Genomic DNA, 54,658 nt, shown 5'->3' on the forward strand with positions numbered 1-54,658 from the left:
GAAGTTTCGAGTCGGCGGTCACCCTTCGAAGGGGCGGAAAGGGGGGAGGTCCCCGGCTGGGGTTTCGCCCGTGCCCCTTCCCCGTCTGCTGCTGCTGCTGCGCTCAGTGGCCGGCGCTGCGCGACGGCGAGGCCGACGCGGAGCCCGAGGCGGCGCCCGACGGGGTGGCGCCGGCGGCCGGGGAGCCCGAGGCGGCGGGGGAGCCCGAGGCGGCCGGCGAGGCCGAGCCCGAGGGGGTGCCCGACGGGACGGGGCCGGGGGCGGCGGCCGGGGCCTCGGTCGGGCCGTAGCCCGCGTACATGCCGGTGGCCGGCACGACGAAGGCGTCCAGTTCCACGTCACCCGTGGTGCTCAGCTGGAAGACGACGTCCTGGACGTCGCCGTTCTTGACGGCCTCGCGGCCGCCCTCGATGACGGCGGAGGCGTTGCCCTTGCCGCCCAGCACCACGGAGCCGCCGGCCGGCACGGTGATCTTGCCGGAGCCCTCGGCGGCCTTCAGGACCACCTTGGACTTGCCACCCTTCAGGGTGATCCCGTCCAGGGTCTGGGCCTTGGTGCCGGAGTTGAAGACGGTCGCCGAGATGGCGGCCGGACCCTTCTTGTCCTTCTCGCCCTTGGTGATCACCAGGGCGTTCTGGATCTTGATGTCGCCCTTGGTGACAGCGGCGTTGTCCGGCTTGATCTCGAGAGTCTGCGCGTCGTTGCCCGCACCGCACGCTGCGAGCGAGGCAAGGGAGAACACGACGGCGGTAGCGGCGAGAGCGCCGCGTCGAAGGCTGCGGCTCACGGCGGCGGCAACTCCTTGGACGTACGGACGGGACGGGGTACAGGCTCGGAGCGGCCGAGGTAAAGCCGCCCTAAGGGTGTGTCAGCGCGCTTAGGTTACCGAGCCGCCGCCCCGCCCCCGCACCCGACCCTCCGCAGGGGGCGCACCGCGCTGCGCCGGTCCCGCGATCTTGCATTCCGCTATCCCGTCCCGAGCCGTCCCGTGATCAATTCCGGGATTCCCTCGAACGCGGCCGCTTGATCAATTCGAGATTGGGCCTGAACCCGGTGCGTACGGGGGGCCGCCAGTCGAACGGAGTACTTCAGTTTCATGTCCAGGAACCCGGCAAAACGGGATGTACGTCACACTCGTGGCCGCGTCCGCCAGGTGTACCGTGGTCGTTTCGCCCGGTCCGCACAGCGCCTCCGACCTGCGAATACCCCCCTCCGGAACCCTTTCGCAGCACGTTCGTGTCGCTGTTGTCAAGCCCCGAGATGTGCCCTGACCTGCGAAAACGCCATTCATAACAGTCAGTTCTCGTGTTACCCTGGATAGCCACGGAAGGGGTACCTGTCACATGACGTTCAAGGTTGGCGACACCGTGGTCTATCCCCATCACGGGGCCGCGCTGATCGAGGCCATCGAAACTCGCCAGATCAAAGGCGTGGACAAGACCTACTTGGTGCTCAAGGTCGCCCAGGGCGACCTGACGGTTCGTGTGCCTGCGGACAATGCAGAGTTCGTCGGCGTTCGCGACGTAGTCGGCCAGGACGGGCTGGACCGGGTCTTCGAGGTGCTCCGCGCACCGTATGCAGAAGAGCCCACGAACTGGTCCCGTCGCTACAAGGCGAATCTGGAGAAGCTCGCTTCTGGCGATGTCATCAAGGTCGCCGAAGTGGTGCGCGACCTGTGGCGTCGTGAGCGCGAGCGCGGTCTCTCCGCAGGAGAGAAGCGCATGCTCGCGAAGGCGCGCCAGATCCTGGTGAGCGAGCTCGCGCTCGCCGAGAACACCAACGAGGACAAGGCCGAGGCCCTCCTCGACGAGGTTCTTGCGTCCTGACGCACGAACCGGCCACAGTGTGCCGCGGTGCCCGATGACCCGCCCTCTCATTTCGAGAGGGCTGTTGCCGGGCGCTGCGGCATGTCTGCGTCCGGGCGCCCGTCACCGCACCCGCCCGGCTCCACCTCACCCGGTCCCGGCCCAGCCGGCCCCGGGTCACACGGCCGTACCCTGCCGGCCGTACCCTGCGCTCATCCCGCCGTACCCTGCGTGTGCACACCCGCACGGTTCCGTTCTGGCGTGCCGGGTCCGGGCAGCCGGCTCGACCGGTCGTCACGGAAGGGGCGAGGGCGTCGCACCCGGCACTCCCCCCCGGCCGGAGCCGGGGTACGCCCAAGGCCATACCCATGTCGGCCGAAGTCACAAACCTGGCTCGGAGCTACTGATGTCTGACGAATCCCGCCCCCACCGCACCGCCGCGGTGATCCCGGCCGCCGGCCGCGGGGTACGCCTCGGCCCCGGCGCCCCCAAGGCCCTGCGGGCCCTCGGCGGGACCCCGATGCTGATCCACGCCGTCCGCGCCATGGCCCGCTCCCGCGCGGTCGCCCTGGTCGTGGTCGTCGCCCCGCCCGACGGCGCGGCCGAGGTGCGCCACCTCCTGGACGAGCACGCCCTGCCCGACCGCACCGAGATCCTGGTCGTCCCCGGCGGCGACACCCGCCAGGAATCCGTGCGGGCCGGCCTGGCCGCCCTCCCCGCCGACATCACCTCCGTACTGATCCACGACGCGGCCCGCCCGCTGGTCCCCGTCGACACCGTGGACTCCGTCGTCGAGGCCGTCCGCGACGGATCCCCCGCCGTGGTCCCCGCACTGCCCCTGGCCGACACCGTCAAGGAGGTCGAGCCCGGCGCGCCCGGCGAGCCCGAGCCGGTCGTCGCCACGCCCGAGCGGGCCCGGCTGCGCGCCGTGCAGACCCCGCAGGGCTTCGACCTCGCCACCCTGCTGCGCGCCCACGAGGCCATCGCCGTCAGCGGCGAGGGCGCCACCGACGACGCCGGCATGGTGGAGCGCACCGGGGTCACCGTCGTGACCGTCCCCGGCCACGAGGAGGCCTTCAAGGTCACCCGCCCGCTCGACCTGGTCCTCGCCGAGGCCGTACTCGCCCGCAGGAGGGCCACCGATGTCTACTGACCTGCCCCTGATCCCGCTCGTCGGGATCGGCACCGACGTGCACGCCTTCGAGACCGGCCGCGAGCTGTGGTGCGCCGGCCTGCTGTGGGAGGGGGAGGACGGCCTCGCCGGCCACTCCGACGGTGACGTCGCCGCCCACGCCGCCTGTGACGCCCTCTTCTCCGCCGCCGGCGTCGGCGACCTCGGCGCGCACTTCGGCACCTCCCGCCCCGAGTGGTCCGGCGCCGCCGGGGTCACCCTCCTGGCGGAGGCCGCCCGGATCGTCCGCGCCGAGGGCTTCGAGATCGGCAACATCGCGATCCAGGTGATCGGCGTGCGCCCGAAGATCGGCAAGCGGCGCGAGGAAGCGCAGAAGGCGCTCGCGGCGGCGGCGGGCGCCCCCGTGTCGGTCTCCGGTACCACCACCGACGGACTCGGCCTCACCGGCCGCGCCGAAGGGCTCGCCGCCATCGCCACCGCCCTCGTCTACCGGACGGACCGGGCCTGAGTACGGCCCGGGGCCAAGGGCCGCCCGTTACGGATGTCACCTCTTCGGCAACAAACCGTGCGGGCGGCCTCAAACGGTCGCGGGGCACTGCCGCAGGCGCACTACCCTGGATGCCGTGACTATTCGCCTGTACGACACCAGCGCCCGGCAGATCCGCGACTTCGTCCCGCTCGAACAGGGCTGCGTCTCGATCTACCTCTGTGGCGCGACCGTGCAGGCCGCCCCGCACATCGGGCACATCCGCTCGGGCCTCAACTTCGACATGATGCGCCGCTGGTTCACCTACCGCGGCTACGACGTCACGTTCATCCGCAACGTCACGGACATCGACGACAAGATCATCGCGAAGTCCGCCGAGCAGCGCCGCCCCTGGTGGTCCATCGGCTACGAGAACGAGCGCGCCTTCAACGACGGCTACGGCGCCCTCGGCTGCCTGCCGCCCACCTACGAGCCCCGCGCGACCGGACACGTCACCGAGATGGTCGAGATGATGCGCGGGCTCATCGAGCGCGGCCACGCGTACGAGTCCGAGGGCAACGTCTACTTCGACGTGAAGTCCTTCCCGGGCTACCTCTCGCTCTCCCGCCAGGAGCTCGACAACATCCGCCAGCCGGAGTCCACCGGCGAGACCGGCAAGCGCGACCCCCGCGACTTCGCCATGTGGAAGTCCGTCAAGCCCGGCGAGCCCTCCTGGGAGACCCCCTGGGGCCGCGGCCGTCCCGGCTGGCACCTGGAGTGCTCCGCCATGGCGCACAAGTACCTCGGCGAGGCCTTCGACATCCACGGCGGCGGGCTCGACCTGATCTTCCCGCACCACGAGAACGAGATCGCCCAGGCCAAGGCCTTCGGCGACGGGTTCGCGAACTACTGGGTGCACAACGCCTGGGTCACCATGTCCGGCGAGAAGATGTCGAAGTCGCTGGGCAACTCGGTGCTCGTCTCCGAGATGGTCAAGCAGTGGCGCCCGATCGTCCTGCGCTACTACCTCGGCACCCCGCACTACCGGTCGATGATCGAGTACAGCGAGGAGGCGCTGCGCGAGGCGGAGTCCGCCTTCGCCCGCATCGAGGGCTTCTACCAGCGCGTCATCGAGAAGGCGGGCGGCCCCGTCGAGGCCGCCGCCGAGGTCCCGCCGGCCTTCGCCGAGGCGATGGACGACGACCTGGGCGTTCCGCAGGCGCTGGCGATCGTCCACACCACGGTCCGCCAGGGCAACAGCGCGCTCGCCGCCGACGACAAGGACGAGGCGATCGCCCGCCTGTCCGAGGTGCGCGCCATGCTCGGCGTCCTCGGCCTGGACCCGCTCGACCCGCACTGGGCCGGCGAGGCCGACCGCGGCGAGGACCTCCACGGGGCCGTCGACACCCTCGTACGCCTCGTCCTGGAGCAGCGCGAATCCGCCCGCGCCCGCAAGGACTGGGCGACCGCCGACGCCATCCGCGACCAGCTGAACCAGTCCGGCCTGGTCATCGAGGACAGCCCCAGCGGTCCGCGCTGGACCCTCGGCCCCCGCTGATCCGGACCCACCCGGACCAGCCGTGTTGTGCCGCCCGGCGCTCCGGGCGGCACACTCTTCATACGTACATATCGCAGCACCAACGAAAACAGGTAGAGGTCATGGCCGGGAACAGCCAGCGCAGGAACCGCCGCACGTCCAACAAGAAGGGCGCGACGATCGGCAGCGGTGGCCAGCGGCGCAAGGGCCTGGAGGGCAAGGGCCCCACGCCCAAGGCCGAAGACCGCAAGAAGCACAAGGCGAACCGCATCGCCAACGCCATGGCCCGCCAGGCCGCCAAGCGCCGCCCCGCCCCCCGCCGCGGCGGCCCCAAGGGCACCAGCGAGATGGTCGTCGGCCGCAACCCGGTCTTCGAGGCCCTGCGCGACGGCGTCCCCGCCACCACCCTCTACGTCCAGCAGTTCATCGACAACGACGAGCGCGTCCGCGAGGCCCTCAAGCTCGCCGGCGAGCGCGGCAACATCAACCTGATGGAAGCCCCGCGCCCCGAACTCGACCGGATGACCAACGGGCTCAACCACCAGGGCCTGGTCCTCCAGGTCCCGCCGTACGAGTACGCCCACCCCGAGGACCTCACCGACGCCGCCCACGACAACGGCGAGGACCCCCTCATCGTCGCCCTCGACGGCGTCACCGACCCCCGCAACCTCGGCGCGATCGTCCGCTCCGTCTCCGCCTTCGGCGGCCACGGCGTGGTCATCCCCGAGCGCCGCGCCGCCGGCATGACCGCCGGCGCGTGGAAGACCTCGGCCGGCACCGCCGCCCGCACCCCGGTCTCCCGCGTCACCAACCTCACCCGCGCCCTCCAGGACTACAAGAAGGCCGGCATCGCGGTCGTCGGCCTCGCCGCCGAGGGCACCCACGAGGTCCAGGACCTCGACGCCCTCTCCGGCCCGGTCGTCATCGTCGTCGGCTCCGAGGGCAAGGGCCTCGGCCGCCTCGTCGGCGAGAACTGCGACTACCTCGTCCGCATCCCGATGCCCGGCGGCGCCGAGTCCCTCAACGCCGGTGTCGCCGCCGGCGTCGTCCTCTACGAGGCCGCCCGCAAGCGCGCCCAGCGCGGCCGCATCTGACCCGGACGGCCGCAGGCGCTTGATCCACTTGGCCCACGGGGGATGACCCGTGAGCGTGTCGCCCCGCCCGTCACGGGCGGGGCGACTTGATCTTGACGGGTCTCGGACAGATCCCTCGTGTCAAGGCAGTGTCCTAAACACTCATCACTCGGTTAGATGAGTGTGGACACCAGAACGTCAGGGTTCGACGACCAGCCCGCGCTGAGCATGGTCAAGGTGCCGTGCGACCCCGCACAGGTCATCGTCAACCACGCCAGCTTCCGCGTGCGGCTCGCACCGAGCCCGAGCGCGCGTTCCAAGCCCGCGAAAGCCCCCGGCCGCGCGCCCCTCCTCGGCGCCGCCGCCGTCGCGACCGCCGGAGCCTCCCGCCGCCGCGCACCCGTCGTCTGGAGCGGCAAGTCCGCCCCCGGCGACGCCGCGGCCATGGGAGGACTCCTCCAGGCCGTACGCGAAGCAGGCCGCGGCCACGACGACTACGACGGCGGAGCCGCCACCCAGACCATCCCCCGGGTCGACCTGGCACACGACCTGGGCGAGGACACCCTCGCCACCCCCACCGTCATCGGCCAGCGCACCTACGGCGACCCCGACGAGACCCGCCCCCTCGCCGCCGTACGCGACCTCCCGCGCGAGCCCTACCAGCCCTACGACCGCTACGACGCGCACGACGGCGACCACCCGGGCCCCGACAGCCGGCGCCCCGCCCCCGACGCCCGCGGCCAGGCCTCCTACTACCCCGGCCGCCGCATGAACCTCGGCGTCGTACTGCTCCCCCTGCGCGTCTTCCTCGGCTTCATCTCCATCTACGCCGGCATGGGCAAACTCTGCGACCCCGTCTACTTCGACGGCGGCGAACGCGGCTCCATGGTCACCTGGCTCCAGACCCTGCACCCCTGGGCCCTGGCCGAACCCCTGCGCGACTTCGCGCTCGCCCACCCCGTCGGAGCCGGCCTCAGCGTCGCCTTCCTCCAGGTCATCGTCGGCGTCCTGACCGTCTTCGGCCTCTGGCAGCGCTTCGCCGCCTGCATCGGCGCCCTGCTCTCCGCCGCACTCCTCATGACGGTCAGCTGGAAGACCGTCCCCGCCTACGACGCCCCCGACATCATCTACCTCGCCGCCTGGAGCCCGCTGGTCATCGCCGGCGCGCCCGTCTACTCCCTCGACGCACGCCTGTCCGGCGAAGCCTGGCGCACCCTCGGCCCCCGCTCCGAGATCTGGCGGCTGCGCCGCCGCGTCCTGCGGCGCGGCGCCGTCATGGCCACCGTCGTCTGCGGACTCACCCTCCTCATCGGCTCCCTCCTCGGCGGAGCCGTCCGCTCCTCCACCGTCGTCACCGTCCCCGGCCCCGGCCAGGCCCCCAGCAACTACCTCCCCGGCAGCCCGCTCCCGCAGGCCCCCGCCAAGCAGCCCGCCCCCGGCAGGCAGCAGCAGCCCTCGAAGCAGGCCTCACCCTCCGCCGCGCCCTCCGAGCCCGCCGCCAAGTCCGGCCGCACCGGCAGCAGCGCCCCGACCCGCGACAGCTCCACGACCGGCTCCGGAGCGCCCAGCGCCACCAAGAGCTCCGGCAGCGGCAGCCAGGCCCCGCGCAGCAGCACCCCGAAGCAGTCCAGCCCGCAGCAGCCGCCGGCCACCTCCTCCGGGACCCGCAGCGGCTCCGGCGGCGACACCACGGCCAAGAAGCCCGGCCTCGTCGGCGGCCTCCTGGGCTGAGCGGCACCCACCGGCCGAAGGGCCCGGCGCGCGTACGGCGCACCGGGCCCTTCCGCACGCCGCCGGCCGCACGGGGCGACGTAGCAACACGGAAACCGCTCAGACGGCGCCCTGGGCCGCCAACTCCCGCGCGGCCTCGGTCAAGTCCTTCGCCGTGTCGATCGCCCGCCAGTACGCCCCCTGCGGCAGCGGAAAGCCCGCCAGCCGCCGCTCCCGCGCCAGCCGCGGGAACGTCGTCCGCTCGTGGTCCCCCGAGTCCGGCAGCAGCGAAGCGAATCCGGGAGCGAAGACGTACACGCCGGCGTTGATCGGATACGGCGACGGCGGAGCCTCGACGAAGTCCAGCACCTGCCCGAACCCGTTCATCTCCACCACCCCCCACGGCATCCGCGGCCGCGCCAGCGCCAGCGTCGCCACCGCCTCCCGCTCCACGTGGAACGCCGCCATCTCCCGCAGCGGAAACCGCGTCCACACGTCGCCGTTCGTCGCGTACCAGGCCCGGTCCGGACGCGGCAGCCGCCGCGCCGCGAACTTCAGCCCGCCCCCGCGCCCCAGCGGCTCCTCCTCCACCACCGTCGTCACCCGCAACGGCAGCACGGCCCCCGCCAGCCACTCCTGGAGCACCTCCGCCAGATGCCCGCAGGACACCACCGCGTCGGTCACCCCCTCGGCCGCCAGCCACGCCAACTGGTGCCCGATGATGGGCAGTCCGGTACCGGGGATCTCCACCATCGGCTTCGGCCGGTCGTCCGTATACGGCCGCAGCCGCGACCCCTGCCCGCCCGCCAGGACGACAGCCTGGGTGGGAGGGGCCGGGAACGCGGCCGCGTCATCGGTGGATTGGGGTGGTTCGGGGCCGATCTCGGTCATGGCCGCCAGCGTAGGGACGGCCCCCGCCCCGAACGGGGCAGGCGCGACGGGCCGTCAGCCCATCGAGGCGACGCCCGTCGCGTACGAGGTGTCGCACACGGGGCGCGCGTAGGACTGGGCCTTCGTCGGCCCGTACGCCTCCACGGCGGCCCGGCCCAGCGCCCGCGCGATGCTCACGCAGTGCTCCGCCAGCGACGGCCGCCCGTTCACCTCCTGCTGGAGGTGCGTGAGCACGGCACCCGGCTGCTCGCCCTGCTGGAGCTCACCGAGGAGCTTGTCGCGCAGCAGGTCCTGGGGCGCGGCCGGCTTCTTCGGGACGGAGACGTCCTCGGCGGAGGCGGTCAGGATCTGGGAGGAGTTGTCCGCCCAGGGGACCATGGTGACCGCGAGGGTCCCGGACAGGACCAGGACGACGGGCAGGACCAGGGCGAGGGAACGGCCGATTCGGCGGGCAGTGTGGGTCACGAGGGCGAGAGTAGCGCTCGGTGAGGATTTGGCGACATTCAGTCACCCGGTCGGGGGATGGTTCGACGTGGCTTTTCGATTTAAGGGTTGACGAGTGCGGCCGAATGGCCCGGTCTGGAGGGGTTCGCGGAGCCCCTCCCGGCAACTGCCGCGGCAGGGGCGCCCCTTGGCGGAACGCCCCTGCCCGTCACTCAGTTGGAGAGCCGTGCACCCGAAGACGTCGAGAAAACATGGATTTCGTCCGGACGCGGCACCACGTGCAGCGAGGAGCCCTTCTCGGGCACCTGGCGGCCGTTGACGCGCACCACGATGTCCTGGCCGTCGCGGCTGCCGTACACGTACCCGTCGGCGCCCAGCTCCTCGACCACGTTCACGGTGATGGTCAGGCCACCGGTGTCGCCGATGTCGAAGTGCTCGGGGCGCACGCCGACGGTGACGGTCTTGTCGCCCGAGTCGGCGGCGGCGGACAGCGCCTCGCGCGACACCGGGACCACGCTCTCGCCGAACTTCACGCCGCCGTCGGTGATCGGCACCTCGACGAGGTTCATGGCGGGCGAGCCGATGAACCCGGCGACGAAGAGGTTCGCCGGCCGGTCGTACATGTTGCGCGGGGTGTCGACCTGCTGGAGCAGCCCGTCCTTCAGTACGGCCACGCGGTCGCCCATCGTCATGGCCTCGACCTGGTCGTGGGTGACGTACACGGTGGTGATGCCGAGGTCGCGCTGGAGCGCGGCGATCTGCGTACGGGTGGACACGCGGAGCTTGGCGTCGAGGTTCGACAGCGGCTCGTCCATGAGGAACACCTGCGGCTTGCGCACGATGGCCCGGCCCATGGCGACGCGCTGGCGCTGACCGCCGGAGAGCGCCTTGGGCTTGCGGTCGAGGTACTGGGTCAGGTCCAGCATCTTGGCCGCCTCCTCCACCTTGCGGCGGATGGTGGCCTTGTCCTCACCGGCGATCTTGAGCGCGAAGCCCATGTTGTCGGCGACGGTCATGTGCGGGTACAGCGCGTAGTTCTGGAACACCATCGCGATGTCCCGGTCCTTGGGCGGCAGGTGCGTGACGTCGCGGTCACCGATGCGGATGGCGCCGCCGTTGACGTCCTCCAGGCCCGCGAGCATGCGCAGGGAGGTGGACTTGCCGCAGCCGGAGGGGCCGACGAGGACGAGGAACTCGCCGTCCTCGATCTCCAGCTCCAGCTGGTCGACGGCGGGCTTGTCGCCGCCCGGGTAGAGGCGGGTCGCCTTGTCGAAGGTGACAGAAGCCATGGTTGTGAATCCCTTCTACCGGCAGGAACGTGCCGGACGATCCGAGTGGAAGGTCTAGTCCAGTCGACTGGACTCCGCCCGACGCTACCTGGCGGAACCGCTTCTGTCAGCCCCCGCACTGCCCCGACCGCCGGTCCGGTTCGCTCATCCCTTTCCCCTCGGGGGCGTTAACGTGATGGCTCGGGGAAGAGCCCGCTGTGTAGAGTGATGGCGGCCCTGCCTCCTTAGCTCAGCTGGCCAGAGCACCGCTCTTGTAAAGCGGGGGTCGTCGGTTCGAACCCGACAGGGGGCTCTGCTGGTGAAGGCCCCGGACCGTATCGGTCCGGGGCCTTCCGCATGTCCGGGGACCGGTCAGTCGCGGCCCGAGACGCGGTTGGCCAGGCGGGCCAGGGGGGTCGTCGTGGGGCGGTGGGTGGTGGTTTCGCGGCGGTCCGCCTCGCGGTAGGCGGCGTAGAGGGCGTGGACGCCGAGCCAGCGGAAGGGTTCCGGCTCCCAGCGGCGGACGCGGTGGTGGACCCAGGGGAGGGTGGTCAGCTCCGTGCGGTCGCCGAGGACCAGGTCGCGCAGGGTGCGGGCGGCGAGGTTGGCGGTGGCCACGCCCGAGCCGACGTAGCCGCCGGCCCAGCCCAGGCCGGTGGTGGCGTCCAGGGTGACCGTGGCGCACCAGTCGCGGGGGACGCCGAGGACTCCCGACCAGGCGTGGGTGATCGGAGTGCCGGTGAGGAGGGGGAAGAAGGTGGTGAGGAGGGTCGTGAGGGCGGTGATGGTGGCCGGCTGGGTGCGGCCGTCGTTGTCGGTGCGGGAGCCGAAGCGGTACGGGACCCCGCGGCCGCCGATCGCGATGCGGTCGTCGGCGGTGCGCTGGGCGTACATGTAGGCGTGGGCCATGTCGCCGAGGAGCGGGGCGTCCTGCCAGTTGAGCTGGGACCAGACCGACGGCGGGAGGGGGGCGGTGACGATCATCGAGGAGTTCATGGGGAGCCAGGTGCGCTTCTGGCCCTTGAGGGCGGCGGTGAAGCCCTCGGTGCAGCGCAGGACGTACGGGGCGCGGACGGTGCCGTAGGGGGTGACGGCGCGGCGGGGGGCGATCTCGGTGACCGGGGTGGATTCGTGGATCACGACGCCGAGGCGGTCGCAGGCGGCGGCGAGGCCGCGGACGAGCTTGAGGGGGTGGATGCGGGCGCCGTGGGGTGTCCAGCTGGAGCCGACGGCGTCGGCGATGTCGATGCGGGCGCGGGTGGCGGGGGCGTCGTACAGCTCGCGCTCGGTTTCGCCGAAGGAGAGTTCGGCGGTGTGGAAGGCCTTGAGGCGGGTGAGCTGGGCGGGGGTGCGGGCGACTTCGAGGACTCCGCCGCGGTGGACGTCGGCGTCGATGTCTTCCTTGGCCGCCACGTCGATGACTTCGGTGACGGTGTCGTTCATGGCGTGCTGGAGGCGGCGGGCGGCTTCGTGGCCGTGCAGGGCGGCGTAGCGGTCGCGGCCGGCGATGCCGTTGTAGAGCCAGCCGCCGTTGCGGCCGGAGGCGCCGTAGCCGCAGAACTTCTGCTCCAGGACGGTGACGCGGAGGTCGGGGGCGGCGCGCTTGAGGTAGTAGGCGGTCCACAGGCCCGTGTAGCCGCCGCCGACGATGACGACGTCTGCCGTGGCGTCGGTGGTGAGGGGCGCGCGGGGTGGCTGGTGGGCCGTCGTGTCGGTCGCGTACCAGAAGGAGATACCGCCGTTGATCGTCATGGGGGAGTTGGTACACGGGGTCGCGCGGGGGTGTCCAGGGACCGGATGTCGTGGCCGGGGGCCGGTTGCGCGGCGGGATGTTCGATGTGCGGGCGGGGTCGTCCGCCGTAGGGTGGCTTGGGGTTCGTACCGGTTCGGGGAGGGGTGTCCGGGTGGTGGAGGCGTTCCTGGAGCGCTGGGGGCTGCGGGTGACCGGGCCGGGGATGCGCGGCATGACGGCGGTGGTGCTGCCGGTGGAGCGGGCGGACGGTACGGCGGCGGCGTTGAAGGTGCTGACCCCTGACGAGGAGACGGCGGGGGAGCCGCTCGCGCTGCGGGCGTGGGGCGGGCGGGGCAGCGTACGGCTGCTGGAGTACGACGCGCCGACGGGCACGCTGCTGCTGGAGCGGCTGGACGAGAAGCGGCCCCTGTCGGGGCTCGCGCGGCGGGACGCGCGGGCGGCGGTGGGGGTGATCGGGGAGCTGCTGGCGCGGCTGTGCGCGGTACCGGCGCCGGAGGGGCTGCGGGGGCTCGGGGGGATCGCGGCGGGGATGCTGGAGCGGGTGCCGGAGGCGGCGGCCGGGCTGGCTTCGGCGGCGGACCGGCGGGTGCTGCGGGCCTGTGCGGGGGCGCTGGCGGAGGTGGCGGGGGAGCCGGGTGACCGGCTGCTGCACTGGGACCTGCACTTCGGGAACGTGTTGGCGGGGGAGCGCGAGCCGTGGCTGGCGATCGACCCGAAGCCGCTGGCCGGGGATCCGGGTTTCGAGCTGCTGCCGTCGCTGGTGAACGAGTACCGGGAGCGGGACGTGCGGTGGCGGTTCGACCTGCTCACGGAGGCGGTGGGGACGGACCGGGCGCGGGCGCGTGCGTGGACGCTGGGCCGGGTGCTGCAGAACTGTCTGTGGGAGGTGGAGGAGGGCTGCCGGCGGCTGCCGCGGCGTGAGGTGGCGGTGGCGGGGCTGCTGCTGGGGCGGTGAGGGGCGGGCCTGCGGGACGGCCCTTAGGGTGGCGGGATGATCCGTGCTGCCGTTGTTGACGACGTTGCCGAAATCCACGCCATGATCCGCGAGTTGGCGGAGTACGAGAAGGTGCCGCACGAGGCGCGTGCGACGCCGGAGCAGTTGCGCGAGGCGCTGTTCGGTGAGCACCCGGCGGCGTTCGCGCACGTCGCGGAGACGGACGCCGGGGAGGTGGTGGGCTTCTCGGTGTGGTTCCTGAGCTTCTCGACGTGGCGCGGGGTGCACGGGATCTATCTGGAGGACCTGTACGTGCGGCCGGGCGGGCGCGGGGGCGGGTACGGGAAGGCGCTGCTGGCGGAGCTGGCGCGGACGTGTGTGGAGCGCGGGTACGAGCGGCTGGAGTGGTCGGTGCTGAAGTGGAACGCGCCGACGATCGCGTTCTACGAGGCGTTGGGTGCGCGGCCGCAGGAGGAGTGGTCGGTGTACCGGCTGACGGACGGGGCGCTGGCGCGGCTGGGCGGGGCGGGATAGCGGGGCCGTTGTCGGTGCCGTGGGCCACGATGGGCCCATGGCGCGGAACGGGCAGGCGAAGGTGAAGGTGGCGGAGGCGCGGCGGCCGGAGGTGCGGCTGCCGGAGCTGGTGGTGTGGGAGGGCGGTGGGCTGGAGCCGGACGGGGATTACGACGGGCTGGAGTTCGCGGACCTGGATCTGGCGGGGCAGGAGGGCGTCGGGGCGCGGTTCATGGACTGCGCGCTGCGGCGGTGCGGGCTGGACGGGGCGGGTCTGGCGAAGGCGCGGTTCCTGGATTCGGTGCTGGAGGGCGTCCGGGGCGTGGGGGCCGACCTGTCGGGGGCTTCGCTGCGGGATGTCGAGCTGGTGGAGGCGCGGCTCGGCGGGGTGCAGTTGCACGGGGCGGTGCTGGAGCGGGTCCTCGTACGCGGCGGCAAGATCGACTACCTGAACCTGCGGGCGGCGCGGCTGCGGGACGTGGTGTTCGAGGGGTGCGTGCTGGTGGAGCCGGACTTCGGGGGTGCGGTGCTGGAGCGGGTGGAGTTCCGGGACTGTGTCGTGCGGGGCGTGGACTTCACGGGGGCGCGGCTGGCGGAGGTGGATCTGCGGGGCGCCGCGGAGCTGGGGATCGCGCGGGGGGTGGAGGCGCTGGCGGGGGCGGTGATCAGTCCCGGGCAGCTGTTCGAGCTGGCGCCGTCGCTGGCGGCGCACCTGGGGCTGCGGGTGGTGGGGTAGCGGAGACACCACCCCCTGAACGGGTCCGGCCCGTACGGACGGGTGTCGTACGGGCCGGGCGCCGGGGCGGTGTCAGTGCTTCTTCGGGTCCTCGGCGTTGCGCCAGACCGTGAGGTCGACGGTGATGTAGTTGCTGGCGTCCTTGGTGTCGGACCTGCCGCGGTAGGTGACCACCGCGATGTGTCCCGCGTCGCTGAGCACGCAGATCTCGGTGCCGTCGCCGAGCTGGTCGAGCTTGATCTTCTCGGTGTAGCGGGTCTCCGTGCGGCAGGTTTCCAGGGAGCCCTTCTGGGCGTTGTTCAGCACGACGAGCTTGCCGTTGTCGGTGCCGAGTTCTTTGCCGATGATCACGTCGGAGGAGTAGAAGAGGTCTCCGTGGTTGTAGTGCACGCCGTTGCTGCCGCCTGAGGTGGGGCGGGGCGGGTTGTCCGCGAGCATGACCTGGTAGTCGGCCGTGATGTCGATGCCCTGGTACGAGGCGGGGGTGGGGTCGGGCCGCTTCTGGTTCTTGTTCTGGGCGGCAGAGCTCCCGGGGCTGGGGGCGGTGGCGGTGCCGCTGTTGCCGCCGTTGGAGCGGCTGCTGCCGGCGCTGGTCTTCCTGTCCTTGGCGGAGCCGTCGGGGAGCAGGGAGACGATGACGGCGATGCCGATGACCGCGCCGATGACGGCTCCGGCGATGATCCGCCCGTTGGGCTTGGAGTTCTGCGGGGCGGCGGACGGGTATCCGGGCGGCGGGGTCTGATAGCCGGGCGGGGGCGTCTGGTAGCCGGGCTGCGGGTTCTGGTACCCGGGCGGGGGCGTCTGGTAGCCGGGCGGTGGGGTGGGGTAGCCCGGGGCCATCGCCGGGGCGGCGGGGGCCGTCTGCGTCGGCGCGTACGCGGGGGCCGGGGGCTGGAGCGGGAACTCGGCCGGCTGGGCGGGCCGCGCCGGGGCGGTGGCCGGCTGCGGGGGCGCGGAGAGTTCGGTCGGGGTGGGCGCGGCGGCGGGCTGCGGCGGCGGGGTCCTGGCCGGTTCGGGCAGGCGCAGGCGTTCGGTGATGGAACCGGCGACGGCCTTGGGGAGCCAGTCCTCGCCCTGGCGCAGCGGCGCGGGGGAGAGGGCGTGGCACATTTCGATGATCTCGGTGAGGGTGGGCCGTCCGGCGGGGTCGCGGCTCAGGCAGCGGGTCACGAGGGGCTTCAGCTCGGCGGGCAGGGCGCTGAGGTCGGGGTCCTCGTGCACGATGCGGTAGAGGATCGCGTGCGAGTTCCCGTCGCCGTACGCGGGGGCGCCGATCGCCGCGAAGGCGATGATCTGGCCGAGGGCGAAGATGTCGGTGGCGGCGGTGACCGTGCCGGTGGAGGCCTGCTCCGGCGCCATGAAGGCGGGCGTGCCGACGCTGACGCCGCTGCTGGTGAGGGAGGTGGCGTCGGCGGCGCGGGCGATGCCGAAGTCGATGACGCGGGGGCCGTCGGAGGCGAGGAGCACGTTCGCCGGCTTCAGGTCGCGGTGGACGATGTCCGCGCCGTGGATGACGTGCAGGGCCTCGGCGACCCCGATGGTCAGCAGCAGGACGCTGCGCAGCGGCAGCCGGCCGTGGCCGGAGACGGCGTGCGCGAGGGAGGGGCCCGGGACGTAGGCGGTGGCCAGCCAGGGCTGTGCGCCGTCGGTGTCGAAGTCGATGACGGGGGCCGTGTACAGGCCCTGCACCCGCTGTGCGGCGCGTACTTCCTGCTGGAACCGCCGCCGGAACTCGGGGTCTTCGCTGAACTCGGGCCGGATCACCTTGAGGGCGACGGGCCGTCCGCCCAGCGTGTACGAGAGGTACACCTTGCCCATGCCGCCCGCGCCGAGCACGGCGCTGAGCCGGTAGCCGCCCACGGTGGCCGGGTCGTCCTGCCCGAGCGGTTGGAAGAGTTCGGCCGGATGTGTGCCGCTCATGAAAAAACCGTCCCCCATCAGGCAGTTCAAAGCCTGCCGACGCCTGAAGCCAACCGGGAGAGGGTATCCAACGCCGTGCCCGGTCGGCGGGCGGAGTTGGGGGCCGCTTCAGCGGGCCGAGGGGGGTGGTCCGGCTCCCCCGGGCGGGGGAGCGGACGGTTCGGGCGGGTACCGCTCAGGCGGGTACGCGGGGGAAGCGGGACTGGAGCGTCCAGATGACCGGGTTGTCGCCGAGGCCCTCGTGCATGTCGACGAGGTCGGCGATCAGGTCGTGGAGGAAGTCGCGGGCTTCGCGGCGCAGCAGGCGGTGGCTGAAGGTGAGGGGTTCTTCCTCGGGGGCCATCCAGTCGGCTTCGATGTCGACCCAGCCGAAGCGGCGTTCGAAGAGCATGCGGTCGGCGGACTCGGTGAAGTCGAGTTCGGCGTACTGGCGGTTGGCGGAGCGGCTGCCGCGGGGGTCGTCGTCGAGCTGCTCGACGATGTCGCACAGCGCCCAGGCGAAGTCGAGTACGGGTACCCATCCCCAGGCTGTGGACACTTCCGTGTCCTTCTCGGTGTCGGCGAGGTAGACGTCGCCGCAGAACAGGTCGTGTCGCAGGGTGTGGACGTCCGCGGAGCGGTAGTCGGTCTGCGGGGGGTCGGGGAAGCGCCGGGAGAGGGAGTAGCCGATGTCGAGCACGTTCCCGATGGTGTCACGGGTGTGCCTCTCCCGGCGCGGGGGGCGGTCCGGGGCCGGTCGGTGCGGGTGGGGTCAGCGGACGTTCACGGCGGTCCAGGCGGCGGCGACGCGGGCGGTCTCGGGGGCGGAGGGGCCGTAGAGGTCGGCCGCGGCGCGGAGGGTGGCGGTGCGGGCGCCGGCGTAGTTGGTGGTGGAGCGCATGTAGAGGGTGAGCGCCCGGTACCAGATGCGGGTGGCCTTGTCGCGGCCGATGCCGAGGAGCTTGGAGCCGTCGTGGGTGGGGGAGTCGTAGGCGACGCCGTCGATGACCTTGGGGCCGCTGCCCTCGGCGAGGAGGTAGTAGAAGTGGCGGGCGGGGCCGGAGCCGGCGTGCGGGTCGAGGCCGGCGATGTCGGGCGACCAGTAGTCGCGGGAGACGCCGTCGGCGCTGGGGCGGTCCATGCGGCGGGGCGGGCCGTCGAAGACGCGCTCGCCGAGGAGGTAGTCGCCGGGGTCGGCCTTGTTCTCCGCGAAGAACTCGCCGGCGGTGGCGAGGATGTCCGAGGTGCCCTCGTTGAGCGCGCCGGGCTCGCCGCCGTAGCCGAGGCGGGCGGTGGAGGCGGTCAGGCCGTGGGCCAGTTCGTGGCCGACGACGTCGAGGGAGGTCGGCGGGCGTCCGGGGGTGCTGCCGTCGCCGTACGTGACGCAGGCGCAGCTGTCGCTCCAGAAGGCGTTGCCGAAGCCGCTTCCGTAGTGGACGCGGGAGGTGGTGCCGATGCCGTCGCCGCGGACGCCGCTGCGGTTGAAGGCCGCCTTGTAGAAGTCCCAGGTCACGGCGGTGGCGTAGTGGACGTCGGCGGCCGCGGTCTGGCGGTGGGAGGGGGTGCCGTCGCCCCAGGTGTTGTCGGCGTCGTTGAAGGGGACCCCGGGGTTGTTGGTCTGGCCGAGGGCGTCGAGGGTGCGCTGGCCGCCGCGGGTGGGGTCCTGGAGCTGGTAGGCGGTGCCGGTGTACGTGGTGCCGAGGGGGACGGTGCCGGAGTACTGGGTGAGGCCCGTGCCGGTGGCTCCGCCGGTTGCCGCGGCGTTGGCTGCGGCTGCGGTGGCGGGGGTGGTGGCCGAGAGGGCGGTCGCGCCGAGCAGGGCGGCGGTGGCGGCGGTGAGGGCGAGGCGGCGGCGGGGGCGGTGGGGGTGTGACACGCGGGCTCCTTCGCGGTGGCCGGGGTGGCGGCGGGGCCGAGCGTGCCATTGGGGGCGGGGGTGGGGCAGGTGTGCGGCAGGGGGTTGTCCGAAGAGCGGGGCGGACTGTCCGGATCCGGGCCGTTGCCCTGGCCGGGCGGTGGGGGCTGCCGCTGCGCGGGGCCGGTCCCCTGCCCGCCCTTCCCCCGTTCCCCGGGGCTCCGCCCCCGGACCCCCTCGGGGGCTGGGGGCGGGGCTGGCCGGGTCAGCTGTCCAGGGCCTGGTACGTCGTCGTCCAGAAGTCGTGGATGACTCGGGCCGGGGCCGGGGTGGACAGGCCCACCTGCATCAGGAGGATGCCGGTGAGCTGGTTGTGCGGGTCGGCGTAGGCCGAGGTGCCGGTGCCGCCGTCCCAGCCGAACTGGCCGACGGGCGCGTAGTCGCCGCGGTAGGTGCGGACCGCCATGCCGAAGCCCCAGCCGCCCTGCTGGCCCTGGCCGAAGGACACGTGGACGGCGCCGCGGGCCAGGGCGGAGCGGGCGCTCTCCTGCTCTGCCGTGAGGCTGTTGGTGGTCATCAGCTCGACGGCGGGCCGGGACAGGATGCGCTCGGTCCCGTGCGTGCCCTGGTTCAGGAGCATCCGGAAGTACGCGTGGTAGTCGTCGACGGTGGAGACCAGGCCGCCGCCGCCGGACTGGAACCGCGGGGCCTGGCTGTAGCGGCCGCCCTCGGCCTCGTCCCACACCATGAACTCGCCGGTCATCGGGTTGGGGGCGTAGCAGGGGGGCAGTCGGTCGATCTTGTCGCCGGGGACGTGGAAGCCGGTGTCCTTCATGCCCAGCGGGTCGAGGACGCGTTCGCGCAGGACGGTCTCGAACGGCTTGCCCGTGACCCGGGAGACGAGCACGCCGAGGACGTCGTGGCTGATGTGGTAGCCCCACTGCTCGCCGGGCTGGTACATCAGCGGGAGCTCGCCGAGGCGGCGCATCCACTCGTCCTGCTCGGGTGCCGGGTCCACGCCCTGGCTGAAGACGGCCTTCTCCTGGAGGGCGACCTGGATCGGGGAGCCGAACGTCGACAGGTCGACGCCGAGCCCGAAGGTGGAGGTGACCAGGTCCCGTACGGTGATCGGCCGCTTCGCCGGCACGGTCTCGTCGAGCGGGGCGTCGGGCCGCGTCAGGACCTGGCGGTCGGCGAGCTCGGGCAGCCATTCCTGCACGAGGTCGTCCAGGCGCAGTCCGCACTCGTCGAGGAGGGCCATCACCGGGGCCATCGCGACCGGCTTGGACGTGGACGCCATCCGGAAGATCGTGTCGCGGCGCATCGGCGCGCCGCCGTCGTGGTGCGTCGTACCGATCGCCTCGACGTGCGTCTCGGCGCCGCGGCTGACGAGGGCGACGACTCCGGGGATCTTCCCCGAGTCGACGTGCCGGGTCAGGACGTCGCGCATCCTGCGCAGGCCCGCCTCGGAGAATCCGCTGCTCTGTCCCATGGTCGATCTCCCCGTGAATGTTTTGGAACTGCTGAACTCGCTCGAAGCTACATTGCGTTTATGGATCCGTCAACGAATGCCGTGGTCGACTTGACCTGATGGATTGGGGGTTGAGGGATTGACATTGCAATGATGGTGGAGGTGAACGCAATGGCGGCCGGAGGGGCGAATTGCAATGGGGTTGGTGCGGATGCATACTGCGCGTGTCGACGAGGGGAGGCGGGTGCCGATGCCCGGAGGACGGCTCACCGGCGAGGACCGCCGGAACATCGCCGCGTGGCTGGCCGAAGGCCTCGGATACACGGAGATCGGCCGCCGGCTGGGGCGGCCCGCCTCGACCGTCATGCGGGAGGTCATCCGCAACGGCGGGCCCGAGGAGTACGGGGCGGAGCGGGCGCAGGACGCCACCCGGGACCGTGCGCGCCGCCGCAAGCAGCCGGCGCGGCCGACGGTGCCGCAGACCGCGGACGGCGGCCACGGGCGGGACCCGCAGGCGGTGCGGGAGTTCACGGAGTCCTTCACCGGGCTGCTGGCCCAGCAGGGGCTGCCCCCGATGGTCTCCAGGGTGCTGGCCTGCCTCTACACCACCGACTCGGGCGCGCTCACCGCTGCCGAGCTGGTCGAGCGGCTCCACGTCAGCCCGGCGTCCGTCTCGCACGCCGTCACCTGGCTCGAACAGCAGGGGATGCTCAGGCGGGAACGGACCCCCGGCGCGCGCCGCGAGCGCTACGCCATCGACGACGAGCTGTGGCTGCGGTCGCTGCTGGCGGCCGCCCGGATGAACGACGTGCTGGTGGCGGAGTCGCAGCGAGGCGCCGAGATCTTCGGCGCCGCGACCCCGGCGGGCGCGCGCTTCGAGTCCTCCGTCGAGCTGCTCACGCTCGTGAACGAGTCCCTGCGGCGGTCGATGGAGGAGTGGCAGCGGCGGCTGGCCGAGCGTGCCGGCGGCGGCCGGCCGGACTAGGAGGGCAGCAGGCGCTGCTCCTTGGCCACCGCCACCGCGCCCGCGCGGGTGTCGACGCCGAGCTTGTCGTAGATGCGGCCCAGGTGGGTCTTGACCGTGGCCTCGCTGATGAACAGCGCGCGGGCGATGTCGCGGTTGCCCAGGCCCCGGGCCAGCTGGCCCAGGATGTCGAGTTCGCGGTCGGTGAGGGTGGGCCGCGTACCGCGCATGTGGGCCATGACCCGGCTCGCGACGGGCGCGGACAGCGTGGTGCGGCCGGCCGCCGCCGAGTGGATGGCGGCGAACAGCTCCTCGGGGCGTTCCGCCTTCAGCAGGTAGCCGGTCGCGCCCGCGCCGATCGCCCGGGTGATGTCCGCGTCCGTGTCGTACGTGGTGAGGACCAGGACGTGCGGCGGCTGGGGGAGGGCCGTGATGCGGCGGGTGGCTTCGACGCCGTCGATGCCCTCGCCGAGCTGGAGGTCCATCAGGACCACGTCCGGCCGGAGCTTGGCGGCCAGCGCGACCGCCTCCTCGCCGCTGCCGGCCTCGCCGAGCACCTCGATGTCCGGCTCGCTGCCGAGGAGCGCGAGGAGTCCGGCGCGGACCACCACGTGGTCGTCGCAGAGGAGGATCGTCGTCATCCTGTGGGCTCCAGGGGGATTGAGGCGGAGAGGACGGTGCCCTCGCCGGGGGTGGATTCGATCGTCAGGGTGCCGCCGAGCTGGCGCACGCGGGCGCGCATGGCCGGGAGGCCGTGGCCGCGGCCGGGGTCGCCGCCGGTGGCGTCGGTGAAGCCGGATCCGTCGTCCGCGATGTCCAGGACCACCTGGTCGCCGAGGAAGCTGAGGGTGAGGGCGGCGGTGTGCGCGTGCGCGTGCTCGCGGATGTTGGCCAGGGCGCCCTGGGCGATGCGCAGGAGCGCCGATTCGGTGCGGTCCGGGAGGGGGGTGGGTACGCCCTCCAGGTGGAAGCGGACCTCGACGCCGGGGCCGGCGTCCAGGGCGCGCAGGGCCTCGGCGAGGCCGGCGCCGTTGTCCAGCTCGGGCGGGGCCAGGTCGTGGACCAGGCGGCGGGCCTCGGCGAGGCCGCGGGCCGCGATGCCGTTTGCGGTGCGGACGTGCGCGCGGGCGGTGGCCGGGTCGCTGTCCCAGGTGCGGTCGGCGGCCTGGAGCAGCATCTGCTGGCTGGACAGGTGCTGGGCCAGGGTGTCGTGGATCTCCATGGACAGCCGCTGCCGTTCGGCGAGGGTGCCTTCGCGGCGTTCGGTGGCGGCGAGTTCCCGGCGGGTGCGGATCAGGTCGTCGATCAGCGCGCGCTGGGCACGGGCCTGGCGCTCCATGTGGACGAAGACGGCCGTGGCGAGGGCGGCGATGGCGGGCGGGGCCAGGAGGAGGTTGGGGTCGAAGGCGGTGGAGAGCTTCATCTGGGCCGCGACGACGAAGACGGTGAGTACGGCGACCAGGACGGCGGCGGCGCGCGGGGGAAGGGTGCGCAGGGCGGTGAAGAACAGCGGTACGGCGCACCAGGCGAAGCTCGGCGCGAGCACGACGAGGACCACCCAGGTGGCGACGACGAGGCCGAGCCAGAGGCGGCGGCGCAGGGTGGGGGCGGACGGCTGGTCGGTGGCCCGGGCGGCCGGGGTGACGCCGACGGCGGGGCCGAGGACGTACAGCAGGGCCAGGGCGATGCCGAGGGAGATCACCCAGGGGGTGCGGGGTTCGCCGGGGTGGCGGAGCAGGAAGCGGGCCACCGATGCGCCGAGCAGGAGGAAGAACGCCGTGTGCATGACGGCGGCGAGGGTGCGGGTGTCGGGTGCGGTCGCGGGGTGCCGGGTCACGGCGTGGCTCCTGGGGGTGGGTCGGTGGTGTCCATGCTGCCGCAGCCCTGGCCGGGCCTTTGCCCTGGCCGGGCGGTTGTCGGTGAGGGGCGTTGTCCTGCCGGGCGGGGTTGCGGGTGCGTGCTGCGGGGGCCGGGGTCGGTGCCGGGGTGGGGTGTCGTCCGGGACGGGCTTCGATGTTCGGCGCCCGATCCGGATCCGGTTTGTACGGGGTACCGCGCGCCGAATTCATCTCGTTTTGGTCCCGGACGACACCCCACCCCGTCCCCGCCCCCGGCCGGTACCTTCCGGCCCCGGTCGGCACCTTCCGGCCCCGGTCGGCACCTCCAGCCCCGCCGGCGTTTGAGGCGCGGGTCAGGGCGGAGCCCTGGGAACGGTGGAAGGGCGGGTAGGGGACCAGCCCCGCGCAGCGGCACCGCACCCCGCCCGGCCAGGGCAGCGGCCCCGCGCGGGGAGGGGGGTCACCCACCAGGGAAACGGGCGGCCGGCCCCACCGCATCGGCCGATCGGTTGACCCCCGGGTCAACCGGTGCGGTCGGTCGGGCGAGCCGGTACGGGGACGGGGCGGGGCGGGGGGCGGGGCGAGGCTTGGAGGGAGCCAAGCCGACGACCCAACAGGAGCTGAAATGAACACCCGCACCCGCGTTCTCACCGGTACCGCCCTCGCCGTCGTCCTCGGCGCCGGGACCTTCGGCGCCGTCAGCGCCAGCGCCACCCCCGCCGCGCCGGCCAAGAAGGACTCGGACAAGAACTTCACCACCTCCACGCACCTCACCATCGGTGCCGCCACCCGCGCCGCGCAGGCCGCGCTGGAGGCCGCCGAGAAGGAGAACCAGAAGGTCACCGTCGCCGTGGTCGACCGCAACGGCAACACCATCGTCACCCTCCGCGGCGACGGTGCGGGCCCGCAGTCCTACGAGTCGGCGCAGCGCAAGGCCTTCACCGCCGTCTCCTGGAACGCCCCGACCTCGGTCCTCGCCGGCCGCCTCGCGCAGGCCCCGAACCTGAAGGACATCCCCGGCACCCTCTTCCTCGGCGGCGGCGCCCCCGTGCAGGCGAGCGGCGCCCCGGTCGCCGGCATCGGCGTGGCCGGCGCCCCCAGCGGCGACCTGGACGAGAAGTTCGCCAAGGCCGGCGTGGAGTCCCTGCAGAAGTGAGTCCGGGCTCCGCTCCTTAGGATCGGTGCGTGGAACTCAAGCGCCTGGCCGTCCCCGCCGTCACCGCCCTGCTCGTCCTCGCGACGGGATGTACGGGCGCGACGGTGCAGGGGCGGCCCGGTGCGTCCGGGCTGCGCGATCCGTTCTTCCCCCGGGCGGGCAACGGCGGCTACCAGGTCGAGCACTACGCGCTGGACCTCGCCTACGACCCCGCCGACGGGCAGCTGCACGGCACGGCCGTCATCACCGCCCGCGCCGAGCAGGGGCTCAGTTCCTTCAACCTCGATCTGAGCGGGCTCAAGGTCGAGGGCGTGGACGTGCAGGGTGCGCGGGCGCGGTACAACCGGACCGGCAACGAGCTGACGGTGCGCCCGGCCAAGGACCTGAAGAAGGGCGAGGTCTTCCGTACGACGGTGGACTACGCCGGGCGGCCGAAGCCGGTCGTCGATCCGGACGGGGCGCACGAGGGCTGGATCACCGCCGAGGACGGTGCGGTCGCCGTCGGCGAGCCGGTGGGCTCGATGGGCTGGTTCCCCGGCAACCACCATCCGAGCGACAAGGCCGCGTACGACGTGACGGTCACCGTCCCGGACGGGTACGAGGCCGTGTCCAACGGGCAGCTGCGCTCCCGCCGGGCGGTGGGGGACGGGCGGACCGAGTTCGCGTGGCACAGCCCGGAGCCGATGGCGAGCTACCTGGCGACCGTGGCCATCGGGAAGTTCAAGGTGACGACCGGGCGGACGCCCTCGGGGGTCGAGGTGTACGACGCCGTCGCTCCCGGTGAGGCGGCGGGCAGTGAGGCGGCGCTGAAGCGGCTGCCGGAGATCGTGGAGTGGGGCAGCGCGAAGTTCGGCCCGTACCCCTTCGGCACCGCCGGTTCGATCGTGATGCCCGCGCGGACCCTGGAGTACGCGCTGGAGACGCAGACCAAGCCCGTCTACTCCGGCGCGCCCGACGAGGAGCTCGTGCTGCACGAGCTGGCCCACCAGTGGTTCGGGAATTCGGTCTCGCCGAAGTCCTGGCGGGACATGTGGCTCAACGAGGGCTTCGCCACGTACGCGGAGTGGCTGTGGTCGGAGGACCGGGGCGGGATCAGCGCGGAGCGCCGGTTCCGGGCGTTCCTGGCGGGTGACACCTCCGTCGACGACCAGGCCGGCGGGGACTGGGCCGCGTTCCCGCCCGCGGCCCCGCCCGGTGCCGACCACGTCTCCGACTCGCCCGTGTACTACCGGGGTGCGATGGTCCTGCACCGGATCCGGCAGGAGGTGGGGGACGAGAAGTTCTTCGACCTGCTGCGCGGCTGGGCCGCCGACCACCGGTACGGCAACGCGAGCACCGCGGACTTCACGGCGTACGCGCAGCGGCGCACGGGCCACGACCTGAAGAAGGTCTGGGACGTGTGGCTGTACGGGGAGGGACGCCCCAAGGCGTAGGCGCCGGTGGCTTGTATGCGACGCGGTTCACGTGGAGCTTGCACGGACCATGCCAAGATCCGTCCATGGCGGGGCTGGTGGTGCACACGGAGCACGGGCGGCTGGAGCTCGGGCCCGGGGAGGCGGTCCGGTTCGGCCGGGGTGCTCCCGGGGTTCCGGTGGGGCTGGTGCTCGACGATCCGGCGGTGCCGCGGCTGGCGGGCGAGATCCTCGCCACCGAGGACCACTGGCGCCTGAGCAACCTCGGGTACGGGCAGAGCCTGCTGGTGGAGAACCCGGAAGGGGCGGGCGAGTACTTCCGCGTCGCCCCGCGGCGGATCGGCGCCCCGGTGCCGTTCGAGTTCGCCCGGGTGGTCCTTCCGACCCGGTCGCCGGGCGGTCTCGCCATCCAGGTGTACGCGCCCGGGCACAGCTACGCCGAGACGGCCGGGGAGCTGGACGGGGAGGGCACGGTCGCGGCGTTCAGCCTCGACGAGACGGCCACGTACTTCGCGGTGCTGGTCGCCCTGTGCGAGCCGCGGCTGCGGGACCAGTCCGCCACCGTGATCCCGACGACCCGGCAGGTGGCCGAGCGGCTCGCGGGGCTGAGCGAGCAGGCGGTGGGCTTCCACATCGACTACCTCGCCCGCAGCAAGCTCCGTGTGAAGCCCGCCGGGGAGGCCGGGGGCCGGCTGGAGTGGAAGCGGGAGCTGGTGGTGAGCCTCGCCCTGCGCTTCGGGCTGGTGCGCGAGGAGCACCTGGCGCTGCTGCCGGCCAGGCTCCGGCGGTGAGGGGCACGGAGGAGGCCGGGGTGCCGGCCGGCTACCGGGTGGGCGGCTGGGAGGTCACCGGCCACATCGCCTCGGGGAGCTGGGGCAGCGTGTACGCGGCCCGGGGAGCCGGGGGCGACGAGGTCGCCCTGAAGTTCCTCGGTACGCAGGGCCTCGCGCCCCGGCAGGCCCGGGAGCTGGCCGCGACGGCCAGGCGGGAGGCGGAGTTCAGCCGCCAGGCGGTGCACCCGCACCTGATCCGGATCTTCGACACGCTGACCGTCGACGACCCGGGGCTGCCGGCCGCCGACGGCGCGGTCGTCCTGGTGATGGAACGGGCGGAACGCAGCCTCTGGGACGTCCTCGCCGCCGGGGGGCCGCTGCCGGACGCGGGAGCAGTGCTCACCGAGGTGATCACCGCGCTCGCGCACCTGCACGCCGAGGGCTGGGTGCACGGCGATCTGAAACCGGCCAACATCCTCCTGTCACGCGACGGCTCGGTACGGGTGGCCGACTTCGGCCTGATCGCCCGGCTGGAGGGGACGCACGGGTACGCGCCCCCGTGGGGCTCCCCCGACTACCTGCCGCCCGAGCGGCGCGGGGCCCTGCTCGACGAGCGGGGGGTCCGCACCCGGCCGGACGCCGACGTGTGGGCGTTCGGGGTGACCGCCCACCAGGTCCTCACCGGCGGGGCGCTGCCCTTCCCCGGGGCCACCCCGGCGGCCCGGGCGGCGGCCGTCGTGGAGTACGCGGCGGGACGCTCCCCCCTGCGGCTCGCAGCCGGTCTGCCCCCGGGGTGGGCCGCCCTGATCGCCGACTGCCTGAGCGCGGACCCCGCGGTCCGCGGCACGCACACCGCGCGCAGCCTGATCCCGCGGGTACGGGAGGCGGCGGGCGGGCCGCCGCGGGGTCGGCGGAGGGGCCGCGCGAGACGTCTGGTGACGGCGGCGGCCGCGTCCTTGGCCTCGCTGCTGGCGTGCCTGGGCACGGGGGAGCCGGCGCCGTCGGGTGAGGCCGGGGTGGAGGGGTACGGGAATCCGCCCCTCGCGGTCTACGTGGGCGTCCCCAACGGGTGCGCGCACTTCAGCCTGCGGACGCCGGAATGCCGCACCGACCTGGTCATCGACCCCCGTGCCGTTCGGGGCGGCGGCAACCGCCTGGCGCTCGCCGCCTGGCCGGGCGACGTGTTCACGGCGGAGTGCGAGGTCCGTGACGGGCGGTGGTACGCGGACCAGACGGGGCTGGAGGGCCACCGCTACTACCAGGTGCGGGTACAGGACGCGCCGAACGGGCACGCGTACATCCCGGCCATCGGCCACGTGTCGCAGCCCGAGCTCCCGGAGTGCCGCTGACCGCCACAGGGCCTTGCGCAGCACGGTGCAGCACCGCGCGGGGCCGGCCCGTCTCGGGGTCATCGGCGTGGCGAAGCCCCCTGCCCGGCAGCGGCCGGGAGGGGGCTTCGGCCCGGTGGGACGCGGGTCAGACGTTGACGCCGAAGTCCTGGGCGATGCCGACGAGGCCGGAGGCGTAGCCCTGGCCGACCGCACGGAACTTCCACTCGGCGCCGTTGCGGTAGAGCTCGCCGAAGACCATGGCGGTCTCGGTGGCCGCGTCCTCGGAGAGGTCGTAGCGGGCGATCTCGGCGCCGCCGGCCTGGTTCACGACGCGGATGTAGGCGTTGCGGACCTGGCCGAAGTTCTGGCTGCGGGTCTCGGCGTCGTAGATCGAGACCGGGAAGACGATCTTGTCCACGTCGGCGGGGAGGCCGGCGAGGTTGACGTTGATGGCCTCGTCGTCGCCCGAGCCCGCGCCGGTGCGGTTGTCACCGGTGTGGACGATGGTCTGGTCCGGGGTGGACTTGTTGTTGAAGAAGACGAAGTGGCCGTCGGAGACGACCTTGCCCGTGGCGTTGACCGCGATGGCGGAGGCGTCCAGGTCGAAGTCGACACCGGTCGTCGTACGCACGTCCCAGCCGAGGCCGACCGTGACGGCGCTGAGGCCCGGGGCCTCCTTCGAGAGCGAGACGTTGCCGCCCTTGGACAGGCTTACTGCCATTTTGACTGGTGTCCTTCCTCGACGCTTGACCGCTTTGTGGGGTCAAGTTACCGCTGCCCTTCATAACGCGGGGAGGGGGCGCGGAGGTTCCGGGACCCGGAAATGCGGGTGACGGCGGCGCGGTCGGGGGCCGATCATAGGGCCATGCCTGGTCCCTATGTCATCCGCGGTTCCGTCGTGCTCCCCGAGGCGGAGCTCGCCTGGCGGTTCTCGCGTTCCTCCGGGCCGGGCGGGCAGCACGTCAACACCTCCGACTCGCGCGTGGAGCTGCTGTTCGACCTGGCGGCGACCAAGGCGCTGCCGGACGTGTGGAGGGAGCGGGCGCTGGAACGGCTCGCGTCCCGGCTGGTGGACGGGGTGGTGACGGTACGGGCCTCCGAGCACCGCTCGCAGTTCCGCAACCGGGAGATGGCGCTGGTCCGGCTGGCCTCGCTGCTGGCGGAGGCCACGGCCCCGCCGCCGAAGCCGCGCCGGGCGACCAAGATCCCCCGGGGCATCAACGAGCGGCGCCTGCGGGAGAAGAAGGCCCGGGGCGAGACCAAGCGGAACCGCAGCTCGCGCGACTGGTAGCCGGGCCCCGGCGTTACGGGGCCAGATGGCGGTAGCGGCCGCGGAAGTACGCCAGCGGCGGCGCCTCCGGGACCGGCAGGGCGGCGCCGAGGACGCGGCCGACGACCAGGGTGTGGTCACCCGCCGTGACGCGGGACTCGGTGCGGCACTCCAGGGTGGCCAGCGCTCCCGACAGCAGCGGCGCGCCCGACAGGGCGCCGCGTACGTACGGCAGACCCTCGAACAGCAGCCGGTCGCTGATCCGGGCCTTCATCGAGAAGCGGCTCGCGACCTGGAGCTGGCTGTCCGCGAGGAGGGAGACCGCCCACAGCGGCTGCTCGGCGAGCAGGTCGTCCATCCGGGATCCCTCGCGCACGCTGACCAGGACCAGCGGCGGGTCCAGGGAGACCGACATGAAGGCGGTGGCCGTCATGCCGACGTCCTCGCCGCGCGGTCCGTCGGCGCTCAGGGGCGGCTCGTGCGCGGTGATCAGGCACACGCCCGCCGTCAGCCGGGACATGGCGGCCCGGAACTCGTCGTCGCTCACCCCCTCAGGATGGGGGGTGGTGAGCAGGGGGGCCGGGTCTACGGGGGTCGTCTTGGGCACGTACCGAACGCTAGTCCCGCGCCCGCGCGGCGCACATCGGACCCTGGTCCGAGCCGCGTCCCCGCCCCCAGGCCTAGGCCCCGGGCGTATCGTTTGCCCCCGGGAATGAGAGGGAGCGCTCCCACTCCGTACCCGTCTCTCAGAACGCCCTTGTTCATCTCATGTGACTTGAGTCACAGAGGGCAAGATTTGTTGACCCTGTGTACCTGCCGCACAGCTCACTGTGATTCAGTGGACGGGACACCGCAACGAAACGCCGATGACAAACCTGGAGTTGCTGTCGAGGTCTCGGGGAGAGCGAGCAATGGAGACCGAGTCGGAGCCGTACGTCCGTCTTGCGACCCTGCGGCAGCTGCACCAGGTGGTGGCCGAGCTCAACACGGCCCGGAGCCTGGCGGACACCCTGCAGACCGTCGTGGACGGCATCGTCAGGGGCCTCGGCTACGAACTCGCCTGTGTCAACCTCGTACGCCCTGACGGGGATCTCGTCGTGGCGGCCTTCGCGGGCGACCCCGCCGCCGAGGCCCTGATCACCGGCCGCGTCGGCTCCCGCGCCGCCTGGGAGCGCCGCCTGACCATGGGCGAGGACTGGGACGGCCTGCGCTTCATCCCGCACACCGAGGGCTGGGTCCTGATGGAGGACGACGTCCCCCAGTGGCACACCGACGGCCCCGATCCGCGCTTCCTGGACGAGTGGCACCCCGAGGACCGGCTCTACGCCCCCATGTACGCGACCGGCGGGGAACTTCTGGGTGTCATTTCGGTGGACAGGCCGCGCAACGGGCGCCGACCCGGCGCGTGGGGGCGCGAAGCGCTCCAGATGTACGCCTTCCAGGCCGCCATTGCGATCAGCAACGCGAGGCTGCGCGCGAACATGCAGCGGGCCCTCGTCCGGCTGGAGCGCGAGCAGCAGGCGCTGCGCGCGAGTGAAGAGTCGTTCCGGCAGGCCTTCGAGTACGCGCCCAGCGGCATGGCCATCGCCGAGATGGGCGGCGACCAGCACGGCCGGCTGCTGCGCACCAACGACGCCCTGTGCCGCCTGCTGGGCCGGCCCGCCTCCGTGCTGCGCCGCTACTCCTTCTCCGACCTCGTCCACCCCGAGGACATCGGCACCCTGCTGCGCACCTCCGCCGAAGGCGGCCGCGCCGAACTGCGCCTCGGGCGGCGCGACGGCACGTACGTATGGGTCTCGCTGCGCAACTCGGTGGTCGCCGACGCCGCCGACGGCCCCCGCTTCCTGCTCACGCACGTCGAGGACATCGAGGAGCGCAAGCGGCACGAGCTCCAGCTCGCGCACCGGGCCAGCCACGACTCCCTCACCGGCCTGCCCAACAGCGCCGAACTGCGCTCCCGGCTCGGCGCACGTCTGTGCAGGCGGCCCCAGTCCGTACGGGCCAGCGCGGTCGAGGCGCTGGACGCGGCGTACGAGGGCCGCCCCGAGGCGGGTGGTGCCGGCGAGCACGGCTTTCCACCCGACGGACAGCCCCACGGACAGCAGCACGGGTACGACGGCGGCTTCCAGGCCGCCCCGGCCGCCGGGCAGGCGGGCGACGGCTTCGACTTCCCCGGCGGTTTCCCGGGCGGCCCGGACGGTCCGTACGACCACCACGTGCACACGGTGGCGCCCGCCACGGACGTCGACGACGGCACGAAGGGGCTGGCGGTGCTCTTCTGCGACCTCGACGGCTTCAAGTCGATCAACGACCGGTTCGGCCACCACACCGGCGACGCCGTCCTCATCGAGGTGGCCCGGCGCCTGACGACGTGCGTCAGGGACGGTGACACCGTCGCCCGGCTGGGTGGTGACGAGTTCGTCGTCCTCGCCGACGGGCTGGGCGCCGCCGACGCCGCCGACCTCGCCGTGCGGCTGCGCAACGCGATCATCCCGCCGATCCGGGTGGACGGCCGCGCGGTGCGCGTGGGGGCGAGTTTCGGCATCGGCTGGGCCAGCTGCGGGATGTCCGCGGACGAGGTGCTGCGCTCGGCCGACCAGCGGATGTACATCGAGAAGCGGTCCCGCTCCAAGGCCCACCGCCGGGCCGGCTGATCTGATCGGCCACCCGTGTGCGCACGTGTTCGGGGTAGGCTCCCGTGGGTCGAAAGGAGTGACCTGCGATGACGACGCCCGCGAACAACGGCCCGCACGGTGGGGCGAACCAGCCCGGGGACGATGACCCGTTCGGCTACCTCTACGCGGACGGCCAGGCCGCCGGAGCCACCCCGCCCGGTCAGGGTGGCGGATACGGCTACCCCGGCCCGACGGCCGGCGGACCGCCCGGTGCGCAGCCCGGCGTCCCCCGGACCTCGTACAACCAGGTGCGCACGGTCGGCGAGCGGACGTACGGCGGCCAGCGCGGCGCCGTTCCGCAGCAGCAGCCCCCGCAGGCCTACCAGGCCCAGTACCAGGCGCCCGAAGCCCTCCAGGCGAACGGCTACGGCGTCCCGCAGCAGCCGTCCGCGCAGACGGCGCAAGTCCGTCCCGTGCCGCCCCGTGGCGGCGGCCGCGGCGGCGGCTCCAGCCGCCGGGGCCTGCTGATCGCGGCGGTCGCGGTGGTGGCGGCCGTCGGCATCGGCATCGGCGCGGCCGTGGTCTTCGGCAAGGACAAGGACAAGGACGCGAAGAACCAGGCGACCGGCCCGACCCAGTCGGCGGCGCCCTCGAAGAAGTCCGAGCCGGAGCCGAGCAGTTCGCCGGAGCCCTCCAAGGCCCCGCTGCCCAAGGGGGAGGCCGCCGGCGCCGGCATGGCCCTCACCGGCGGAGCGGCCCTGCAGAACAGCGTCCCCGGCTCCAAGAGCTCGGGCGGCCAGTACGTCGGCAACTTCAACCAGACGGGCGCCGCGCTGACCTGGACGGCCGAGCTGCCCGAAGCCGGCGACTACACGCTGAACGTCAACTACGCGGTGCCGGGCAAGGACGCGAAGGTCACGCTGACGATCAACGGGCAGACCCCCACGCAGTCCCTGAACCTGGCCAACTTCTCCAAGGCCGAGGCGGGCGCCTGGGAGAAGGGCTGGACCCGGACCTACGCCTTCGTCACCCTCAAGAAGGGCACGAACACGATGAAGATCTCGTGCGAGGCCGGCAACCAGTGCGATGCCATATTCGATCAGCTGCGCCTCACCTCCGGCTGGGCCAAGGGCTGACGGCCGGCCGGCGACGGACGCCACGAGGGGGAGACGCGCCGGCTGCGTCTCCCCCTCGGCCGTTCCCCCGCGCCTACGGGGCGGGGAGCGGCACGGCCCTGATCTGCGGGGCGATCTCCTCGTACGTGCGCGGGTCGAAGTCTCCCGCCGTCGGGGCGTGCACGGTGGCCGCGGAGAGGGCCACCGCACGGGTCAGCCGCTCGGGCCAGTCCAGGCCCCGGATCAGGGCCGAGAGCAGGCCCGCGACGGCGGAGTCGCCCGCGCCGGTGGGGTTCCCGCGCAGCGGGCGGGGCGGGGCCGCCTCCCAGGTGCCGTCGGGGGTGGCGGCGAGCAGGCCGGAGGGGCCGAGCGAGGTCACCACCGCCTGGGCGCCCCGGCGGCGGGCGTCGCGGGTGGCGGGGAGCGGGTCGCGGGCGCCGGTCAGCTCCGCCAGTTCGGCCGCGTTCGGCTTGATGATGTCCGGCCGGGCGGCGACCCCGCGGCGCAGGGCCTCGCCGCTGGTGTCGAGCAGTACGGGGAGGCCGGCCGCGCGGGCCGCCCGTACGAGGACCGCGTACGCGCCGACCGGCACGCCCGGCGGCAGGCTGCCGCACAGGGCCACCGCGCGGGCGCCGGTGAGGAGTTCGGCGTACCGCTCCAGGAAGGCGGCCCATTCGGCGGCGGAGATCTGCGGGCCGGGCTCGTTGAACTGGGTGGTGTCGCCGGTGCTCTCGTCGACGACGGCCAGGGTGCGCCGGGTGGTGCCCGCGCAGGGGACGAGGGCGTCGGCCACTCCGGGGGCGTCGGCGATGAGTTCGCGTACGGTCTGGCCGGCGGGGCCGCCCGCGAAGCCCGTGGCCGTGACCTCCTCGCCGAGCGCGCCGAGCACCCGGGCCACGTTCAGACCCTTGCCGCCGGCGCGTTCGGCGACAGCGGTGACCCGGTGGGAGGTGTGCGGCAGCATTCGCGGCACCCGGTGGGTGACGTCGAGCGCGGTGTTGAGCGTCACGGTGAGGATCATGGCCAGCCCCGGTCTTGGTGTGTGCCGGGATCATGCCAAATCGAGGGCGGCCAGCCCAGTCCCGCGGGCGGGCCGCCCCCTTTGCGCCGGTGGAAAGGCCGGTTCAGCCCAGCGGGCTGACGATCCATTCGCCGCGCCGCATGACGCCCTTGACGTCGAACGCGGCGTCGAGGACCACCAGGTCGGCGTACTTGCCGGGCTCCAGCGAGCCGACCTCGTCGTAGAGGCCGAGCAGCTTGGCCGGGTTGGCCGAGATCGCCTGGACCACGGACTCGACGGGCAGCCGGTCCACCGTCACCGACCGCTTGAACGCGGTGTCCAGGGTCAGCGTGGAGCCGGCGATGGAGCCGCCCTCCACGAGCCGGGCGACGCCGTCCTTGACCTCCACCTCCAGCGGGCCGAGGTGGTAGGTGCCGTCGCCGAAGCCGGCCGCGTCCATGGCGTCGGTGATCAGCGCGACGCGGTGCGCGCCCGCGTGGTGGAAGGCCAGTTCCAGCATCGCCGGGTGCAGGTGGGTGCCGTCGTTGATCAGCTCGACGGTGACCCGCTCGTCCTCCAGCAGCGCCGCGATCGGGCCCGGGGCGCGGTGCTCCAGGCCGGGCATGGCGTTGTAGAGGTGGGTGGCGACGGTCGCGCCGGCGTCGATGGCCTGGCGGGTCTGGTCGTACGTGGAGTCGGTGTGGCCGATCGCGGCGATGACCCCGTGCTCGGCCAGCAGCCGTACGGAGTCCAGCCCGCCGGGGAGTTCGGTGGCGAGGGTGACCATGCGGGTCGCGCCGTGCGCGGCGTCGACCAGCTTGCGGACCTCGGCCGGGTCGGGGTCGCGCAGCAGGTCGGCCTTGTGGGCGCCCTTGCGGCAGGGGTTGATGAAGGGGCCCTCGAAGTGGATGCCGGCGATCTCGCCCTGCTGGGTGAGCTCGGCGAGCAGCCCGGCGCGGCGGGCCAGTTCGTCCAGGTCGCCGGTGACGGTGGAGGCGACGAGGGTGGTGGTGCCGTGCTCGCGGTGGGTGCGTACGCCCTTGAGGACCTCCTCGGCGGTGCCGGAGGTGAAGGAGGCGCCGCCGCCGCCGTGGTTGTGCATGTCCACGAAGCCGGGGACGATCCAGTGCCCCGACAGGTCGGCGACCGTCGCGCCCTCGGGGGCGCTGCCCGCGACGCGGGCGCCCTCGACGATGACGCGGCCGCCCGCCACGATCCCGGTGGGCAGCACCACCCTCGCGCCGGAGAGAACGGTGCTGTGTGCGCTTCCGGACATCAGGCAGGTACCTCCGTGGCGAGTAGGTCCCAGGCGAGCAGCCCTGCGCCCAGGCATCCGGCGGTGTCCCCGAGGGCAGCCGGAACGATCTCGGGCAACCGCTGGAACGTCACGCGCTCCTCGACGGCCGTCCTCAGTGGTGTGAACAAGGTTTCCCCCGCCTCGGCGAGCCCGCCACCGATGATCAGCGTGCTCGGGTCCAGCAGGGTGATCGCGGTCACCAGGCCGTCGGCGAGGGCGCCGATGGCGGCCAGCCAGACCTCGCGGGCGGCCGCGTCGCCGGATTCGACGGCCTTGGCGCAGTCGGCGGCGTCGGCGTCGGGGTCGCCGGAGGCGGTGGCCCAGGCGCGGCTGACGGCGGAGGCGGAGGCGAGGGTCTCCAGGCAGCCGTGCTGGCCGCAGCCGCAGGCGGGGCCGCCGGGGCGGACCACGATGTGCCCGATCTCGCCCGCGTAGCCGTGGGCGCCGGCCTCGATGCGGCCGGCGATGCCGATGGCTCCGGCGATGCCGGTGCCGAGCGGGACGAAGAGGAAGCGCTGGGCGCCGAGGCCCGCGCCGATGCGGCCTTCGGCGAGTCCGCCCGTGCGGACGTCGTGGCCGAGGGCGACCGGGATCCCGCCGAGGCGGGCGGTGAGCAGGTCGCGCATCGGTACGTCCCGCCAGCCCAGGTTCGCCGCGTACACGGCGATGCCGCGCTCGGCGTCGACGATGCCGGGGACGGCGACGCCGGCGGCCGAGGCGGGCGTACCGAAGCGTGCGCGGCCCAGGTCGAGGAGCTCGGCGGCGAAGTCCAGGATCGTCTCGACGACGGCTTCGGGGCCCCGCTCGCGGCCGGTGGCGCGGCGTGCCTCGTGCAGCAGGGTGCCGTCCGCCCCGATCAGGGCGGCCTTGATCCCGGTGCCGCCCACATCGAGGGCGATGACGTGTTTCACGGGTTTCACAGCAGACAGTCTCGCGTGCTCGGCGGGGAAAGGTCTAGTCCATTGGAGGGGATTGTTGACTGGCCATACAAATTCGGACCCCCGGCCGGACACGGTCCGGACACAGTCCGCGGCAAGGCCCGTTCCGGATGTGGAGGAGCCGCCAAAGTGGTGTAGACCTTACGTCGGATCGTACGTACAACCTGGGGTGGATCAAGAACTGTGAAGGGCCGTTACCTGAGGCCGGCCGCGACCGGCGCCGCGCTGTGCCTGACCGTGGCGACGCTGGCGGGCTGTGGAACCGTGTCCGGCCTCACCGGGGACAACGAGGTGACCCTGCGGGTCGTGGCGGCCGACTACGGGGACAATCCGCAGAACTCCTCCGCCGGCTACTGGAAGAACCTCGCCACCGCCTTCGAGAAGGACAACCCCGGCGTCCACGTCGAGGTCAGCGTCTACTCCTGGTCCGAGGTCGACGCCAAGGTCGCCGCGATGGTCAAGGCCGGCAAGGCCCCCGACATCGCCCAGATCGGCGCCTACGCCGACTACGCCGAGGCCGGCAAGCTCTACACCGCCGACGAGCTGCTCTCCGTCACCACCGAAGCCGACTTCCTCGCCCCGCTCGCCGACGCGGGCAAGGTCAAGCGGGTCCAGTACGGGATGCCGTTCGTGGCCAGCACCCGGCTGCTCTTCTACAACACCAAGCTGCTCGGCGACGCCGGGATCATCCCCAAGGACGGCAACACCCCCTGGCAGCCCAAGAGCTGGGCGGACATCGAGGCCGCCGCCAAGAAGCTCAAGGCCGCCAACGTCCCGACCCCCTTCGCGCTGCCGCTCGGCCGCGAGGAGGCCCAGGCCGAGACGATGATGTGGATGCTCGCGGGCGGCGGCGGCTACACCGACAACGAGGAGGCGTACTCGATCGACTCCCCGGAGAACATCAAGTCGCTGGAGTTCCTCCGCGACAAGATGGTCGGCCAGCAGCTCACCGGCCCCGTCGAACCGGGCAAGCTCGACCGCCAGACCGCCTTCGACGCCTTCACGCGCGGCGAGGTGGGCATGCTCAACGGCCACCCGACCCTGCTGAAGCAGGCCGCCGGCAAGGGCGTGAAGTTCGGCATGGTCACCATGCCGACCGCCGACGGCACCGACCACTCCACCATGGGCGTCGCCGACTGGGTCATGGCCTTCAAGAACGGCCACAAGAACGAGTCCGGGAAGTTCCTGGACCACCTCTTCTCCGCGAAGAACGTGACCACCTTCACCAACCAGTACGACCTCCTGCCCGTCACCACCAGCGGCTACCGGGCCATGGCCGCCAGCACCGGCGGCTCGGCCGCGCAGCTGCGGACCTTCCTGACCGCCCTGCCGAACGCCCGGCTCTACCCGGTCGGCAAGAAGTCCTGGGCCGGGGTCAGCGAGGACGTCAAGCAGAACATCGGCAAGGCCGTACAGCCGGGCGGACAGCCCGCGAAGGTCCTGGAGGAGATAGCGACGTCGGCGCGCAAGGCGGACGGCGAGCGCTGAGCCCCTGCGGGGTGCGGGCCGGGGCGGTGTCGGTGGGCGGCGTTAATCTGGCCGTATGACGGACGGCGGGCAGGCGGGTGACACGGGCGGCGCGGCGGCGGAGACGGCGGAAGGCCGGCTGACCGCCGCCGAGGCCGCCGTGCTCGCGTACGAGGGCCGCAGCTGGCCCGGGCCCGGCGCCAAGGAGCGGGCGATACGCGAGGGCCTCGGGCTCACCCCGGTCCGCTACTACCAGCTGCTCAACGCCCTCATGGACGACCCCCGCGCCCTCGAACACGCCCCCGGCACCGTCAACCGCCTCCGCCGCATCCGCGAGGCCCAGCGGGCCCGCCGCTAGGGGCGGCCTCCCGGACGGGCCCAGCGGCCGTCGGCCGCCTGCCGCGCGGGTGCGCCGATTGCGTCCGCCGCCCCGTGGGCCCGACCGAGCCCGCCTGGAGCGGCCTCCGCGAAGGCTGGGCGGGCTCCGCGCCACGCCGGTAGGGTCGTCCGTATGGGGAGCCAGCCGCACGACCTGCCGCCGATGCCCGTGCCCGCCACCGCAGCCGGACGCGAGGGACTCGAAGCCCTCCTCCGCGCACCCCGCAGAGCCGTCATCGCCCTCGACTTCGACGGCACCCTCGCCGAGATCGTCCCCGACCCCGACCAGGCCCGCGCCCACCCGGACGCCGTCCCCGCGCTCGCCGCGCTCGCGCCCGAGGTCGAGGCCGTCGCCGTCGTCACCGGCCGGCCCGCCGGGGTCGCCGTCCGCTACGGCGGCTTCGCCGGGGTCCCCGGGCTGGAGCACCTCGTCGTCCTCGGCCACTACGGCGCCGAGCGCTGGGACGCCGTCAGCGGCGTCGTGCACGCCCCCGCCGCGCACCCCGGGGTCGCGGCCGTACGGGCCGAGCTGCCCGGGTTCCTCGACGCCATCGGCGCGTGGCGCGGGACCTGGATCGAGGAGAAGGGCCAGGCGCTCGCCGTCCACACCCGCCGCGCCGAAGACCCCGCGGCGGCCTTCGAAGCCCTGCGCGAACCCCTGGCGGAGCTCGCCGCCCGCCACGGGCTGATGGTCGAGCCCGGCCGCGCCGTCCTGGAGCTGCGCCCGCCGGGCATGGACAAGGGCGTCGCCCTGACGGAGTTCCTCGCGGAACGCGACGCCGGGGCCGTGCTGTACGCGGGGGACGACCTGGGCGACCTCGCGGCGTACTCGGCGGTCGAGAAGCGCCGCGCCGACGGCCTCCCGGGCCTCCTGGTGTGCAGCGGCTCGGCGGAAGTCCCCGAACTGGCGGCCCGAGCCGACCTGGTCCTCCCCGGCCCGGCCGCGGTGACGGCATTCCTCGCACAGCTGGCGGCGGCGCTGCGGGGCTGAGGGCTCCCGGTGCGGGCCCGCCATCTCCCCCTCGACCCCGTGGGGCGGGGCGGTGGTTGCCCACCCACCGTCCCGCAGACAAGGGGCGGGTGGGTAGCCGCCGCCCCGCCGCAGGGGGGGAGAGAGAGGGCCCGCGCCGCGAGTCGGCCTACCCGCGCAGTGCCGCCAGCTGCGCTTCGAACCATGCCGCCGGGGGGAGGGCCGTGGCGGATGCGGCCAGGCGCTTCGTGCGTTCGGCGCGTTCCGCGTCCGGCATCGTCAGGGCCTCGTGGAGGGCTTCGGCCGTCGCGGTGACGTCGTACGGGTTGACCGTCAGGGCGTCCGCGCGGAGTTCCGCGTACGCTCCCGCCCCGGTGGACAGGACCAGCGCGCAGCCCGCCTCCGAGACGACCGGGATCTCCTTCGCGACCAGGTTCATCCCGTCCCGCACCGGGTTGATCAGTGCCACGTCCGCCAGCCGGTACGCCGCCAGGGAGCGGGCGAAGTCGTCCTGGACGGACACGAGGACCGGCTGCCAGTCCTCCGTGCCGAACTCCGCGTTGATCTCCTCGGCCAGTTCGCGCACGGACTCCGTGTAGTCCCGGTACACCTTCAGGTCCTGCCGGGACGGGTAGGCGGACGCCAGGTGGACCACCCGCCCCCGCCACTCGGGGTGGACGGTCAGCAGTTCCCGGTAGGCGAGCAGCCCGCGCAGGATGTTCTTCGACAGCTCGGTGCGGTCGACGCGGACGATGGTCTTGCGGTCGCCGACCTCCGCCCGCAGCGCCGCGAGTTTGTCCTCGACCTCCGGCCGGTGCGCCAGTGCCCGCAGGTCGTCCGCGTCCACGCCCAGCGCGAAGACCGCGACGTCGGTCCGCTTGTGGCGCACGGGGCTCATGGGGCTCTTCTGCACGTAGCGGGCCTTCGACGGCTCCACCCCGGCCGGGAACACGGGCTCGGCGGTGCCCCGCTCGTCGTCCAGGCGCGCGCCGGCCATGAAGGAGTGCGCCCAGGCCCAGGTGTGGAAGCCGACCAGGTCCGCCCCCAGCATCCCCCACATCAGCCGGCTCCTGATGTCGTCCGGGAGCATCTCCAGGAACTCCGGCGACGCCCACGGCGTGTGCGTGAAGTGCGCGATCCGCAGGTCGGGGCGCAGTTCGCGGAGGGCTCCCGGGACCAGGGCGAGGTGGTAGTCCTGGACCAGGACCGACGCGCCCTCGGCGGCCTCCTCGGCCAGGGCTTCGGCGAAGGCCTGGTTGTACGCCGCGTACGAGTCCCAGCGCCGCCGGAACTCCGCGTCGAAGACCGGCTCGCGCGGGACGTCGTACAGGTGGTGGTGGGTGAACCAGAGCACGGAGTTCGCGATGCCGTTGTACGCGTCGTCGTACACCGCGGGGTCGATGTCCAGCATCCGGACTCCCGGCTCGGACACGCCCCGGCGGACCGCCTCCCGGTCGGCATCGGAGAGGGCGGCGCAGATCCACAGGGCCTCCGGCTGTGCCGCGAGCGCCGAGGAGAGGCCGGAGACGAGGCCGCCGCCGCCGCGCCGGGCGCTGAGGGTGCCGTCGGCGTCGAGGGCGTACGAGAGCGGGCCGCGGTTGGCGGCGACGAGTACCTGGGGAGCCACGGGGGAAGGGGAAGCCATGCCGCGAACCTAGCCCGGGGCCCGCTCGCTCAAACGTCCGGGAAATGTCCGGTTCGTCACGTACTGGTCAGGCTCCCGCGCCGCCGCCTCACGCCACGCGCCGCCCCGCGTACTCCTTGATCTCCGCCATCGGCGGCCGCTCCTCCGTGTCCACGGCGAACGTGCGCGGGACGAAGCCGTCCGGGCCGCGCTCGAACTGCGTCAGCTCCGGCCGTACGAGGTGCCCGCGCGAGAGCCGCAGCTGCGCGGTGCGGTAGATCGCGGCGGCCATCCGGCCCAGCGCCTGCCCGTCCTGGTGCCGGTGCAGCCGGACCCCCACGTCCACCTGGGCCAGCGCGTCCAGTCCGACCGTGTGCAGCGCGTCCACCAGCAGGCCCAGCTCCACCCCGTACCCGACCGGGAAGGGCAGGCGTTCCAGCAGGGAGCGGCGTACGGCGTACTCGCCGCCCAGCGGCTGGACGAAGCCGGCCAGCTGGGGCCAGTGGAGGTTGAGGAGCGGCCGGGCCACCAGCTCCGTGACGCGCCCGCCCTGGCCCGGGGCGTCGCCGAGGGGGCGGTCGTACATCGCCTTGACGAACTGGACCTGCGGGTCGGTGAGCAGCGGCCCGACGATCCCGGAGACGAAGGAGGAGTCGAAGTCCCGCAGGTCGGCGTCCACGAAGCAGACGACGTCCCCGGTGGTGGCCAGCAGGGAGCGCCACAGCACCTCGCCCTTGCCGGGCAGGGCCGGGATCCGGGGCAGGATCGAGTCCCGGTGCACCACCCGGGCGCCGGCCTTCGCCGCGACCTCGGCCGTGCGGTCGGTGGAGCCGGAGTCGACGACCACCAGCTCGTCCACCAGGGGGACCGGGAGGCCCTCGATCAGGTCGCGCCGGATGATCTCGACGATCTCCCCGACGGTGGCCTCCTCGTCGAGCGCGGGCAGCACCACGCTCACCGTCGTCCCGGCCGCCCGTTTCCGGTCGAGCAGCTGGTCGAGCGGTCGGTCGGCGGCGGACCAGGAGCGGTCTGCCAGCCAGCGCTCCACCTCATCCAGCACTCTCAGCACTCCCTGCGCTTCTCTGCGGCATACCCCGACACTTCGCACTCGGCGGATTTAGGCCGAATTGTGATCCATCTCGCGGTTCGGACGGCTGTCTCAACCACCCGTCCCTTCGGTTACAGTCTTGAACAACGCGAGAGACCACCGCATGCCGGGGGTCCCGCGCACAAACGCACCGGCGCGCCACAGAGCGCGTGTGTCCGGTGCCATACCGCTCATCCAGAGGGGCAGAGGGACACGGCCCGTTGAAGCCCCGGCAACCCTCCAGTCGGTTCTCGCCAGCGCGAGGCCCCGGCTAGGGAAGGTGCCAATTCCGTCTCATGGCGAAGTGCGCCATGGGGAAGATGAGGAGAAAGGGCCTCGCCATCATGGCTGCACAGACCGTCGCCACCTCTGTCGACCTCGGACCCGCCACCGGACTTTCCTGTCGCGAGTGCGGTACCCGCTTCGAGCTCGGCCCCGTCTTCGCCTGCGTCGAGTGCTTCGGCCCCCTGGAAGTCGCCTACGAGCTCCCGCTCGGCGACCCCGAGGCCCTGCGCACCGCGATCGAGGCCGGCCCGAACAACATCTGGCGCTACGCGCCGCTGCTGCCCGTCCCGGCGGACGTGGCCGCCAAGCCGAACCTGAACCCCGGCTTCACCAAGCTCGTGGACGCCGAGAACCTGGCCAAGGAGCTGGGCGTCACCGGCAAGCTCTACGTCAAGGACGACTCCGGCAACCCGACGCACTCCTTCAAGGACCGCGTCGTGGCCATCGCCGTCGAGGCCGCCCGCGCCTTCGGCTTCACCACCCTGTCCTGCTCCTCCACCGGCAACCTGGCCGGCGCCGTCGGCGCCGCGGCCGCCCGGGCTGGCTTCCGCTCCTGCGTGTTCATCCCGCACGACCTGGAGCAGGGCAAGGTCGTCATGGCCGGCGTCTACGGCGGCGACCTCGTCGGCATCGAGGGCAACTACGACGACGTCAACCGCTTCTGCTCCGAGCTCATCGGCGACCCGCTGGGCGAGGGCTGGGGCTTCGTCAACGTCAACCTGCGCCCCTACTACGGCGAGGGCTCCAAGACCCTGGCGTACGAGATCTGCGAGCAGCTCGGCTGGCAGCTGCCCGACCAGATCGTCATCCCGATCGCGTCCGGCTCCCAGCTGACGAAGATCGACAAGGGTCTGCAGGAGCTGATCAAGCTCGGCCTCGTCGAGGACAAGCCGTACAAGATCTTCGGCGCCCAGGCCGAGGGCTGTTCCCCGGTGTCCACCGCCTTCAAGGCCGGCCACGACGTGGTCCGCCCGCAGAAGCCGAACACCATCGCCAAGTCCCTGGCCATCGGCAACCCGGCGGACGGCCCGTACGTCCTGGACATCGCGCGGCGCACCGGCGGCTACGTCGAGGACGTCAACGACGAGCAGGTCGTCGAGGCCATCAAGATCCTGGCGCGCACCGAGGGCATCTTCGCCGAGACCGCGGGCGGCGTGACCGTCGGCGTGACGAAGAAGCTCATCGAGAACGGGCAGCTCGACCCGGCGCTGACCACCGTGGTCCTGAACACCGGTGACGGCCTCAAGACCCTGGAGGCGGTGGCCGCGGACAGCGGCCAGACCGCCACCATCCGCCCGAGCCTGGACGCGTTCCGCGCCGCCGGCCTGGCCTGATCCTTCCCCCTGACACATCCGGAAAGGCGGTAGCGCCATGAGCGTCAACGTCCGCATCCCCACCATCCTGCGCACCTACACCGGCGGTGCCGCCGAGGTCCCGGCCGAGGGCACGACCCTCGCCGAGGTCATCGAGTCCCTGGAGAAGAACCACCCGGGCATCGCCGCGCGCGTCCTGGACGACCAGGGCAAGCTGCGCCGCTTCGTGAACGTCTACGTCAACGACGACGACGTGCGCTTCGAGGGCGGCCTGCAGGCGGCGACGCCGGACGGCGCCGGCGTCTCGATCATCCCCGCCGTGGCAGGCGGGTGCTGACGCGTTCAAATCAGAATTGCCCCCTCCGCTAAAAGCGGAGGGGGCAATTCTGCTTGATTGGGCGCGGTAGAGTTGGGGCAGTCCCCTCCGCTGTTCATGCCCGCCGCATATGAGCGGGCCGACGGATGGTTGACATTGAGTCAACATGCGCGCGCCTTTTGGGCCTTTGGTGCTGCTTGTCTGGCCCGAGTTGCCCTGGAATATGCCAAGTTTTCACCCTATTTCAAGGTTTCCGCGTGTCCAGATTTCTCGTCGGATTGACCTGTTGCTGACAGCACCGGTGCGGATACATTCAGCCGCGGTCGAGGCGTTCCGGCGCAAGTTCTGACCCGGGACCGCGAAGTGCGGTCCTGCGCAAGGGCCAGTAATAGGGGAGTTAGGCATGGCTCAGGGCACCGTCAAGTGGTTCAACGCGGAGAAGGGCTACGGCTTCATCGCGGTCGACGGTGGTGCGGATGTGTTCGTCCACTACAGCGCCATCCAGATGGACGGATACCGCACCCTTGAAGAGGGTCAGCGGGTCGAGTTCGAGATCTCGCAGGGCCAGAAGGGTCCGCAGGCGGACATGGTCAAGCTCGCGGCCGGCTGAGTCGGAGCGAACGCGATCGGCCACCGACGCACGCACAGACGCATGAGGGGCCCACATCCTGGACAGGGATGTGGGCCCCTCCTGCGTGTCGCCCCGCGTCGGCGCCGCGCCGCCCGCGTGTTGCCTGAAGCCGCTTGCACTCGTGGGGGTCGAGTGCTAATCATTGGCGTTAGCACTCTCCCGGTGAGAGTGCTACTAAGACGAGGACCGGGTCGGTGAGGCCCGCAGGGTCCGGCGGGACGGAACCGCTGGATCCGCAGGCCGTCCGTCGCGGGCGCGGGCGCGGTCCGGAGCAATCCACCCCTGTCCGGGAGGACCACTTCACATGGCCAAGATCATCGCGTTCAACGAGGAGGCCCGGCGCGGTCTCGAGCGTGGCATGAACCAGCTCGCCGACGCCGTCAAGGTCACCCTTGGCCCCAAGGGTCGCAACGTCGTCCTTGAGAAGAAGTGGGGCGCCCCCACGATCACCAACGACGGCGTCTCCATCGCCAAGGAGATCGAGCTCGAGGACCCGTACGAGAAGATCGGCGCCGAGCTGGTCAAGGAAGTCGCCAAGAAGACGGACGACGTCGCCGGTGACGGTACGACCACCGCGACCGTCCTCGCCCAGGCGCTCGTCCGCGAGGGCCTGCGCAACGTGGCCGCCGGCGCCAACCCGATGGCCCTCAAGCGCGGTATCGAGAAGGCCGTCGAGGCCGTCTCCGCCGCCCTGCTGGCCCAGGCCAAGGATGTCGAGACCAAGGAGCAGATCGCTTCCACGGCCTCCATCTCCGCCGCCGACACCCAGATCGGCGAGCTCATCGCCGAGGCCATGGACAAGGTCGGCAAGGAAGGCGTCATCACCGTCGAGGAGTCCCAGACCTTCGGTCTGGAGCTGGAGCTCACCGAGGGCATGCGCTTCGACAAGGGCTACATCTCGGCGTACTTCGCCACCGACATGGAGCGTATGGAGGCGTCCCTCGACGACCCGTACATCCTGATCGTCAACTCCAAGATCGGCTCGGTCAAGGACCTGCTGCCGCTCCTGGAGAAGGTCATGCAGTCCGGCAAGCCGCTGCTGATCATCGCCGAGGACGTCGAGGGCGAGGCCCTGTCGACCCTGGTCGTCAACAAGATCCGCGGCACCTTCAAGTCCGTCGCCGTCAAGGCCCCGGGCTTCGGCGACCGCCGCAAGGCCATGCTCGGTGACATCGCCATCCTCACGGGCGGCACCGTCATCTCCGAGGAGGTCGGCCTCAAGCTGGAGAACGCCGGTCTCGACCTGCTCGGCCGCGCCCGCAAGGTCGTCATCACCAAGGACGAGACCACCATCGTCGACGGTGCCGGTGACAGCGACCAGGTCCAGGGCCGCGTCAACCAGATCCGCGCCGAGATCGAGAACTCCGACTCGGACTACGACCGCGAGAAGCTCCAGGAGCGCCTCGCGAAGCTGGCCGGCGGCGTGGCCGTCATCAAGGCCGGTGCCGCGACCGAGGTCGAGCTCAAGGAGCGCAAGCACCGCATCGAGGACGCCGTTCGCAACGCGAAGGCGGCCGTCGAGGAGGGCATCGTCGCCGGCGGTGGCGTGGCCCTGCTTCAGGCCTCCTCGGTCTTCGAGAAGCTGGAGCTCACCGGTGACGAGGCGACCGGCGCCAACGCCGTGAAGCTCGCGCTGGAGGCCCCGCTGAAGCAGATCGCCGTCAACGGTGGTCTCGAGGGCGGCGTCGTCGTCGAGAAGGTGCGCAACCTGGCCGTCGGCCACGGTCTGAACGCCGCGACCGGCGAGTACGTCGACATGATCGCCGAGGGCATCATCGACCCGGCGAAGGTCACCCGCTCCGCCCTGCAGAACGCCGCGTCCATCGCCGCGCTCTTCCTGACCACCGAGGCCGTCATCGCCGACAAGCCGGAGAAGGCCGCCGCCGCTCCGGGCGGCATGCCGGGCGGTGACATGGACTTCTGATCGGCCCCCGGCTGATCGGCTGTTCTCGAACGAGGGCGGCACCCCTTCCCGACGGAGGGGGTGCCGCCCTCGGGCGTTTCCCGGGGGCGGGGGCTCAGTGGGCGTAGTCCTTGAGTGCCTCGGTGGCGAGGGAGAACCCGACCGGCTCGGGGAGGGCGCGGGTTCCGCCGCAGGAGCAGGACTCCCGCAGGCGGTAGCGTCCGTTTTCCGGCTCGCTGTAGACCGTGATGGTGTCGCTGTCGCGGTCGATCAGCAGGAACACGGGGATGCCCGCCTGCGCGTAACCGTCACGCTTCTCCTGCCTGTCGCGGGCCTCGGTCTCGTGGTCGTGTGACGTGACCTCGACGGTCATCAGCACCCCTGCGGGATCGGACCACTCGCCGTGCCCGGCGAAGCGCCGCTGCGGTTCGGCGCCGGGGGCGCGGCATTCGGTGCACTCGGCGCGGACCGGGGGTGCCGGCGGGGTCCCTTCCGGGGCCGCGGCCGCCCGGGGAATGGGACGTATCGCCGCAGCGGAGCCGGGTCTGTTTGACTCGGGGCATGAGCGAAAGCAGCGAGCGCAGGGGACTCTTCGTCAAGATCTGCGGACTGAAGACCCCGCACGACGTCGACGTGGCGGTGGAGGCCGGAGCCGACGCCGTCGGGTTCGTACTCGCCCCCGGAAGCCCCCGGACCGTCGGCGCCGCCCAGGCGCGGGAGCTGGCCGCGCGGGTGCCGGACCGGGTGCTGACCGTCGGGGTGTTCCGCGGACAGTCCCTGGAGGAGGTGCGCCGGCTCACCGGGGAGAGCGGCGTGCGCGGCGTACAGCTGCACGGCGACGAGCCCGCCGAGTACTACGCGCGCCTGCGCACCCCCGGCCGCACCCTGCTGCGCGCCACCGCCGAGCACGTGGCGCGCTGCGGCGAGTACGGGGAGGACCTGCTCCTCATCGACGCCCCCGACCCCGGTTCCGGCAAGCCCTGGAACTGGGGATCCGCGCAGTTCACGGCGCCCGAAGGGCAGTGGCTGCTGGCCGGCGGGCTCAGCCCGGCCAACGTCCGCGAGGCCGCCGCCGCCACCGGCGCCTGGGGCGTGGACGTCTCCAGCGGGGTCGAGCGGGAACGCGGGGTGAAGGACCCCGCCCTGATCCGCACCTTCATCGACGCCGCGCGTTCGTATGATTACTCTGAGTGAGAACGGGGTGTCGGGGGCCGGCCCGGCGGGCACAACCGCCGCATGGACCCGGAAACGTACGGCTGGCTGCGGCGCCTGACCCGCCGCCTCGCCCCCGCGGGCGGCGGCGGGGGGCTGCTGCCCGTGTTCACCCCGCGCCGCACCCCCGTCTTCACCGCCGACTTCACCTCCGCCACCCAATGGGTGGCCGGCCGCTCCTGGGCCTATCCCGACGGCGGCCCCGTCAACCCCGGCGACAACAAGCTCGACCACCTCACCGCCGACCCCGCCTACAGCCGCTCCGGCACCTTCCGAGCGACCCTGCGCCCCGACGGGAACTGGGACGCCGGGCTGCTCACCACCGAAGGCAGCGACGAGGGCTTCGAGGTCCGCACCGGCGACGTGCTGGAGGCCCGCGTCCGGCTGCCGGAGGAGACCGGCGCCTGGCCCGCCATCTGGACCTGGCGGGACGGCGGCCAGGAGATCGACGTCTTCGAGTACCACCCCGACAACCCCGACCTCCTGGAACTGTCCAACCACGTCCGCGAGGCCCACCGCTACCTCCGCGACCCGACCGTCCACCCGGGCGCGTGGCTCGACCTGAAGGTGGAGTTCGGCCGCAGGTCCGTCGTCTGGTGGGTGAACGGCCTGCGTGTCTACTCCGACGGCAGGGGCGTCGGCCGCGGCTGGCACGCGTACCTCATCGTCAACCTGTCCGTCTCCGCCGGCCGGTACCACCCCGCCCCCGGCCCGGGGGTCACCGAGATGTCGTACGAGGTGTCGCAACTGCGCGTCCACCGGGCGTAGTGCCGCCCGGGCCCCGGTCGTTAGGCTGCGGCCGGGGGGATCATGGACAAGGGAACACCACTGCCGGCGCGGCTCCGGGGCCTGCTCCTGACCTGCGCCGCCGCGGCGTGCGGCGCGGTGACGCTGATGTACTTCGTGCTGTTCTGGAAGCTGTCGTTCGTCGACATGCCCGGCAGCGAGTGCGACTCCGACACCTGCCCGCGCGGCATGGGCTGGCTGATGCTCTTCACGCCGGCCCTCGCGATCGCCACGTCGCTGCTGTGGAAGGGCGTCCCGGAGGGGGTGCGGCGCCGCTCCTGCCTGGTCGCCCTGGTCGCCGGCGTCGTGGCGACGGCCGCGCTGTGGCCCGGCTGGCGGGCCTACGAGTGGATGCGCGGCCCGCAGATGTACGTGTCCGGCTGGCAGATCGCCGACGGCTCCGGAAAGGCCGAGCCGGTGGGCGTCTGGGCGCAGCCGGGGTCGTCGGCGATGCTCGTGCGGGCCCGGGTGGACGGGCTCGTCGCCTTCGACGGGGAGGGCCGCAGGGGCTGGCGGCTCCCGGCCCCGGAACGTACGGCCGTCTGCGGGCTCAGCCGGAGCACCTCCTCCGGCGTCGGGCTCCTGGCCTACGACAGCGGCACGGGGGGCTGCGGCTCGCGGATCGCGGCCGTGGACCTGGAGCGGGGCCGCAGCCTCTGGACGGGGGAGGCGGCGGGGGTGCCGGTGGCCGCCGTCGGTGGCACGGCCGTCGTGGTGCGGCGGGACTCCGTGACCGGGCTCGACCTGCGCGAGGGCGGGGAGCGCTGGCGGGTGCCCGTCGCCGCCGAATGCCGGGTCGGGGCCGTGGACGGGGCCGGGGAGCGTGCCGTGTACGTCGAGGAGTGCGCGGGCCGTGCGGCCGCGCGGCTCGTCGCCGTCGACGCCCGTACGGGGGCCCGCGTGTGGGAGACCGCCCTGCCGACGGCGAGTGCGCTGAGCCAGGTGCGGGTGCTGTCGGCCGAGCCGCTCGCCGTCCACGTCAAGGAGAGCGCCCCGCGGGGCACGGACGCCGTCCTGCTCTTCGACGCCGCGGGCCGCGCGCGGGGCGCGGTGGCGGCCGCCGACCTGCAAGGGGAGCCGCTGGTGACCGACGGCCTGCTGGTCAGCGCGGTGCAGGCCGGGAAGAAGTCGGGGGTGTCGGCGTACGCCCTCACCGACGGCCACCGTGCCTGGCACACCGGCTTCGGGGAGGAGCGGATCCTGGGCCTGGCGCAGGCGGCCCGGCCGGGTGAGATCGCCGTGGTCACCTCCGACTACTGGTGGACGTACCTCTCCCGCCTCGGCCGGGGCGACGGCGGGCGCCGGGAGGAGGCCACGATCCTGCGCGAGGTGCGGCTCGGAACCCGCTTCGCCTTCCGTGCGGGTCCGCCCGGCTCCTACGTCTTCGTCAACCTGGACGCGGACGACGAGCTGTTCCCGACCTTCGAGGTCATGCCCGTGTGGGGCTGGTGACCCGGGCCGTCCGACGGCCGGGGCGGGCCGGGGGCCGGTTGAAGGCCGGGCTCATGATCGCCACTCTGTGTGCCGGACCCCAACACCCGCAGGAGAGAGGCGACACGTCATGATGCTCACCCCGCAGGAGCGGATGCGGGCGGCCGAGGAGGCCGTACGGCAGTTGAAGGACGCCCTCCACGGGGTGGGGGTGGTCTTCCCGTCCCTGGACGTCGAGCGGGTCTCGGCCGCCGGCTCGTACGGGCTCCCGCTGGTCGACCTCGGGCGCTGCAACATCGACACCGCGCTGCGGCTGGCCGCCGTACTCCACCAGCGCCGGGGCGGCTGATCAGGCCGGTACCGGCTCCTTCGCCGAGGCGGGGCCGGGCGGTGCGGCGGCTCCCGCGTCGGTGTCCAGGTCGGCCAGCATCCGCTTCGTGAAGCCGAAGAAGTACGTCGCGGCGAAGCCGACCAGGTACCCCACCGCGAGGCCGCCCGCGTAGACGGCGATGGTCACGCCCATGCCCGACGTACCGTCCAGCAGCGGGAACAGCGCCCAGCCCGACGGGCCGATGGCCGTCGAGCCGAACGCCACGCCCAGCTGGTTGCACAGCCCGACGAAGGCCCCGCCCGCCGCGCCGCCGACGCAGGCGGTGACGAACGGGCGGCCCAGCGGCAGCGAGACCCCGTAGATCAGCGGCTCGCCCACCCCCAGGAAGCCGGCCGGGAGCGCGGACTTGATGGTGGTGCGGACCGAGCCGTTGCGCGGGAGGCGGCAGTAGACGGCGAGGGCCGCACCGACCTGGCCGGCGCCCGCCATGGCGAGGATCGGCAGCAGGACGGTGTAGCCGGACTGCTCGATGAGGGTGGTGTGGATGGGGATCAGCGCCTGGTGCAGCCCCAGCATCACCAGCGGCAGGAAGAGACCGCCGAGGACCAGCCCGGCGACGGCCCCGCCGGCCGCCAGCAGCCAGTTCGCGAAGGCGCCGATCGCGGCGGCGGCCTCACCGGCGAGGAACATCAGCCCGAAGAGGGTGACCAGCCCCGTGACGAGGACCGTGAGGGTCGGCGTGACCAGTACGTCCAGCGTCCCGGGCACCCAGCGCCGGCACCACCGCTCCACGCGCACGGCGAGCAGGGCCGCCGCCAGCGCACCGAGGACCCCGCCCTGGCCGGGGGAGAGGTGCTGGCCGAAGGCGTCGATCCTGGCCACCCCCGGGAAGACGATCACCGCGGCGACGGCCCCGCCGAGGACGGGGGTGCCGCCGAACTCCTTGGCGGTGTTGAAGCCGACGAAGACCGCGATCAGGGACATGAACCCGGACGCGATCGCGGCGAGGGCGGGCACCACGGCCGGGGCCCAGCCGAGGTTGGCGAGCAGGCCGTTCAGGCCCGCGATGACCCCGCAGCCGATCAGGGCGGGGATCAGCGGGACGAAGACGTTCGCGATGCGGCGCAGGAAGAGCTTGAGGGGGGTGGCGTTCCGCGCCTTCCGCGCCTCCTTCAGCGCGGCGCCCCGCTCGGCGAGTTCCCCGGCGGTGACGGCCTGGGGGGTGGCCGAGCGGCCCTCCTCCACCAGCGCCTCGAACGCGGGCGTGACCCGGGCGACGGCGCCCGGCCCCAGCACGATCTGATAGGTGTCGTCCTCGACCACGCCCAGCACCCCGGGCACGGCCCGCAGGGCCGCGTCGTCGACGAGGGAACGGTCGCGCAGGCCGATCCGCAGCCGGGTCATGCAGTGCGCGACGGAGCCGATGTTGTCCGGGCCGCCGACCAGGGGGAGGATCGCGGCGGCGGTGGCGCGGTTCTTGTCAGTGGACATGTACTCGCCTTGCGTGGGAGGGCGTCTACCGGACTTGCGCTTGGGTCTGGGCGAGGGCGTCGCGCAGGTGTCCGCCCGCCCCGGCGAGCAGGCGGGCGGCCTCCGCGCCGTCGACCCCGCCGAGGACCACGAGGACGGCGTCCTTCACCTCGCCGCCCGTCGCCGCGAGCGCCGCCTCGATCTCCGCGTCGGGCGCGCCCGTGGCCAGCGCGACGATGCGCCGGGCGCGGGCGCGCAGCTTCTCGTTCGTGGCGCGCACGTCGACCATGAGGTTCCCGTACGTCTTGCCGAGGCGGATCATCGTGACCGTCGAGATCAGGTTCAGTACGAGCTTCTGTGCCGTGCCGGCCTTCAGCCGGGTGGAGCCGGTGAGCAGCTCGGGCCCGACGACCACCTCGATGCCGTGCTCGGCGGCCGCGGCGAGGGCCGATCCGGCGTTGCAGGACAGGCCGACGGTGAGCGCGCCGCGCGTACGGGCGAACTCGACGGCGCCGACCGCGTACGGGGTGCGGCCGGAGGCGGAGACGCCGACCACGGTGTCGTCGCCGGTCAGGCCGAGGGCGGCCAGGTCGCCGGCGGCCAGCTCCCGCGAGTCCTCGGCGCCCTCGACGGCCCGCACCATGGCCCCGGGGCCGCCCGCGATCAGGCCGACGACCTGCGCCGGGTCGGTGTTGAAGGTGGGCGGGCACTCGCTGGCGTCCAGCACCCCGAGCCGCCCGGCGGTACCCGCTCCCGCGTAGACCAGCCGGCCGCCGCGGGCCATCCGCTCGGCGATCGCGTCGACGGCGGCGGCGATCGGCTCCAGCTGTGCGGCGACGGCGGCGGGGACGGTGGCGTCCTCGGCGTTCATGACGCGGACGATCTCCAGCGTGGGGAGCCGGTCGATCTCCGCCAGCTCGGGCCGGAAGGCCTCGGTGGTCAGCGTTTCGAGCTGCGCGCGGAGGGCGGCGTACGCGGTGGTGCGGTTCTCGCTCACGGCTGGAACCTATTTTCCGGCGGGGCCGGGGGCAAGAAGGCACGCCCCCGCCGGTGCGGCGCGGACGCGTGGATTCCGGGCGGGTGGAGGCCGGGGAAAGCTCCGGGAAGGAGGGCCTTCGCCTGGGGCCCGGTCCGGGTTCACAATGTCCCCATGGACCACGCGACCCCCCTGGAGCAGGCGCTGCATGTCGCCCGTGCGCTCGTTCTCGCCGATCTCGCCGCCGGTGAGGTCGCCGATGCCGATGTCGTATCCCTCGTCGAGGACTCGGTCACGCACCGCCGGTGGTGGGTGGAGCAGTGGCCGGAGGGAGTCGACTACCTCGCCGGACTCGTCGCGCAGGACGTGAAGGACGCCCTGCTGGAGAAGTACGGGCGCTGGCCGTTGTGCCCCGTGTGCGCGCACGGGGATCCGCACGCGCTGGACGTGGAACCGGAGCTGGGGCCCGACCCGCACTGGGTGTGCTCGGAGGCCGGGGTGAAGGTGGCGGCCGTCGGCGGTCTCGGCCCCGTCTTCCACCCGGGCCGGTGAGCCGCCGGTGACGGTGTACATCGACCCGCCGGTCTGGCCGGGCCACGGCCGCCTGTGGTCGCACCTGGTCAGCGACGTCTCGTACGAGGAGCTGCACGCCTTCGCGGCGGGCATCGGCTGCCCGCCGCGGGCCTTCGAGCGGGACCACTACGACGTGCCCTCGTACCGCTACGCGGACGCGGTCGCGGCGGGCGCGGTGGAGATCGGCAGCAAGGACCTGGTCCGCCGCCTCACCGCGGCCGGCCTGCGACGGCCGAAACATCGCCCGCCTGTGGCCTGAATGCCCGTCATCTCTCCTGTTTTCAGGGCGATTTGCTGCACTAGGATGACCGCGGTTCGGCCACTCGCATAGGCATGAGGGGGATCGTGCGTCGGTCAGTGCTGTTCGTACACGGGACCGGGGTCCGTGAGGCTTCGTACAAGGAGACCTTCGGCGCGGTCCGCGCCCGGCTCGCGGACATCCGGCCCGGGCTGGAGGTCCGCGGCTGTTTCTGGGGCAGGGAGCAGGGCGCTGCCATGGCCCTCGACGGGGCCTCCGTCCCGCGCTACCGGCAGTCGCGCGGCGGTGCGCCGGAGGACGACGAGATCGAGGTCTGGGACGTCCTGTACGAGGACCCCTGGTACGAACTGCGGCTGCTCGGTCTCCAGCCCGTGGACGATTCCGGCTTCGGCTTCGGACTGCCGCCCTCCGAGGAGTTCCTCGCCGAGGTCACCGGGTACGTGCCGGGGCCCGCGGTGGTCGAGGCCTTCGCCGCGCGGGGCCTGGCCGAGGAGTTCACCGAGGCGCTGCGCGTCGTGGTGGGTGCGCCCGAGTTCCACGACGCCGCCGCCACCGCGGACGCCGACGGCACCGAGCACCGGCGCGCCGTGGCCCGCGCGGTGGTGGCCATGACCCTCGCCCTCTCCTTCGACCGGGGCGGCGAGGTCTCCGGCATGGTGCGCGACGAGCTGCTCGCCGTCCTCGGCACCGAGCTGTACGCCGAGGGCCGGTCCGTCGGCGGCTTCCTCGCCAAGGCGCTGGCCCGGCCCGTCGGCTGGCGCGGCCGCCACCGTCGTGGGGCGTGGGGCGACGCAGCCATGCCCGCCATCGGCGACATCCTGCGGTACCAGGCCCGCGGCCAGGGCGTACGCGACCAGATCAAGCGGACGGTCGAGAACACGCCCGGGGACGCGGTCACCGTGATCGCGCACAGCCTCGGCGGGGTCGCCTGCGTCGACCTGCTGGTGCGGGAGCGGCTGGAGCGCGTGGACCAGCTGATCACCGTCGGCTCGCAGGCGCCGTACTTCTACGAGATCGGTGCACTGGTCTCGCTCGAACACCCGCAGGCCCTGCCGCCGGGCTTCCCGGCGCGGTGGCTGAACATCTACGACGGCCGCGACCTCCTCTCGTACCGGGCCTCGGAGGTGTTCCCGGGCCGGGCCGACGACCACGAGGTCGACAACCGGCAGCCCTTCCCCTGGGCGCACACCACGTACTGGTCCAACCCCGATGTCTGGAGCGCGGTCGACGCATGGCTGAGCTGACCGTCCCCGACCCGGAACGCGTGCACGCACTGCTGGTCGGCATCGAGCACTACCCGCGCGTCAAGGACAGGGAGCTGCCGGGTGCCGCGGCCGACGCGATGCGGCTCGCCCGCTGGCTGCGCAGGCGAGGGGTCCCCGGCGGGAACATCAGGCTGCTGCTGGCGCCCGTGGAAGCCTCGTGGGCGGACCTCAACATCCAGGCGCGGGACCTGGGTCTCGACATCGAGCCCGTCATCTCCCGCGATCAGATCCTCGACAAGCTCGCCCCGCCGCGGACCGTGCCCGAGGGCGACCTGCTGTACGTGTACTGGGGCGGGCACGGCGTACTGGACCGGGGCGACCGCCGGCTGCTGCTCTGCCCGGACGCCTCGGCAGCCGAGCCGCGCTGCCTGGACCTGATGGACCTGCGGGAGTACCTGACCCGTCCGGACGTCGCGCGCTGCCGCAGGCAGGTCTTCCTCGTGGACACGTGTGCGACCTTCGTCCAGGCCGGGGGGACCAGACCGGCCGTCGCCGCCCTGCCGACGGGGAACCGCCTCCCGGTGGAGCAGTTCATGCTGCTCGCGGCCGCGCCCGGACAAGCGGCGAAGCAGCGCGGTGCCGCGCGGACCGGGGCCTTCTCGACCGCCGTCATGGACTGGCTGGAGGCGCACTCGCCGGGCCTGGGCACCGACCTCGACGCGCTGGTCGCGAACGTCAAGGAGCACTTCACCGGACACCGCCTGGGGAACCGGCAGCTCCAGACCCCCGTCACGCTGGTGATCCAGCCGATGGGCGGCGACGTGGAGATCTGGCAGCGCCCCGACCCTCCGGGGGTGAAGCGGGTGAAGCGGGCGTCGGCCGACAGATCCGGCGGGGCCGGGGTGTGGGCCGGGGGCGGGGTGCTCGCGCTGGTGGCGATGGTCGCGATCGTGGCGATGTTCCTGTCCCAGCACAAGGACGCGGGGCAGAAGGACCAGGCCGCCGCGCCGGGGGCAGGTGCCCCGGTGTCGGCGTCCGCGTCGGCCTCTGGTTCCGCCGCGCCCTCCCCTGCGGGCAGCAGTGCCGTCCCGAGCGCACCGGCGTCCTCAGGGGGTCCGACGGCGCGGGCGCAGGCCGCCGGGGCGGATTCCGAGGGGGGCGGGGAATCGTGCGCGAGCTTCTCGTCCACCGACGTGCCGGGCGTCGAGGAGAAGGCCTGCTTCCTGAGACAGGGCAATACGGTCT

The 54,658-nt window shown here is 72.9% G+C and carries 53 protein-coding genes, 1 tRNA gene and 1 riboswitch (1 of these 55 running past the window's edge); of the genes, 33 read left to right on the plus strand and 21 right to left on the minus strand.

The features are described from left to right. Nucleotides 1-103: 103 nt before the first annotated feature. Complete coding sequence (locus ACZ7IF_RS21290) at nt 104-787, minus strand: copper chaperone PCu(A)C domain-containing protein (protein WP_470973460.1); 684 nt, start codon at nt 785-787, stop codon at nt 104-106. Nucleotides 788-1,343: 556 nt separating this feature from the next. Between ACZ7IF_RS21290 and ACZ7IF_RS21295 the strand changes: the two genes are divergently transcribed. The 6 genes from ACZ7IF_RS21295 (at nt 1,344) to ACZ7IF_RS21320 (ending at nt 7,744) form a co-directional block, all read left to right on the plus strand. Then, entirely contained in the window at nt 1,344-1,826 is a 483-nt protein-coding gene (locus ACZ7IF_RS21295; protein WP_003953493.1) for a CarD family transcriptional regulator, read from the plus strand. A 385-nt stretch (nt 1,827-2,211) separates the two neighbouring features. Then, entirely contained in the window at nt 2,212-2,958 is a 747-nt protein-coding gene (ispD, locus tag ACZ7IF_RS21300) for a 2-C-methyl-D-erythritol 4-phosphate cytidylyltransferase (protein WP_470973463.1), read from the plus strand. Continuing rightward, nucleotides 2,948-3,445, plus strand: coding sequence for a 2-C-methyl-D-erythritol 2,4-cyclodiphosphate synthase (gene ispF, locus ACZ7IF_RS21305; protein ID WP_470973466.1), 498 nt, complete (start codon nt 2,948-2,950; stop codon nt 3,443-3,445). The genes ispD and ispF overlap by 11 nt, the downstream gene beginning before the upstream one ends. A gap of 115 nt (nt 3,446-3,560) precedes the next feature. Continuing rightward, nucleotides 3,561-4,961, plus strand: coding sequence for a cysteine--tRNA ligase (gene cysS / locus ACZ7IF_RS21310; protein WP_470973469.1), 1,401 nt, complete (start codon nt 3,561-3,563; stop codon nt 4,959-4,961). A gap of 101 nt (nt 4,962-5,062) precedes the next feature. Then, on the plus strand, nt 5,063-6,034 hold the full coding sequence (gene rlmB / locus ACZ7IF_RS21315; protein ID WP_470973472.1) for a 23S rRNA (guanosine(2251)-2'-O)-methyltransferase RlmB: 972 nt from the start codon (nt 5,063-5,065) through the stop codon (nt 6,032-6,034). Nucleotides 6,035-6,190: 156 nt separating this feature from the next. Continuing rightward, the gene (locus tag ACZ7IF_RS21320; protein WP_470973475.1) at nt 6,191-7,744 is read left to right on the plus strand and encodes a DoxX family protein; all 1,554 of its coding nucleotides are present in this window, start codon (nt 6,191-6,193) and stop codon (nt 7,742-7,744) included. 99 nt (nt 7,745-7,843) lie between these two features. Here ACZ7IF_RS21320 and ACZ7IF_RS21325 read toward each other — a convergent pair whose 3' ends face one another. From ACZ7IF_RS21325 to ACZ7IF_RS21335, 3 genes are all read right to left on the minus strand, one after another. Next, nucleotides 7,844-8,614 (minus strand): nucleotidyltransferase family protein, encoded by a 771-nt coding sequence (locus ACZ7IF_RS21325; RefSeq protein WP_470973478.1) that lies wholly within the window; start codon nt 8,612-8,614, stop codon nt 7,844-7,846. Between the two features lie 54 nt (nt 8,615-8,668). After that, the gene (locus ACZ7IF_RS21330) at nt 8,669-9,079 is read right to left on the minus strand and encodes a hypothetical protein (protein WP_125813845.1); all 411 of its coding nucleotides are present in this window, start codon (nt 9,077-9,079) and stop codon (nt 8,669-8,671) included. 191 nt (nt 9,080-9,270) lie between these two features. Beyond that, nucleotides 9,271-10,347, minus strand: coding sequence for an ABC transporter ATP-binding protein (locus ACZ7IF_RS21335; RefSeq protein WP_470973479.1), 1,077 nt, complete (start codon nt 10,345-10,347; stop codon nt 9,271-9,273). Between the two features lie 218 nt (nt 10,348-10,565). Between ACZ7IF_RS21335 and ACZ7IF_RS21340 the strand changes: the two genes are divergently transcribed. Further along, nucleotides 10,566-10,639 (plus strand) — tRNA-Thr (locus ACZ7IF_RS21340). A 59-nt stretch (nt 10,640-10,698) separates the two neighbouring features. Here ACZ7IF_RS21340 and ACZ7IF_RS21345 read toward each other — a convergent pair. After that, nucleotides 10,699-12,078 carry an NAD(P)/FAD-dependent oxidoreductase gene (locus tag ACZ7IF_RS21345; RefSeq protein ID WP_470973480.1) on the minus strand — a complete coding sequence of 460 codons (1,380 nt, stop codon included), beginning with the start codon at nt 12,076-12,078 and terminating at the stop codon, nt 10,699-10,701. Between the two features lie 203 nt (nt 12,079-12,281). On the opposite strand from ACZ7IF_RS21345, the gene ACZ7IF_RS21350 reads away from it, so the two are divergent. Genes ACZ7IF_RS21350 through ACZ7IF_RS21360 form a run of 3 tightly spaced genes read left to right on the plus strand, consistent with a single transcriptional unit; the run spans nt 12,282 to nt 14,262 of the window. Further along, nucleotides 12,282-13,034: an aminoglycoside phosphotransferase family protein gene (locus ACZ7IF_RS21350; protein WP_470973624.1), complete on the plus strand. Its 753-nt coding sequence runs from the start codon at nt 12,282-12,284 to the stop codon at nt 13,032-13,034. 36 nt (nt 13,035-13,070) lie between these two features. Beyond that, the gene (locus ACZ7IF_RS21355; protein WP_470973483.1) at nt 13,071-13,547 is read left to right on the plus strand and encodes a GNAT family N-acetyltransferase; all 477 of its coding nucleotides are present in this window, start codon (nt 13,071-13,073) and stop codon (nt 13,545-13,547) included. A gap of 37 nt (nt 13,548-13,584) precedes the next feature. Further along, nucleotides 13,585-14,262 (plus strand): pentapeptide repeat-containing protein, encoded by a 678-nt coding sequence (locus ACZ7IF_RS21360; protein WP_470973484.1) that lies wholly within the window; start codon nt 13,585-13,587, stop codon nt 14,260-14,262. Between the two features lie 72 nt (nt 14,263-14,334). On the opposite strand, the gene ACZ7IF_RS21365 is transcribed toward ACZ7IF_RS21360, so the two are convergent. The 4 genes from ACZ7IF_RS21365 to ACZ7IF_RS21380 all read right to left on the minus strand — a co-directional run bounded on the left by ACZ7IF_RS21365 (nt 14,335) and on the right by ACZ7IF_RS21380 (nt 19,508). Next, complete coding sequence (locus ACZ7IF_RS21365; protein ID WP_470973486.1) at nt 14,335-16,182, minus strand: serine/threonine-protein kinase; 1,848 nt, start codon at nt 16,180-16,182, stop codon at nt 14,335-14,337. A gap of 175 nt (nt 16,183-16,357) precedes the next feature. Next, complete coding sequence (locus ACZ7IF_RS21370; protein ID WP_470973488.1) at nt 16,358-16,861, minus strand: hypothetical protein; 504 nt, start codon at nt 16,859-16,861, stop codon at nt 16,358-16,360. Between the two features lie 72 nt (nt 16,862-16,933). Continuing rightward, entirely contained in the window at nt 16,934-18,037 is a 1,104-nt protein-coding gene (locus ACZ7IF_RS21375) for a M4 family metallopeptidase (RefSeq protein ID WP_470973490.1), read from the minus strand. Nucleotides 18,038-18,281: 244 nt separating this feature from the next. Continuing rightward, nucleotides 18,282-19,508: a serine hydrolase domain-containing protein gene (locus tag ACZ7IF_RS21380; RefSeq protein WP_470973491.1), complete on the minus strand. Its 1,227-nt coding sequence runs from the start codon at nt 19,506-19,508 to the stop codon at nt 18,282-18,284. A gap of 229 nt (nt 19,509-19,737) precedes the next feature. Between ACZ7IF_RS21380 and ACZ7IF_RS21385 the strand changes: the two genes are divergently transcribed. Continuing rightward, nucleotides 19,738-20,472 (plus strand): GbsR/MarR family transcriptional regulator, encoded by a 735-nt coding sequence (locus ACZ7IF_RS21385; protein WP_470973493.1) that lies wholly within the window; start codon nt 19,738-19,740, stop codon nt 20,470-20,472. Here ACZ7IF_RS21385 and ACZ7IF_RS21390 read toward each other — a convergent pair. Together ACZ7IF_RS21390 and ACZ7IF_RS21395 are read right to left on the minus strand one after the other, a co-directional pair. Next, nucleotides 20,469-21,092 carry a response regulator gene (locus ACZ7IF_RS21390; RefSeq protein WP_470973495.1) on the minus strand — a complete coding sequence of 208 codons (624 nt, stop codon included), beginning with the start codon at nt 21,090-21,092 and terminating at the stop codon, nt 20,469-20,471. The genes ACZ7IF_RS21385 and ACZ7IF_RS21390 overlap by 4 nt on opposite strands. Beyond that, nucleotides 21,089-22,237 (minus strand): sensor histidine kinase, encoded by a 1,149-nt coding sequence (locus tag ACZ7IF_RS21395; protein WP_470973626.1) that lies wholly within the window; start codon nt 22,235-22,237, stop codon nt 21,089-21,091. The genes ACZ7IF_RS21390 and ACZ7IF_RS21395 overlap by 4 nt, the downstream gene beginning before the upstream one ends. Before the next feature lie 677 nt (nt 22,238-22,914). Between ACZ7IF_RS21395 and ACZ7IF_RS21400 the strand changes: the two genes are divergently transcribed. The 4 genes from ACZ7IF_RS21400 to ACZ7IF_RS21415 all read left to right on the plus strand — a co-directional run bounded on the left by ACZ7IF_RS21400 (nt 22,915) and on the right by ACZ7IF_RS21415 (nt 26,979). Beyond that, on the plus strand, nt 22,915-23,445 hold the full coding sequence (locus ACZ7IF_RS21400) for a GlcG/HbpS family heme-binding protein (RefSeq protein WP_470973497.1): 531 nt from the start codon (nt 22,915-22,917) through the stop codon (nt 23,443-23,445). Between the two features lie 29 nt (nt 23,446-23,474). Continuing rightward, complete coding sequence (locus tag ACZ7IF_RS21405; protein WP_470973499.1) at nt 23,475-24,878, plus strand: M1 family metallopeptidase; 1,404 nt, start codon at nt 23,475-23,477, stop codon at nt 24,876-24,878. A gap of 65 nt (nt 24,879-24,943) precedes the next feature. Next, the gene (locus ACZ7IF_RS21410; protein ID WP_470973501.1) at nt 24,944-25,648 is read left to right on the plus strand and encodes a serine/threonine protein kinase; all 705 of its coding nucleotides are present in this window, start codon (nt 24,944-24,946) and stop codon (nt 25,646-25,648) included. Then, nucleotides 25,645-26,979 carry a serine/threonine-protein kinase gene (locus ACZ7IF_RS21415; protein WP_470973502.1) on the plus strand — a complete coding sequence of 445 codons (1,335 nt, stop codon included), beginning with the start codon at nt 25,645-25,647 and terminating at the stop codon, nt 26,977-26,979. Before ACZ7IF_RS21410 ends, ACZ7IF_RS21415 begins: the two co-directional genes overlap by 4 nt. A gap of 127 nt (nt 26,980-27,106) precedes the next feature. Here ACZ7IF_RS21415 and ACZ7IF_RS21420 read toward each other — a convergent pair whose 3' ends face one another. Beyond that, nucleotides 27,107-27,682, minus strand: coding sequence for a TerD family protein (locus ACZ7IF_RS21420; protein ID WP_470973504.1), 576 nt, complete (start codon nt 27,680-27,682; stop codon nt 27,107-27,109). 144 nt (nt 27,683-27,826) lie between these two features. Here ACZ7IF_RS21420 and arfB point away from each other — a divergent pair, with 144 nt between their 5' ends. Next, on the plus strand, nt 27,827-28,252 hold the full coding sequence (gene arfB / locus ACZ7IF_RS21425) for an alternative ribosome rescue aminoacyl-tRNA hydrolase ArfB (RefSeq protein WP_470973506.1): 426 nt from the start codon (nt 27,827-27,829) through the stop codon (nt 28,250-28,252). A 13-nt stretch (nt 28,253-28,265) separates the two neighbouring features. Here the strand turns inward: arfB and ACZ7IF_RS21430 are convergent, their stop codons facing one another. Then, on the minus strand, nt 28,266-28,838 hold the full coding sequence (locus ACZ7IF_RS21430) for a flavin reductase family protein (protein WP_470973508.1): 573 nt from the start codon (nt 28,836-28,838) through the stop codon (nt 28,266-28,268). A gap of 304 nt (nt 28,839-29,142) precedes the next feature. Between ACZ7IF_RS21430 and cdgB the strand changes: the two genes are divergently transcribed. Both cdgB and ACZ7IF_RS21440 read left to right on the plus strand, forming a co-directional pair. Beyond that, nucleotides 29,143-30,885 carry a diguanylate cyclase CdgB gene (cdgB, locus tag ACZ7IF_RS21435; protein ID WP_470973509.1) on the plus strand — a complete coding sequence of 581 codons (1,743 nt, stop codon included), beginning with the start codon at nt 29,143-29,145 and terminating at the stop codon, nt 30,883-30,885. 68 nt (nt 30,886-30,953) lie between these two features. Continuing rightward, a complete protein-coding gene (locus ACZ7IF_RS21440; RefSeq protein ID WP_470973511.1) occupies nt 30,954-31,982 on the plus strand; it encodes a CBM35 domain-containing protein in 1,029 nt (342 codons plus the stop codon). A gap of 73 nt (nt 31,983-32,055) precedes the next feature. On the opposite strand, the gene ACZ7IF_RS21445 is transcribed toward ACZ7IF_RS21440, so the two are convergent. From ACZ7IF_RS21445 to ACZ7IF_RS21455, 3 genes are all read right to left on the minus strand, one after another. Continuing rightward, a complete protein-coding gene (locus ACZ7IF_RS21445) occupies nt 32,056-32,982 on the minus strand; it encodes a 1-phosphofructokinase family hexose kinase (protein ID WP_470973513.1) in 927 nt (308 codons plus the stop codon). Nucleotides 32,983-33,085: 103 nt separating this feature from the next. Then, nucleotides 33,086-34,237, minus strand: a complete 1,152-nt coding sequence (nagA, locus tag ACZ7IF_RS21450) for an N-acetylglucosamine-6-phosphate deacetylase (RefSeq protein ID WP_470973514.1) — start codon at nt 34,235-34,237, stop codon at nt 33,086-33,088. Then, a complete protein-coding gene (locus ACZ7IF_RS21455; RefSeq protein ID WP_470973629.1) occupies nt 34,237-35,169 on the minus strand; it encodes an ROK family protein in 933 nt (310 codons plus the stop codon). Before ACZ7IF_RS21455 ends, nagA begins: the two co-directional genes overlap by 1 nt. Before the next feature lie 210 nt (nt 35,170-35,379). Between ACZ7IF_RS21455 and ACZ7IF_RS21460 the strand changes: the two genes are divergently transcribed. The 3 genes from ACZ7IF_RS21460 to otsB all read left to right on the plus strand — a co-directional run bounded on the left by ACZ7IF_RS21460 (nt 35,380) and on the right by otsB (nt 38,032). After that, on the plus strand, nt 35,380-36,684 hold the full coding sequence (locus ACZ7IF_RS21460; protein WP_470973516.1) for an extracellular solute-binding protein: 1,305 nt from the start codon (nt 35,380-35,382) through the stop codon (nt 36,682-36,684). Between the two features lie 55 nt (nt 36,685-36,739). Continuing rightward, a complete protein-coding gene (locus ACZ7IF_RS21465) occupies nt 36,740-37,021 on the plus strand; it encodes a DUF3263 domain-containing protein (RefSeq protein ID WP_470973517.1) in 282 nt (93 codons plus the stop codon). Nucleotides 37,022-37,174: 153 nt separating this feature from the next. After that, complete coding sequence (gene otsB / locus ACZ7IF_RS21470) at nt 37,175-38,032, plus strand: trehalose-phosphatase (protein ID WP_470973518.1); 858 nt, start codon at nt 37,175-37,177, stop codon at nt 38,030-38,032. A 148-nt stretch (nt 38,033-38,180) separates the two neighbouring features. On the opposite strand, the gene ACZ7IF_RS21475 is transcribed toward otsB, so the two are convergent. Together ACZ7IF_RS21475 and ACZ7IF_RS21480 are read right to left on the minus strand one after the other, a co-directional pair. Then, on the minus strand, nt 38,181-39,656 hold the full coding sequence (locus ACZ7IF_RS21475; protein ID WP_470973520.1) for an alpha,alpha-trehalose-phosphate synthase (UDP-forming): 1,476 nt from the start codon (nt 39,654-39,656) through the stop codon (nt 38,181-38,183). 88 nt (nt 39,657-39,744) lie between these two features. Continuing rightward, nucleotides 39,745-40,695 (minus strand): glucosyl-3-phosphoglycerate synthase, encoded by a 951-nt coding sequence (locus tag ACZ7IF_RS21480; protein ID WP_470973521.1) that lies wholly within the window; start codon nt 40,693-40,695, stop codon nt 39,745-39,747. 215 nt (nt 40,696-40,910) lie between these two features. After that, a riboswitch (SAM riboswitch) is annotated at nt 40,911-41,049 on the plus strand. A gap of 17 nt (nt 41,050-41,066) precedes the next feature. Between ACZ7IF_RS21480 and thrC the strand changes: the two genes are divergently transcribed. The 4 genes from thrC (at nt 41,067) to groL (ending at nt 45,191) form a co-directional block, all read left to right on the plus strand. Then, on the plus strand, nt 41,067-42,341 hold the full coding sequence (gene thrC, locus ACZ7IF_RS21485; RefSeq protein ID WP_470973523.1) for a threonine synthase: 1,275 nt from the start codon (nt 41,067-41,069) through the stop codon (nt 42,339-42,341). Nucleotides 42,342-42,378: 37 nt separating this feature from the next. Further along, nucleotides 42,379-42,657, plus strand: coding sequence for a MoaD/ThiS family protein (locus ACZ7IF_RS21490; protein WP_470973525.1), 279 nt, complete (start codon nt 42,379-42,381; stop codon nt 42,655-42,657). A gap of 382 nt (nt 42,658-43,039) precedes the next feature. Continuing rightward, nucleotides 43,040-43,246 (plus strand): cold-shock protein, encoded by a 207-nt coding sequence (locus ACZ7IF_RS21495; protein ID WP_008743607.1) that lies wholly within the window; start codon nt 43,040-43,042, stop codon nt 43,244-43,246. Between the two features lie 325 nt (nt 43,247-43,571). Further along, on the plus strand, nt 43,572-45,191 hold the full coding sequence (gene groL / locus ACZ7IF_RS21500; RefSeq protein ID WP_007265555.1) for a chaperonin GroEL: 1,620 nt from the start codon (nt 43,572-43,574) through the stop codon (nt 45,189-45,191). Between the two features lie 94 nt (nt 45,192-45,285). Here the strand turns inward: groL and ACZ7IF_RS21505 are convergent, their stop codons facing one another. Then, complete coding sequence (locus ACZ7IF_RS21505) at nt 45,286-45,696, minus strand: Uma2 family endonuclease (RefSeq protein ID WP_470973631.1); 411 nt, start codon at nt 45,694-45,696, stop codon at nt 45,286-45,288. A gap of 35 nt (nt 45,697-45,731) precedes the next feature. Between ACZ7IF_RS21505 and ACZ7IF_RS21510 the strand changes: the two genes are divergently transcribed. The 4 genes from ACZ7IF_RS21510 (at nt 45,732) to ACZ7IF_RS21525 (ending at nt 48,948) form a co-directional block, all read left to right on the plus strand. Further along, on the plus strand, nt 45,732-46,364 hold the full coding sequence (locus tag ACZ7IF_RS21510) for a phosphoribosylanthranilate isomerase (RefSeq protein ID WP_470973526.1): 633 nt from the start codon (nt 45,732-45,734) through the stop codon (nt 46,362-46,364). 42 nt (nt 46,365-46,406) lie between these two features. Continuing rightward, entirely contained in the window at nt 46,407-47,150 is a 744-nt protein-coding gene (locus ACZ7IF_RS21515) for a LamG domain-containing protein (protein ID WP_470973528.1), read from the plus strand. Nucleotides 47,151-47,192: 42 nt separating this feature from the next. Beyond that, nucleotides 47,193-48,620, plus strand: a complete 1,428-nt coding sequence (locus ACZ7IF_RS21520) for an outer membrane protein assembly factor BamB family protein (protein WP_470973530.1) — start codon at nt 47,193-47,195, stop codon at nt 48,618-48,620. Nucleotides 48,621-48,729: 109 nt separating this feature from the next. After that, on the plus strand, nt 48,730-48,948 hold the full coding sequence (locus ACZ7IF_RS21525; RefSeq protein WP_470973533.1) for a hypothetical protein: 219 nt from the start codon (nt 48,730-48,732) through the stop codon (nt 48,946-48,948). On the opposite strand, the gene ACZ7IF_RS21530 is transcribed toward ACZ7IF_RS21525, so the two are convergent. Together ACZ7IF_RS21530 and murQ are read right to left on the minus strand one after the other, a co-directional pair. Next, a complete protein-coding gene (locus ACZ7IF_RS21530; protein WP_470973535.1) occupies nt 48,949-50,421 on the minus strand; it encodes a PTS transporter subunit EIIC in 1,473 nt (490 codons plus the stop codon). Between the two features lie 25 nt (nt 50,422-50,446). After that, complete coding sequence (gene murQ, locus ACZ7IF_RS21535; RefSeq protein WP_470973537.1) at nt 50,447-51,397, minus strand: N-acetylmuramic acid 6-phosphate etherase; 951 nt, start codon at nt 51,395-51,397, stop codon at nt 50,447-50,449. 153 nt (nt 51,398-51,550) lie between these two features. Between murQ and ACZ7IF_RS21540 the strand changes: the two genes are divergently transcribed. From ACZ7IF_RS21540 to ACZ7IF_RS21555, 4 genes are all read left to right on the plus strand, one after another. Further along, nucleotides 51,551-51,928, plus strand: coding sequence for a hypothetical protein (locus ACZ7IF_RS21540; protein ID WP_405979455.1), 378 nt, complete (start codon nt 51,551-51,553; stop codon nt 51,926-51,928). 7 nt (nt 51,929-51,935) lie between these two features. Beyond that, a complete protein-coding gene (locus ACZ7IF_RS21545) occupies nt 51,936-52,208 on the plus strand; it encodes a DUF4031 domain-containing protein (protein ID WP_470973539.1) in 273 nt (90 codons plus the stop codon). A gap of 86 nt (nt 52,209-52,294) precedes the next feature. Then, a complete protein-coding gene (locus tag ACZ7IF_RS21550; RefSeq protein ID WP_470973540.1) occupies nt 52,295-53,452 on the plus strand; it encodes a lipase family protein in 1,158 nt (385 codons plus the stop codon). After that, nucleotides 53,440-54,658 carry the 5' portion of a caspase family protein gene (locus ACZ7IF_RS21555; RefSeq protein WP_470973541.1) on the plus strand. Its footprint extends 284 nt past the window's final position, so only the first 1,219 of its 1,503 coding nucleotides appear in the window; the start codon lies at nt 53,440-53,442; its stop codon lies beyond the right edge, outside the window. The genes ACZ7IF_RS21550 and ACZ7IF_RS21555 overlap by 13 nt, the downstream gene beginning before the upstream one ends.

The sequence above is a fragment of the Streptomyces sp. NPDC037421 genome (genome assembly GCF_055602105.1).

Excerpts from the sequence above, each read along its gene's own strand:
- ACZ7IF_RS21445 (WP_470973513.1), bottom strand. The coding sequence starts at position 32,982 with ATGATCCTCACCGTGACGCTCAACACCGCGCTCGACGTCACCCACCGG.
- ACZ7IF_RS21320 (WP_470973475.1), top strand. The coding sequence starts at position 6,191 with ATGAGTGTGGACACCAGAACGTCAGGGTTCGACGACCAGCCCGCGCTG.
- arfB (WP_470973506.1), top strand. The coding sequence starts at position 27,827 with ATGCCTGGTCCCTATGTCATCCGCGGTTCCGTCGTGCTCCCCGAGGCG.
- ACZ7IF_RS21380 (WP_470973491.1), bottom strand. The coding sequence starts at position 19,508 with ATGGGACAGAGCAGCGGATTCTCCGAGGCGGGCCTGCGCAGGATGCGC.
- ACZ7IF_RS21365 (WP_470973486.1), bottom strand. The coding sequence starts at position 16,182 with ATGAGCGGCACACATCCGGCCGAACTCTTCCAACCGCTCGGGCAGGAC.
- ACZ7IF_RS21515 (WP_470973528.1), top strand. The coding sequence starts at position 46,407 with ATGGACCCGGAAACGTACGGCTGGCTGCGGCGCCTGACCCGCCGCCTC.
- ispD (WP_470973463.1), top strand. The coding sequence starts at position 2,212 with ATGTCTGACGAATCCCGCCCCCACCGCACCGCCGCGGTGATCCCGGCC.
- nagA (WP_470973514.1), bottom strand. The coding sequence starts at position 34,237 with ATGTCCGGAAGCGCACACAGCACCGTTCTCTCCGGCGCGAGGGTGGTG.
- ACZ7IF_RS21410 (WP_470973501.1), top strand. The coding sequence starts at position 24,944 with ATGGCGGGGCTGGTGGTGCACACGGAGCACGGGCGGCTGGAGCTCGGG.
- ACZ7IF_RS21385 (WP_470973493.1), top strand. The coding sequence starts at position 19,738 with ATGCCCGGAGGACGGCTCACCGGCGAGGACCGCCGGAACATCGCCGCG.
- otsB (WP_470973518.1), top strand. The coding sequence starts at position 37,175 with ATGGGGAGCCAGCCGCACGACCTGCCGCCGATGCCCGTGCCCGCCACC.
- cdgB (WP_470973509.1), top strand. The coding sequence starts at position 29,143 with ATGGAGACCGAGTCGGAGCCGTACGTCCGTCTTGCGACCCTGCGGCAG.
- ACZ7IF_RS21440 (WP_470973511.1), top strand. The coding sequence starts at position 30,954 with ATGACGACGCCCGCGAACAACGGCCCGCACGGTGGGGCGAACCAGCCC.
- ACZ7IF_RS21325 (WP_470973478.1), bottom strand. The coding sequence starts at position 8,614 with ATGACCGAGATCGGCCCCGAACCACCCCAATCCACCGATGACGCGGCC.
- ACZ7IF_RS21520 (WP_470973530.1), top strand. The coding sequence starts at position 47,193 with ATGGACAAGGGAACACCACTGCCGGCGCGGCTCCGGGGCCTGCTCCTG.
- ACZ7IF_RS21355 (WP_470973483.1), top strand. The coding sequence starts at position 13,071 with ATGATCCGTGCTGCCGTTGTTGACGACGTTGCCGAAATCCACGCCATG.
- ispF (WP_470973466.1), top strand. The coding sequence starts at position 2,948 with ATGTCTACTGACCTGCCCCTGATCCCGCTCGTCGGGATCGGCACCGAC.
- ACZ7IF_RS21510 (WP_470973526.1), top strand. The coding sequence starts at position 45,732 with ATGAGCGAAAGCAGCGAGCGCAGGGGACTCTTCGTCAAGATCTGCGGA.
- ACZ7IF_RS21495 (WP_008743607.1), top strand. The coding sequence starts at position 43,040 with ATGGCTCAGGGCACCGTCAAGTGGTTCAACGCGGAGAAGGGCTACGGC.
- ACZ7IF_RS21540 (WP_405979455.1), top strand. The coding sequence starts at position 51,551 with ATGGACCACGCGACCCCCCTGGAGCAGGCGCTGCATGTCGCCCGTGCG.
- ACZ7IF_RS21475 (WP_470973520.1), bottom strand. The coding sequence starts at position 39,656 with ATGGCTTCCCCTTCCCCCGTGGCTCCCCAGGTACTCGTCGCCGCCAAC.
- ACZ7IF_RS21345 (WP_470973480.1), bottom strand. The coding sequence starts at position 12,078 with ATGACGATCAACGGCGGTATCTCCTTCTGGTACGCGACCGACACGACG.
- ACZ7IF_RS21395 (WP_470973626.1), bottom strand. The coding sequence starts at position 22,237 with ATGCACACGGCGTTCTTCCTCCTGCTCGGCGCATCGGTGGCCCGCTTC.
- ACZ7IF_RS21525 (WP_470973533.1), top strand. The coding sequence starts at position 48,730 with ATGATGCTCACCCCGCAGGAGCGGATGCGGGCGGCCGAGGAGGCCGTA.
- ACZ7IF_RS21400 (WP_470973497.1), top strand. The coding sequence starts at position 22,915 with ATGAACACCCGCACCCGCGTTCTCACCGGTACCGCCCTCGCCGTCGTC.
- ACZ7IF_RS21420 (WP_470973504.1), bottom strand. The coding sequence starts at position 27,682 with ATGGCAGTAAGCCTGTCCAAGGGCGGCAACGTCTCGCTCTCGAAGGAG.
- ACZ7IF_RS21335 (WP_470973479.1), bottom strand. The coding sequence starts at position 10,347 with ATGGCTTCTGTCACCTTCGACAAGGCGACCCGCCTCTACCCGGGCGGC.
- ACZ7IF_RS21465 (WP_470973517.1), top strand. The coding sequence starts at position 36,740 with ATGACGGACGGCGGGCAGGCGGGTGACACGGGCGGCGCGGCGGCGGAG.
- ACZ7IF_RS21295 (WP_003953493.1), top strand. The coding sequence starts at position 1,344 with ATGACGTTCAAGGTTGGCGACACCGTGGTCTATCCCCATCACGGGGCC.
- groL (WP_007265555.1), top strand. The coding sequence starts at position 43,572 with ATGGCCAAGATCATCGCGTTCAACGAGGAGGCCCGGCGCGGTCTCGAG.
- ACZ7IF_RS21360 (WP_470973484.1), top strand. The coding sequence starts at position 13,585 with ATGGCGCGGAACGGGCAGGCGAAGGTGAAGGTGGCGGAGGCGCGGCGG.
- thrC (WP_470973523.1), top strand. The coding sequence starts at position 41,067 with ATGGCTGCACAGACCGTCGCCACCTCTGTCGACCTCGGACCCGCCACC.
- ACZ7IF_RS21390 (WP_470973495.1), bottom strand. The coding sequence starts at position 21,092 with ATGACGACGATCCTCCTCTGCGACGACCACGTGGTGGTCCGCGCCGGA.
- ACZ7IF_RS21490 (WP_470973525.1), top strand. The coding sequence starts at position 42,379 with ATGAGCGTCAACGTCCGCATCCCCACCATCCTGCGCACCTACACCGGC.
- ACZ7IF_RS21530 (WP_470973535.1), bottom strand. The coding sequence starts at position 50,421 with ATGTCCACTGACAAGAACCGCGCCACCGCCGCCGCGATCCTCCCCCTG.
- ACZ7IF_RS21350 (WP_470973624.1), top strand. The coding sequence starts at position 12,282 with ATGCGCGGCATGACGGCGGTGGTGCTGCCGGTGGAGCGGGCGGACGGT.
- rlmB (WP_470973472.1), top strand. The coding sequence starts at position 5,063 with ATGGCCGGGAACAGCCAGCGCAGGAACCGCCGCACGTCCAACAAGAAG.